Source organism: Streptomyces sp. NPDC089915 (assembly GCF_040684675.1).
In the GTDB taxonomy this organism is placed as follows: Bacteria; Actinomycetota; Actinomycetes; order Streptomycetales; family Streptomycetaceae; genus Streptomyces.
In genome coordinates this window covers 1-55,677 of sequence record NZ_JBFBGN010000037.1, presented here as the reverse complement: position 1 = coordinate 55,677, position 55,677 = coordinate 1, and the positions used below count along the sequence as shown (strand labels likewise).

General features: G+C 75.5%; 49 protein-coding genes and 2 pseudogenes. 23 read left to right on the top strand and 28 right to left on the bottom strand.

Annotated elements, in window-relative coordinates:
* The first annotated feature begins 148 nt into the window (after positions 1–148).
* The gene (locus AB0O29_RS14470) at positions 149–1,348 is read left to right on the top strand and encodes an RNA polymerase sigma factor (RefSeq protein ID WP_365151344.1); all 1,200 of its coding nucleotides are present in this window, start codon (positions 149–151) and stop codon (positions 1,346–1,348) included.
* Here AB0O29_RS14470 and AB0O29_RS14465 read toward each other — a convergent pair.
* From AB0O29_RS14465 to AB0O29_RS14435, 7 genes and pseudogenes are all read right to left on the bottom strand, one after another.
* The gene (locus AB0O29_RS14465) at positions 1,338–2,804 is read right to left on the bottom strand and encodes a condensation domain-containing protein (protein WP_365151332.1); all 1,467 of its coding nucleotides are present in this window, start codon (positions 2,802–2,804) and stop codon (positions 1,338–1,340) included. The two genes, AB0O29_RS14470 and AB0O29_RS14465, sit on opposite strands and share 11 nt — an antisense overlap.
* Before the next feature lie 72 nt (positions 2,805–2,876).
* Positions 2,877–3,239, bottom strand: coding sequence for an STAS domain-containing protein (locus AB0O29_RS14460; RefSeq protein ID WP_365151330.1), 363 nt, complete (start codon positions 3,237–3,239; stop codon positions 2,877–2,879).
* 73 nt (positions 3,240–3,312) lie between these two features.
* Positions 3,313–4,668 carry a hypothetical protein gene (locus AB0O29_RS14455; RefSeq protein ID WP_365151341.1) on the bottom strand — a complete coding sequence of 452 codons (1,356 nt, stop codon included), beginning with the start codon at positions 4,666–4,668 and terminating at the stop codon, positions 3,313–3,315.
* Positions 4,669–4,770: 102 nt separating this feature from the next.
* Positions 4,771–4,815 (bottom strand): annotated as a pseudogene (locus AB0O29_RS14450) (hypothetical protein); the annotation flags it as partial.
* Positions 4,816–4,883: 68 nt separating this feature from the next.
* Positions 4,884–6,827: pseudogene (locus AB0O29_RS14445) on the bottom strand (AAA family ATPase); the annotation flags it as partial.
* A gap of 92 nt (positions 6,828–6,919) precedes the next feature.
* The gene (locus tag AB0O29_RS14440) at positions 6,920–7,816 is read right to left on the bottom strand and encodes a LysR family transcriptional regulator (protein WP_365151327.1); all 897 of its coding nucleotides are present in this window, start codon (positions 7,814–7,816) and stop codon (positions 6,920–6,922) included.
* 87 nt (positions 7,817–7,903) lie between these two features.
* Positions 7,904–8,656 carry a GntR family transcriptional regulator gene (locus AB0O29_RS14435; RefSeq protein ID WP_365151338.1) on the bottom strand — a complete coding sequence of 251 codons (753 nt, stop codon included), beginning with the start codon at positions 8,654–8,656 and terminating at the stop codon, positions 7,904–7,906.
* A gap of 229 nt (positions 8,657–8,885) precedes the next feature.
* Here AB0O29_RS14435 and AB0O29_RS14430 point away from each other — a divergent pair, with 229 nt between their 5' ends.
* From AB0O29_RS14430 to AB0O29_RS14410, 5 genes are read left to right on the top strand one after another with little or no spacing between them, the layout of a single operon-like run.
* Positions 8,886–10,049 (top strand): extracellular solute-binding protein, encoded by a 1,164-nt coding sequence (locus AB0O29_RS14430; protein ID WP_365151325.1) that lies wholly within the window; start codon positions 8,886–8,888, stop codon positions 10,047–10,049.
* The gene (locus tag AB0O29_RS14425) at positions 10,049–10,957 is read left to right on the top strand and encodes an ABC transporter permease subunit (protein ID WP_365151322.1); all 909 of its coding nucleotides are present in this window, start codon (positions 10,049–10,051) and stop codon (positions 10,955–10,957) included. Before AB0O29_RS14430 ends, AB0O29_RS14425 begins: the two co-directional genes overlap by 1 nt.
* Positions 10,945–11,916 (top strand): ABC transporter permease subunit, encoded by a 972-nt coding sequence (locus tag AB0O29_RS14420; protein ID WP_365151319.1) that lies wholly within the window; start codon positions 10,945–10,947, stop codon positions 11,914–11,916. Before AB0O29_RS14425 ends, AB0O29_RS14420 begins: the two co-directional genes overlap by 13 nt.
* 5 nt (positions 11,917–11,921) lie before the next feature.
* On the top strand, positions 11,922–13,016 hold the full coding sequence (locus AB0O29_RS14415; protein WP_365151316.1) for an ABC transporter ATP-binding protein: 1,095 nt from the start codon (positions 11,922–11,924) through the stop codon (positions 13,014–13,016).
* Positions 13,013–13,672, top strand: a complete 660-nt coding sequence (locus AB0O29_RS14410) for an HAD family phosphatase (RefSeq protein WP_365151313.1) — start codon at positions 13,013–13,015, stop codon at positions 13,670–13,672. Before AB0O29_RS14415 ends, AB0O29_RS14410 begins: the two co-directional genes overlap by 4 nt.
* Here AB0O29_RS14410 and AB0O29_RS14405 read toward each other — a convergent pair.
* A complete protein-coding gene (locus tag AB0O29_RS14405; RefSeq protein WP_365151310.1) occupies positions 13,653–14,138 on the bottom strand; it encodes a hypothetical protein in 486 nt (161 codons plus the stop codon). The genes AB0O29_RS14410 and AB0O29_RS14405 overlap by 20 nt on opposite strands.
* Positions 14,139–14,327: 189 nt before the next feature.
* On the bottom strand, positions 14,328–16,508 hold the full coding sequence (locus AB0O29_RS14400; protein WP_365151307.1) for a hypothetical protein: 2,181 nt from the start codon (positions 16,506–16,508) through the stop codon (positions 14,328–14,330).
* Between the two features lie 66 nt (positions 16,509–16,574).
* Here AB0O29_RS14400 and AB0O29_RS14395 point away from each other — a divergent pair, with 66 nt between their 5' ends.
* Positions 16,575–17,531, top strand: coding sequence for a helix-turn-helix domain-containing protein (locus AB0O29_RS14395; RefSeq protein WP_365151305.1), 957 nt, complete (start codon positions 16,575–16,577; stop codon positions 17,529–17,531).
* A gap of 120 nt (positions 17,532–17,651) precedes the next feature.
* Complete coding sequence (gene gap, locus AB0O29_RS14390; protein WP_365151303.1) at positions 17,652–18,647, top strand: type I glyceraldehyde-3-phosphate dehydrogenase; 996 nt, start codon at positions 17,652–17,654, stop codon at positions 18,645–18,647.
* On the opposite strand, the gene AB0O29_RS14385 is transcribed toward gap, so the two are convergent.
* The 3 genes from AB0O29_RS14385 to AB0O29_RS14375 all read right to left on the bottom strand — a co-directional run bounded on the left by AB0O29_RS14385 (position 18,628) and on the right by AB0O29_RS14375 (position 21,487).
* On the bottom strand, positions 18,628–19,719 hold the full coding sequence (locus AB0O29_RS14385) for an alcohol dehydrogenase catalytic domain-containing protein (RefSeq protein ID WP_365151298.1): 1,092 nt from the start codon (positions 19,717–19,719) through the stop codon (positions 18,628–18,630). The two genes, gap and AB0O29_RS14385, sit on opposite strands and share 20 nt — an antisense overlap.
* Positions 19,720–19,793: 74 nt before the next feature.
* Complete coding sequence (locus tag AB0O29_RS14380; RefSeq protein ID WP_365151295.1) at positions 19,794–20,591, bottom strand: alpha-L-glutamate ligase; 798 nt, start codon at positions 20,589–20,591, stop codon at positions 19,794–19,796.
* Positions 20,588–21,487, bottom strand: a complete 900-nt coding sequence (locus AB0O29_RS14375) for a hypothetical protein (protein ID WP_365151292.1) — start codon at positions 21,485–21,487, stop codon at positions 20,588–20,590. The genes AB0O29_RS14380 and AB0O29_RS14375 overlap by 4 nt, the downstream gene beginning before the upstream one ends.
* Positions 21,488–21,732: 245 nt before the next feature.
* Here AB0O29_RS14375 and AB0O29_RS14370 point away from each other — a divergent pair, with 245 nt between their 5' ends.
* The 7 genes from AB0O29_RS14370 (at position 21,733) to AB0O29_RS14340 (ending at position 28,511) form a co-directional block, all read left to right on the top strand.
* The gene (locus tag AB0O29_RS14370; protein ID WP_365151289.1) at positions 21,733–23,325 is read left to right on the top strand and encodes an ATP-binding protein; all 1,593 of its coding nucleotides are present in this window, start codon (positions 21,733–21,735) and stop codon (positions 23,323–23,325) included.
* Complete coding sequence (locus tag AB0O29_RS14365; protein WP_365151286.1) at positions 23,322–23,723, top strand: roadblock/LC7 domain-containing protein; 402 nt, start codon at positions 23,322–23,324, stop codon at positions 23,721–23,723. The genes AB0O29_RS14370 and AB0O29_RS14365 overlap by 4 nt, the downstream gene beginning before the upstream one ends.
* Complete coding sequence (locus AB0O29_RS14360) at positions 23,720–24,076, top strand: DUF742 domain-containing protein (protein WP_365151283.1); 357 nt, start codon at positions 23,720–23,722, stop codon at positions 24,074–24,076. The genes AB0O29_RS14365 and AB0O29_RS14360 overlap by 4 nt, the downstream gene beginning before the upstream one ends.
* The gene (locus AB0O29_RS14355; RefSeq protein ID WP_365151280.1) at positions 24,057–24,665 is read left to right on the top strand and encodes an ATP/GTP-binding protein; all 609 of its coding nucleotides are present in this window, start codon (positions 24,057–24,059) and stop codon (positions 24,663–24,665) included. The genes AB0O29_RS14360 and AB0O29_RS14355 overlap by 20 nt, the downstream gene beginning before the upstream one ends.
* 69 nt (positions 24,666–24,734) lie before the next feature.
* A complete protein-coding gene (locus AB0O29_RS14350; protein WP_365151277.1) occupies positions 24,735–25,964 on the top strand; it encodes a cytochrome P450 in 1,230 nt (409 codons plus the stop codon).
* On the top strand, positions 25,961–27,199 hold the full coding sequence (locus AB0O29_RS14345) for a cytochrome P450 (protein WP_365151274.1): 1,239 nt from the start codon (positions 25,961–25,963) through the stop codon (positions 27,197–27,199). Before AB0O29_RS14350 ends, AB0O29_RS14345 begins: the two co-directional genes overlap by 4 nt.
* A gap of 142 nt (positions 27,200–27,341) precedes the next feature.
* Positions 27,342–28,511 carry an alpha/beta hydrolase gene (locus tag AB0O29_RS14340; protein ID WP_365151271.1) on the top strand — a complete coding sequence of 390 codons (1,170 nt, stop codon included), beginning with the start codon at positions 27,342–27,344 and terminating at the stop codon, positions 28,509–28,511.
* A gap of 39 nt (positions 28,512–28,550) precedes the next feature.
* Here AB0O29_RS14340 and AB0O29_RS14335 read toward each other — a convergent pair whose 3' ends face one another.
* The 3 genes from AB0O29_RS14335 to AB0O29_RS14325 form a co-directional block, all read right to left on the bottom strand.
* Positions 28,551–29,273: a zf-HC2 domain-containing protein gene (locus tag AB0O29_RS14335; RefSeq protein ID WP_365151268.1), complete on the bottom strand. Its 723-nt coding sequence runs from the start codon at positions 29,271–29,273 to the stop codon at positions 28,551–28,553.
* Positions 29,270–29,875, bottom strand: a complete 606-nt coding sequence (locus AB0O29_RS14330; RefSeq protein ID WP_365151266.1) for a sigma-70 family RNA polymerase sigma factor — start codon at positions 29,873–29,875, stop codon at positions 29,270–29,272. The genes AB0O29_RS14335 and AB0O29_RS14330 overlap by 4 nt, the downstream gene beginning before the upstream one ends.
* Before the next feature lie 87 nt (positions 29,876–29,962).
* Positions 29,963–30,955: a DUF1996 domain-containing protein gene (locus tag AB0O29_RS14325; RefSeq protein ID WP_365151263.1), complete on the bottom strand. Its 993-nt coding sequence runs from the start codon at positions 30,953–30,955 to the stop codon at positions 29,963–29,965.
* Positions 30,956–31,105: 150 nt separating this feature from the next.
* On the opposite strand from AB0O29_RS14325, the gene AB0O29_RS14320 reads away from it, so the two are divergent.
* The 3 genes from AB0O29_RS14320 (at position 31,106) to AB0O29_RS14310 (ending at position 37,077) form a co-directional block, all read left to right on the top strand.
* Positions 31,106–31,849 carry a DUF1838 family protein gene (locus AB0O29_RS14320; protein WP_365151260.1) on the top strand — a complete coding sequence of 248 codons (744 nt, stop codon included), beginning with the start codon at positions 31,106–31,108 and terminating at the stop codon, positions 31,847–31,849.
* Positions 31,850–32,279: 430 nt separating this feature from the next.
* Positions 32,280–34,055 (top strand): S8 family serine peptidase, encoded by a 1,776-nt coding sequence (locus AB0O29_RS14315; RefSeq protein WP_365151335.1) that lies wholly within the window; start codon positions 32,280–32,282, stop codon positions 34,053–34,055.
* A 256-nt stretch (positions 34,056–34,311) separates the two neighbouring features.
* On the top strand, positions 34,312–37,077 hold the full coding sequence (locus AB0O29_RS14310; protein WP_365151257.1) for a helix-turn-helix transcriptional regulator: 2,766 nt from the start codon (positions 34,312–34,314) through the stop codon (positions 37,075–37,077).
* 14 nt (positions 37,078–37,091) lie between these two features.
* Here the strand turns inward: AB0O29_RS14310 and AB0O29_RS14305 are convergent, their stop codons facing one another.
* From AB0O29_RS14305 to AB0O29_RS14265, 9 genes are all read right to left on the bottom strand, one after another.
* Positions 37,092–38,015, bottom strand: a complete 924-nt coding sequence (locus AB0O29_RS14305) for a glycoside hydrolase family 19 protein (protein ID WP_365151254.1) — start codon at positions 38,013–38,015, stop codon at positions 37,092–37,094.
* A 175-nt stretch (positions 38,016–38,190) separates the two neighbouring features.
* Complete coding sequence (locus AB0O29_RS14300; RefSeq protein WP_365151251.1) at positions 38,191–38,601, bottom strand: rodlin; 411 nt, start codon at positions 38,599–38,601, stop codon at positions 38,191–38,193.
* Positions 38,602–38,720: 119 nt separating this feature from the next.
* The gene (locus tag AB0O29_RS14295) at positions 38,721–39,002 is read right to left on the bottom strand and encodes a hypothetical protein (RefSeq protein ID WP_365151248.1); all 282 of its coding nucleotides are present in this window, start codon (positions 39,000–39,002) and stop codon (positions 38,721–38,723) included.
* Positions 38,999–39,745 (bottom strand): HNH endonuclease family protein, encoded by a 747-nt coding sequence (locus AB0O29_RS14290; protein ID WP_365151245.1) that lies wholly within the window; start codon positions 39,743–39,745, stop codon positions 38,999–39,001. The genes AB0O29_RS14295 and AB0O29_RS14290 overlap by 4 nt, the downstream gene beginning before the upstream one ends.
* A gap of 108 nt (positions 39,746–39,853) precedes the next feature.
* Positions 39,854–40,996, bottom strand: a complete 1,143-nt coding sequence (locus AB0O29_RS14285) for a substrate-binding domain-containing protein (RefSeq protein ID WP_365151242.1) — start codon at positions 40,994–40,996, stop codon at positions 39,854–39,856.
* Positions 40,997–41,007: 11 nt separating this feature from the next.
* Positions 41,008–42,045: an ABC transporter permease gene (locus AB0O29_RS14280; RefSeq protein WP_365151239.1), complete on the bottom strand. Its 1,038-nt coding sequence runs from the start codon at positions 42,043–42,045 to the stop codon at positions 41,008–41,010.
* Complete coding sequence (locus AB0O29_RS14275; protein WP_365151237.1) at positions 42,042–43,598, bottom strand: sugar ABC transporter ATP-binding protein; 1,557 nt, start codon at positions 43,596–43,598, stop codon at positions 42,042–42,044. The genes AB0O29_RS14280 and AB0O29_RS14275 overlap by 4 nt, the downstream gene beginning before the upstream one ends.
* A 97-nt stretch (positions 43,599–43,695) precedes the next feature.
* Entirely contained in the window at positions 43,696–46,371 is a 2,676-nt protein-coding gene (locus tag AB0O29_RS14270; protein WP_365151234.1) for a SpoIIE family protein phosphatase, read from the bottom strand.
* Positions 46,372–46,456: 85 nt separating this feature from the next.
* A complete protein-coding gene (locus tag AB0O29_RS14265; RefSeq protein WP_365151231.1) occupies positions 46,457–47,392 on the bottom strand; it encodes a cyclase family protein in 936 nt (311 codons plus the stop codon).
* Between the two features lie 178 nt (positions 47,393–47,570).
* Between AB0O29_RS14265 and AB0O29_RS14260 the strand changes: the two genes are divergently transcribed.
* The 5 genes from AB0O29_RS14260 (at position 47,571) to AB0O29_RS14240 (ending at position 52,062) form a co-directional block, all read left to right on the top strand.
* Positions 47,571–48,704 (top strand): PP2C family protein-serine/threonine phosphatase, encoded by a 1,134-nt coding sequence (locus AB0O29_RS14260; protein WP_365151228.1) that lies wholly within the window; start codon positions 47,571–47,573, stop codon positions 48,702–48,704.
* Positions 48,705–48,935: 231 nt separating this feature from the next.
* Positions 48,936–49,529: a hypothetical protein gene (locus tag AB0O29_RS14255; RefSeq protein ID WP_365151226.1), complete on the top strand. Its 594-nt coding sequence runs from the start codon at positions 48,936–48,938 to the stop codon at positions 49,527–49,529.
* A gap of 114 nt (positions 49,530–49,643) precedes the next feature.
* On the top strand, positions 49,644–50,117 hold the full coding sequence (locus AB0O29_RS14250) for a hypothetical protein (RefSeq protein ID WP_365151223.1): 474 nt from the start codon (positions 49,644–49,646) through the stop codon (positions 50,115–50,117).
* Between the two features lie 134 nt (positions 50,118–50,251).
* Positions 50,252–50,830, top strand: a complete 579-nt coding sequence (locus AB0O29_RS14245; protein WP_365151220.1) for a hypothetical protein — start codon at positions 50,252–50,254, stop codon at positions 50,828–50,830.
* A 191-nt stretch (positions 50,831–51,021) separates the two neighbouring features.
* A complete protein-coding gene (locus AB0O29_RS14240; protein WP_365151217.1) occupies positions 51,022–52,062 on the top strand; it encodes a serine/threonine-protein kinase in 1,041 nt (346 codons plus the stop codon).
* Between the two features lie 38 nt (positions 52,063–52,100).
* On the opposite strand, the gene AB0O29_RS14235 is transcribed toward AB0O29_RS14240, so the two are convergent.
* From AB0O29_RS14235 to AB0O29_RS14220, 4 genes are all read right to left on the bottom strand, one after another.
* Positions 52,101–52,337: a helix-turn-helix transcriptional regulator gene (locus AB0O29_RS14235; protein WP_365151214.1), complete on the bottom strand. Its 237-nt coding sequence runs from the start codon at positions 52,335–52,337 to the stop codon at positions 52,101–52,103.
* Between the two features lie 195 nt (positions 52,338–52,532).
* Positions 52,533–54,536, bottom strand: a complete 2,004-nt coding sequence (locus AB0O29_RS14230) for a SpoIIE family protein phosphatase (protein ID WP_365151211.1) — start codon at positions 54,534–54,536, stop codon at positions 52,533–52,535.
* 97 nt (positions 54,537–54,633) lie between these two features.
* Positions 54,634–55,281 carry a 4'-phosphopantetheinyl transferase superfamily protein gene (locus tag AB0O29_RS14225; RefSeq protein ID WP_365151208.1) on the bottom strand — a complete coding sequence of 216 codons (648 nt, stop codon included), beginning with the start codon at positions 55,279–55,281 and terminating at the stop codon, positions 54,634–54,636.
* 13 nt (positions 55,282–55,294) lie between these two features.
* Positions 55,295–55,677: hypothetical protein (locus AB0O29_RS14220; protein ID WP_365151205.1), on the bottom strand; the 383-nt coding region annotated here is incomplete at its 5' end.

The following is a 55,677-nucleotide window of genomic DNA, read 5'->3' as shown; positions in this document are numbered from 1 at the left end:
CGGCCGCGTCGTCGTCCGCACCGCCGAGCCGCTCGCGCTCGACGCGTACGCCGTCCCGCGCCGCGTTTGCCCCGCCGGGCCCCGAATGCTCTGATGGGTGGCCGTGACGGCAGTGACCACGGCCCGGGCGGTCGAGACGGTGTTCAGGATGGAGTCCGCGCGGATCATCGCCGGCGTCGCCCGCATCGTGCGGGACGTCGGCATCGCCGAGGAACTCGCCCAGGACGCCCTGGTCGCCGCCCTCGAACAGTGGCCCGCCTCGGGGATCCCCGACCGGCCCGGCGCCTGGCTCATGACCACCGCCCGGCACCGGGCCGTCGACCTCGTCCGCCGCAGGGAGACCTACGCCCGCAAACTCGCCGAGGTCGGCCGCTCCCTGGAGGACGTACCGCCCCCCGCCGAGCCCGCCGACCCGGACGACATCGACGACGACCTGCTCCGGCTGGTCTTCACCGCCTGCCACCCGGTCCTCGCCACCGAAGCCCGGATCGCGCTCACCCTGCGCCTGGTCGGCGGGCTCACCACCCAGGAGATCGCCCGCGCCTTCCTGGCCTCCGAGCCCACCGTCGCCCAGCGCGTCGTCCGTGCCAAACGGACCCTGGCCAAGGCCGGAGTGCCCTTCGAGGTCCCCTGCGGAGCCGACCGCGCACAGCGCCTCGCCTCCGTCCTGGAGGTCATCTACCTGATCTTCAACGAGGGCTACGCGGCCACCGCCGGAGACGACCTCCTGCGCCCCGCCCTCTGCGAGGACGCCCTGCGCCTGGCCCGGCAGCTGGCCGCCCTGATGCCGGAGGAACCCGAGGTGCACGGGCTCGCCGCCCTGCTGGAGTTCCAGGCCTCCCGCACCGCCGCCCGCACCGGCCCCGACGGCGAACCGGTCCTCCTCGCCGACCAGAACCGCTCCCGCTGGAACCGGCTCCTCATCCGGCGCGGGGTCGACGCCCTCGGCCGCGCCGGCAGCGGCCCCTACGCCCTCCAGGCCGCCATCGCCGGCTGCCACGCGGCCGCCGTCCGCTACGAGGACACCGACTGGACGGCCATCGCCGCCCTCTACGGACGCCTCGTCACCCTGATCCCCTCCCCGGTGATCGAGCTGAACCGGGCCGTCGCCGTCTCCATGGCCGAGGGCCCCGAGGCGGCCCTGCCGCTGGTCGACGCCCTGGCCGGGGCACCCGCCCTGCGCTCCTACCACCTGCTGCCGAGCGTACGGGGAGACCTGCTGGAGCGGCTCGGACGCGGACCGGAGGCCCGCGCCGAGTTCGAGAGGGCGGCCTCCCTCGCCCGCAACGCCCGCGAACGGGACCTGCTGCTGGCGCGCGCCGCCGCCCTCCCCGGCGTCAGCCCCTGACCCCCGCCGCCCGCGCCGCCGCCCGCGGATCCGGCTCGGGCCGGCGCGGGGCCGTCAGCCCCACCGGCCTGCGGAAGCCGCCCGTGCGGGCGACGCACTGCACCGTCCGGCGCAGCGCCTCCTGGAAGTCGTCCATCGTGCGCCGCGCGGCCGGGGTGTCCACGTACAGGGAGTTCATGTGCAGCCCGTCCGCGTCCCGCTGGAACCACGAACACGTCCCGTTGCCCGTCGCCGACCACACGTGCGTGGTCGGCCGCCACTCCTCGTGCCGCTCGGCGCCCGGACAGCGCCGCATGTCGATGTACGAGAAGAAGTTCACCGCGTACGGCCAGGAACGCAGGGCGAACTCCTCCGGCGCCAGCAGCTCCCAGGCCCGTACGAAGGGCACGTCCAGGTGCCGCATCATCTCCCGGAAGCCCTCCCCGACCCCGGCCACCACCTGGGCGAAGTCCTTGCCGGGGGAGGCGTCGAACTCGATCGGCAGGGTGTTGACGAACCAGCCCACCGAGTCGTTCCACTTCTCCCGCCCGCGCTCGCTGACCGGCATGAACCCCCGGTAGACGCCCGGCCCGCCGGCCTCGCGCAGACACACGGCGACGGACGCCAGCAGACCCATGAACGGCTTCGCGCCGGTCTCCCGGCACACCTTCTCGAACACCTCGGCCTCGGCGGCGTCCAGCAGCCACGAGGCCTCGTTGACGATCGGGTACATCCGGTCCGGCTCGACGCCCAGGTCCAGCGGGTAGCGCGGGAAGAACTCCCCGTTGCGCTCGATGAAGGACTTCCAGTAGCCCAGGCGCTCGTCGTCCGCGTCGATCGACAGGTAGCGGCGGCGCTGCTCGTCGGCGAAGTCGAGGTAGCTCGGCGCCGGCGGGAGCACGGGCTCCTCGCCCCGGAGCAGCGCCTCGTACGCGGTGAGCACCTGGTGGGCGACGACCGGCATCGACATGCCGTCACAGACGATGTGGTCGAACGCCAGGTACACCGTCGAGGACTCGGGGCGGACCACCGCGCCCATCACGAACAGCGGCCAGGACAGGGTGTCGATGCTCCGCTGGAAGCGCTCCGACAGGAACGCCCCCAGCCGCTCGGCCGAACCGTGCACCGCCACGTCGTGCGCCTCCAGGGCGAGTTCGCCGGCCGGCAGGGGAGCGCACGACACCTCCCCGGCCAGCCGCAGGAACTCGCACCGCAGCACCTCGTGCCGCTGGACGAAGCCCAGCAGGGCCCGCGCCAGCACCTCTTCGTCGAGCGCGCCCCCGACCTCGAAGGTGACGGCCACCCAGGAGGCGACCCGGTCGCCGTCCGCGCGGCTCTCCTCGGCGACGGTGAAGTGCTTGTCCTGGTTGAACGAGGCCCTCCGGTCCGCCGCGCCCGGAGCGGTCGTCGAGCGCAACCGCCACTCGACCAGGCGCCCCGGCGCCACATGGTGCATCTCCAGCGGAAACTGCCGCATTCACGCCATCCCTTCGTCCCCCGAATCAGCCCCGAGCGCCTTAACGACACCCGGACCGAGGAAGTGACGCCCTCACCCCGGCCCCGGGGCGCCGTCCGCCCGGCCCACCCGGTCCCAGAGGTCCAGCAGCAGCCGGACGGACCGCGAGCCGGAGAGCAGCTCCCAGGAGCGGCCGCCGCCGGTCCACCGGTCCAGGAGGTGCGCCAGGGAGGAGTCGCAGAAGGTGACGCGGGCCGCGTCGAGGACGAGCCGGCGGGCGCCGAGGGCGGCGCCCTCGTCGAGGAGGGCCCGCAGGGGCAGACAGCTGAAGTGGTCGAACTCCCCTGCCAGCCGGACGGAGAGGACCCCGCCGTCGAGGGCGGACCGGATGCGGGGGACCGGCGGACCGGCCGGTTGCGCAGGGGCGCCGAGGGGGCCCGGAAGGGCGGTTTCCATCGAGTCTATGGGGGGGTGTTCACGACCCTCCAACGGGCCTTCCCCCGGCCCGGAACCGGCGCCGCGGCCCACTTCACCCGCGTGGCCGTGGGACGGGCTCCGGCGGCGGCAGCTGGTGGCTTCGGCGCTGTTCCGGCGTCGGCGGGTGCAGGACCCGGCCCGCCGCCAGGCGCAGCAGCCGTCCGGCGGAGCCGGGGGCGGCCGGGGTCCACAGGCGGACCGTGCGGTCGCGCGAGGACGTGGCGATCCGGGTGCCGTCGGGGGACCAGGACAGCCCGTTGACCCAGTCGGCGTGCAGTCCTACGACGGCGACGGGCGCGGCCGCGGCCGGGTCCCACAGCCGCAGCGTCCGGTCCCGGGAGACGGAGCCGAGCCGGGTGCCGTCCGGGGACCAGGCGACGTCCTGGACCCGGTCGTCGTGCCCGGCCAGCACGGCGACCGCCGCGGCGGCCCCGTCGGCGTCCGGGGCCCACAGGCGGACGGTGCGGTCCCGGGACCCCGTCGCCAGCAGGCGCCCGTCCGGCGACCAGGCCACCTGCCACACCTGGTCCCCGTGCCCCTCCAGGGTGCGCAGCCGCTCACCCGTGCGCACGTCCCAGACGACGATCCTCCGGTCCGTTCCGCAGGTGGCCAGCCGCCTCCCGTCCGGCGACCAGTCCGCGCCCGTCACCCAGTCGTCGTGCCCGCGCAGCACCCGCGCGGGCGCCCGGCCGGCCGCGTCCCGGACGTGGACGAGACCGTCGCGCCCGGCGGTCGCCAGCCGGCTGCCGTCCGGTGACCAGCACACCGCCGACACCTCCGAGCCGTGCCCGCCGGGCAGTTCGGCCGCGGGGGTCCCGTCGCGCCGCCACAGGGCCGCCGTGCCGTCGCGCCGCCCCACCGCGAGCAGCGATCCGTCCGGGGACCAGGCGAGGTCCCCGCACTGCCCCGTCGCCAGGACGCGCGGCGGCCCGAACTCCGGTGCGGGCCACAGCCGTACGGTCCCGTCCTCCGAGGCGCTGGCGACCCGGCCGCCGTCCGGGGACCAGGCGTTCTGCCACACCGAGTCGGTGTGCCCGCGCAGGACGGAGGGCGGCGCGGCCGGCTCCCAGACGGCCAGCGTCCGGTCGCGGGAGGCGGTGGCCAGCCGCCGTCCGTCCGGGGTCCAGGCGAGTGCGCGCACCGAGTCCCGGTGCCCGGTGATCCAGAGGGCCGTCCCCTCCCCGTCGGCTCCGGGGTCGGCCTCCAGGTCCCAGATCCGGACGTTGCGGTGGCGGTCGCCGGCGGCGAGCCGGGTGCCGTCCGGGGACCAGGCCAGGCAGTCGACCTTGTCCATGCTGGTCAGGGCGCGCAGCCCCCGGCCCGTGGCCGCGTCCCGGACGACGACCGTACGGTCCTCGGAGGCGGAGGCCAGCCGGGCGCCGTCGGGGGACCAGGCGAGGGCCCGCACCGCGTCACCGTGGGCGGCGCCGGCCGTCAGGGGCGCGCCGCCGGCCGCCGGCCAGATCCGTACGGCCCCGTCCTCCCCGGCGGCGGCGATCCGGGAGCCGTCGGGCGACCAGGCCGCGCACCACGGCGTCCCGTGCGGGCCGTCCAGGGTTCCGGCCGGGGTGAAGGGGCCGTGTCCCAGAGCCGCAGCCCCCCGTCCGCCCCGGCCGACACCAGCCGGGTCCCGTCGGGGGAGAAGGCCAGCGCGGCGAGCCCCTCGCCGTGCCCGCCCCCGGCGCCCGGCTGCCGCAGGGCCGCCGCCCGCCGCCAGGAGGCGGTGTCCCAGACGGTCAGCCGCCCGTCCCCGGTGGCGCAGGCCAGCAGGGCGCCGTCGGGCGACCAGGCCACCGTACGGGGCCGGTCGCCGGGTACGTCGAGGACGACCGGCGGGGCCTCCCCCTCGCCCTCCTCCCCGGGCCCCTCCTCCAGGCCGCGCGCCGCCCAGACCCGCAGCAGCCCGTCCTGCGAACAGGCCGCGAGCCGCGCCCCGTCGGGGGACCAGGCGGCGCCGGTCACGGCCGCGCCGAAGCCCCCGCGCACCGCCCGCAGCAGGGAGCCGTCCAGGGCGGTCCGCAGCGCCTGGAGGACGGCCGGGGTCGGCGCCCACTCCGTGGCCGCCGCGAGGGCGACCGCGACGGCCGTCTCGGGTTCCCGGCTCTCCAGCACCCGGGCCGCCACCGCGTCCGCGGTGCGCGCCCGGGCCGCGCCGTCCGCCCGGGCGCTGCGCTCCACGTACTCGGCCGCCAGCGCCGACGGCTCCAGCCCGGCGGGGGCCTGCTCCCGCCAGGCGCGGGCCGCCGCCAGCCGCTCGCCGGTCAGCAGGAACGACTCGCCCCGGCCGGCGAAGTCCCATTCCCGGGCCCAGCGTTCCCACTCGCCGCGCCGCCGCAGCTGCCCGACGTGGTCCGCGACGGCCCGGCGCAGGGGCGGCCAGCGGCGCAGCAGCGCCTCGTGGGCCAGATCGAGGACGCCCGCGTCGGAGGTCAGCAGCCGGCCCGCGACGAACGCGTCGGCCGTCTCCCGCTCGGCGGGCGCCAGTTCGGCCCGGGCCACCCGCCGCCGGACCGGCTCCTCGCCCTGGACGGTCACCAGCCGCAGCAGGGTCCGCACCACCGGGTCCGGCCCCGCCCCCTCCCACCCGTCCGGTCCGAGCAGTTCGGCGCGGATCCGGTCGGCCTGTCCGACGAGCGCCCCCGCGACCCCGCCCACCTCCCGGTAGTGCGCGTACCCGATCACCGAACCCGGACCGCCCGCCAGCCGGTACAGCTCCTGGAGGGTGTAGGCGAGCAGCGGCAGCGCGTCGCCGCCGCCGCAGTCGTCGACGATCCGGGACACCAGGCCCGCCTCGAAGGAGACCCCGGCGGCCGCCGCGGGCCGCGCCACGACCTCGTGCAGCGCCTCCCGCTCCAGCGCCCCGATGGCCACCGGGTCCCGTACCAGGAAGGCGAGTTCGTCCTCCAGGAGGCCGGTCAGGAAGTCCGAGCGCAGGGTGCCCACCAGCCACAGCCCCGGCCGGCGCGCCAGCTCCTCGCGCACCGCGGCGGCGAAGGCGGTCCGCTCGCGCGGGCCCGACAGGGTCAGCAGCTCCTCCAGCTGGTCCACCACCAGCACCCGGGGCCGCCCGTCGGCCGGGACGCCGTCCAGCGCCCGCCGCAGCGCGCCGACCGGATCGGTGCCGGGGGTGATCGCCGGGTACGCGGTCCAGCGCGAGCGGCGCCCGGTCAGCGCGGGCAGCAGCCCGGCGCGGACCAGCGAGGACTTGCCGGAGCCGGAGGGACCGACCACCGTCACGAACCGGTGGGCCCGGGCCGGGACCGCCGGGTGCAGCCGGCCGACGAGCGCGGCCGTCTCCCGCTCCCGCCCGAAGAACACGGCCGCGTCCTCCTCCCCGAAGGCCTCCAGCCCCGGGTACGGGGGCTGCCCGGCCGTCCACGCCACCGGCACGGCCACGGGACGCCGTTCCAGCCAGCGCAGCCACAACTGGCCGCCGACCAGGGCGAGGAGCCCGATCCCGACCAGGGGTATCGACCACTGGCGCAGCAGCCGCAGCGGGAGAGGCACCTCGCCCTCCACGTTGGTGGCGTAGTTGGTCGCGATCCCGAGGAGGGCGCCGACCAGCATGAGCAGGACGTCGAGTACCAGTGCGAGCGGTCGTCGTTGCATGGGACCGGAACCTAGCCGCGGGGCCCCTGCCCGCGCATGCGTTCCGGGTCCTACGTCCCCGGTCCCCCGTAGCCCACCGAGGCGCGCAGGGCGTCCGCCAGGGCCCGGGCGTACGGCTGCGGGGCGCGCGGGGGAGCGGCGACGCCGAGGTGGCGGGCCGGGCGGGGCGGGGCGAGGGGGACCACGGCGGAGCCGGCGGGCGGGGCCAGGGCGATGTGCGGGACCAGCGCGACGCCGACGCCCGCCCCGACCAGGGTCTGGGCGAAGAAGTAGTCGGTGGTGGAGGCGGCGATCCGCAGCTCGAAACCGGCCCGGTCCGCGTAGCGGCGCAGGAAGGCCTCCGTCTTGAGGCAGCCCAGTACCCACCGGTCGGCCGCCAGCTCGGCCGGCTCCACCTCCACCCGCTCCGCCAGCCGGTGCCCGGCCGGCAGGACCGCGTAGAGCGGGTCCTCCAGCAGCGGCAGCCAGGACAGACCCGTCCCGGAGGGCAGCGGGCCGTCGAAGTGGTAGGCCAGGGCCAGGTCGGCCGCACCGGAGCGGACCATCGGCAGCGAGGCCTCCGGTTCGGCCTCCAGCACGGTCAGCTCCACCTCCGGGTGCGTGCGGACGAAGGAGGCCAGCGCTCCCGGCAGCAGGTGGCGGCCCCCGCTGGTGAAGGTGGCGACCGTCAGCCGGGGCCGGCCGGCGGCGAGCCGGTCGATCCGGGCGCGGACCCGGTCCAGTTCGGCGGTGACGGTCTCGGCCGTCTCCACCAGCAGCCGGCCCGCCTCGGTGAGCGTGACCCCGCGCGTGCTGCGCTCGGCCACCGGGTGGCCGAGGCCCCGCTCCAGCGCGGCGATGTGCTGGGAGACCGCCGAGGGGGTCAGCCGCAGGGCCGCGGCGGCCCGGTTGAAGCTGCCGTGGTCGGCGACGGCGCGCAGCACGCGCAGCCGGTGCACGTCGATCAACGGTGTTCCTCGGGGCGGTTCGGGGGCGGTCGGTTCCGCTGGGACCCTACAGGGGCGGGCGCGGGGGCCGGGAGGCCTGAGGGGGGCTCAGCGCTCGCCGCCGCCCGGGTGCCGCTCCAGCGGGGCGGCTACTGCCGAGTTGCTCACACTGAAGGTGACGCTGCCGGCCCGGTAGCGGTCGTCGGACCACTCGATCGGGCGGCCCGTGCGGGTGGCCGATACATGACGCTGGCGCAGCAGCGGGCTGCCGCGCCGGACCTCCAGCAGCCGGGCGTCCTCGCTGCCCGCCGGGAGCGCGTCGATCAGGTGCTCGCCGTAGTGGGCCACCACCCCCGAGTCCGCGGCCAGGCCGTCCATCACCGAGCGGCAGTCCTCCGGCATGGCCTCGACGGCCGCCGCGACCCAGTCGGCGTACGCGGTCCGCTCGACCATCACGGGCTCCCCGTCCAGCAGCCGCAGCCGCAGCGCGGCGAGGACCTCCGTGCCCGGCGCCAGCGCGAGCCGCTCCGCCTCCTCGGCCGTCGCGGGCCGCCGGGTGCGCGACAGGAACCGGCTGCGGGCCTCGTGGCCCACGCCCTCGGCCCACTGGGCGAAGCTGTTCAGCTCGCCGAAGCTGTGCCGGCGCTCGTGCCGCAGGACGATCCTGCGGGCCCCCTGGCTGGAGCCGACCAGCCCCTCGGCGGCCAGGGTGGCGACGGCCTGGCGGACGGTGCCGCGCGAGGCGGACCAGCGGGCCGCCAGATCGCTCTCCGACGGCAGCCGGGCGCCCACCGGGTACTCCCCGGACAGGATCGCCCGGCGCAGCTCCTCCGCGATCTCCAGATACCGGACCGTGCCCATGCCGTTCGCCCCCCGCTCGCCGTGTGCGGGTCGTCCCGCACCGCCACTCATGATCATCCCAGTGGGTTCTGTCACGACTTCTTTCGGTCATTCTCGTGTTTTCGTCGAGCCGTGCTCCCCGGTCCAGACGCCGTTCACCGTCCGTACAGCCGGCCCGGGCGAACTGGGGCCAACTTGTTCAGACAAGTGAAGCCTGACGAGTGATCCCCCTTCGTCTCCGGGAGAGACCGTGTTCCGTTCCTCCGCCCGTCGCGGTGCGGCCGTCCTGCTCAGCGCCGCCGCCCTGGCCACCCTCAGCGCGTGTGGCGCCGCCCCCGACCAGCCCGCCGCAGGCGGCGACGCCAAGGGCAAGGCCCAGCCGGCCACCGCCGCCTCTGCGGCCGACCTCGGCGGCATGGACGCCCTCGTCGCGGCCGCCGAGAAGGAGGGCCAGCTCAACGTCATCGCCCTGCCGCCGGACTGGGCGAACTACGGCGAGATGCTCAAGGCCTTCCAGGCCAAGTACCCGAAGATCAAGGTCTCCAGCGAGAACCCGGACGCCGCCAGCGCCGACGAGATCGCCGCCGTCAAGTCCCGCAAGGGCCAGAAGCGCGCCCCCGACGTCCTCGACCTCGGCATAGCCTTCGCCCGCAGCGGGGCCGACGAGAACCTCTTCGCCCCCTACAAGGTCACCGCCTGGGACAAGATCCCCGGCTCCCAGAAGGACGCGGACGGCCGCTGGTACAACGACTACGGCGGCTACGTCTCCATCGGCTGCGACGCCGCGAAGATCCCCGCCTGCCCGCAGACCTTCGCCGACCTGCTCAAGCCCGAGTACAAGGGCAAGGTCGCCCTCAACGGCAACCCGACCAAGTCCGGCTCTGCCTTCGGCGGCGTCTACGCGGCCGCCCTCGCCAACAAGGGCTCCTTCGCCGACATCCAGCCCGGCATCGACTTCTTCGGCCAGCTCCGCAAGAGCGGCAACTTCATCCCGGTCGAGTCCACCCCCGCCACCGTCGAGAAGGGCGAGACGCCCATCTCGATCGACTGGGACTACCTCAACGCCGGCTACGCCGAGCAGTTCAAGGGCAAGGGCGTCGACTGGAAGACGGTCGTCCCCGCCGACGGCGTCTACGCCCAGTTCTACTCCCAGGCCATCAACAAGGAGGCGCCCAACCCGGCCGCCGCCCGCCTGTGGATGGAGTTCCTCTACAGCACCGAGGGCCAGAACATCTGGCTCAAGGGCCACGCCCGCCCCGTCCTGCTCCCGAACATGACCCAGGACGGCACCGCCGACAAGGACGCCGTCGCCAAGCTCCCCCAGGTCCAGGGCACCCCGTCCTTCCCGGCCTCGACCGAGCTCGACAAGGCCAAGGCCGCCCTCGCCGAGAAGTGGGACAAGGCCCTCAGCTGATGTCCGCACCCACCACCACCCCCCACCGTGAGGGGACCGCCGGCGGCACCACCCCCCGCCGCCGGCGGCGCGGCCCGCGCACCTGGCTCGCCGCCCTCCCCCTCCTCGTCTTCACCGGGCTCTGCTTCGGCATCCCGCTGGGCGCCATCGCCTTCGGCGCGGTCACCCGCACCGACCCCGCCACCGGCGCCACCCACGTCACCGGCGAGCACCTGGCCCGCTCCCTCCAGGGCCCCTACCTCACCTCCCTGACCGGCAGCGTCCAGCTCTCCGCCCTGACGGCCCTGCTCGCCACCCTCCTCGGCGTGCTGATCGCCCAGGCGGTGGTCACCTCCCGCTCCACCGCCCTGCGCTCGGCGGCCCTCACCGCCTCCGGCGTCCTCGCCAACTTCGGCGGGGTCCCGCTGGCCTTCGCGTTCATCGCCACCGCCGGCATCTCCGGCGTGGTCACCCAGCTCGCGGACCTCACCGGCCTCGGCTGGGACCTGTACTCCTTCACCGGCCTCACCGTGGTCTACCTGTACTTCCTGATCCCGCTGATGGTCCTGGTCACCGTCCCCGCCCTGGACGGGCTGCGCCCCCAGTGGCGCGAGGCCGCCCAGAACAACGGGGCCACCGGATGGCAGTTCTGGCGCCTCGTCGGCCTGCCGGTGCTCACGCCCTCCCTGCTCGGCGGGTTCGTCCTGCTCTTCGGCACCGCCTTCGCGGCCCACGCGACGGCCGCCGCGCTCGTCGGCGGCTCCGTACCGCTGGTCACCCTGAAGATCGCGGACGCCCTCTCCGGCAACGTCCTCACCGGCCAGGAGAACGTGGCGCTCGCCCTCGGCCTCGACATGATCCTGATCGCCGGCCTGGTCATGGCGGTCTACCTGCCCCTCCAGCGACGGAGCGCCCGATGGCTGCGATGACCGAGACCACCGATCCCACCGAGGCCACCGGCACCGCGCACACCGCCGGGACCGTCCCCGGGGCCGCGCCGGACGAGGCCGCCGCCCCCGCGAAGGACGCCGCCCGGGCGCGGAGGGCGGCCCGCCCCCGCCCCCGGATCTGGCGCGGCGCCGTCCTCGCCCTCGCGGGCGCGTACTTCCTGCTCCCGCTCCTCGCCTCCTTCGTGTTCACCGTCCACGTCCCCGGACAGGGCGTCACCTTCGAGGCGTACACCGAACTGCTCGGCGCCGACGGGTTCTCCCAGAGCCTGCTGCTCTCCCTGGGCCTGGCCGCCGCCACCATCGCCCTGTCCCTGCTGCTGGCCGTACCCGCGCTGATCGCCGTACGGATCGGCTCGCCGAGGCTGCGCCCCGTGGTGGAGGTGGTGTGCATGCTGCCGCTGGTGGTACCGCCGATCGCCCTGGTCACCGGGATCACCACCGTGCTCCGCTGGGGCCCCGAGCACCTCTCGCGCACCCCGCTCTACCAGACCTTCATCGCCGTCCAGGACGAGCGGTTCCCCGTCGTCCTGGTCCTCGCCTACACCGTGCTGGCGCTGCCCTTCGTCCACCGCTCGCTCGACGCGGGCCTGCGCGCCGTGGACGTCCCCACCCTGGTCGAGGCCGCCCGCAGCTGCGGGGCGAGCTGGCCGTACGTGGTGTGGCGGGTGCTGCTGCCGAACCTGCGGACCTCCCTCGCCGGGGCGGCGTTCCTCACCCTGGCGCTGGTGCTCGGCGAGTTCACCATCGCCTCCCTGCTGGGCTTCCGCCCCTTCGCGGTGTGGATCGTCTCCATCTCCGGCGCCCAGGCCCGGATGTCGGTGGCCGTCTCCATCCTCAGCCTCCTGATCACCTGGCTGCTGCTGCTCGTCCTCTCGCGGGCCGGAACCGCGCCGTCCACCACGGCCTCCGCCCCCGCCACCTCCCGCAAGGAGTCCTGACCCGCATGTCCACCACCCTGACCGAGGCCGGGAAGCCGGCCGAGTCCGCCGCGACCGGGGGCGCCCGCGTCGAATTCCGCGGCCTGCGCCGGGCGTTCGGCACCACCACCGCCCTGGACGGACTCGACCTGACCGTGGAGCCCGGCGAACTCCTCGCCCTGCTCGGCCCCTCGGGCTGCGGCAAGACCACCGCCCTGCGCGTGCTCGCCGGCTTCGAACACCCCGACTCCGGCGAGGTCCTGGTCGACGGCCAGGACATCACCCGGGTCCCGGCCAACCGCCGCGACGCCGGGATGGTCTTCCAGTCGTACAGCCTCTTCCCGAACCTCAACGCCCGCGAGAACGTCGCCTTCGGCCTGCGCGTACGGGGCGTCCCGGCGCCCCGCCGCCGCGAACGCGCCGCCGAACTGCTGGACCTCGTGGGCCTCCCCGAGCACGGCGAGCGCTACCCCCACCAGATGTCCGGCGGCCAGCAGCAGCGCGTCGCCCTCGCCCGCGCCCTGGCCCTGCGCCCGCGCGTGCTCCTGCTCGACGAGCCCCTCTCGGCCCTGGACGCGAAGGTGCGCGCCAACCTGCGCGAGGAGATCCGCCGGCTCCAGCTCTCCCTCGGCATCACCACCGTGTTCGTCACCCACGACCAGGAGGAGGCCCTGTCGATGGCCGACCGGGTCGCCGTCCTCAACGCCGGGCGACTGGAGCAGTGCGCCGCCCCCGCCGAGCTCTACGAGCGGCCCGCGACGCCGTTCGTCGCCGAGTTCGTCGGCACCATGAACCGGCTGCCGGGCCGCCTCAGCGGCTCCGGGCAGGTGGACGTGGCCGGCACCCGGCTGCCCGTCGACGGGCCGGTCCCCGCCGGGCCCGAGGTCGAGGTGCTGGTCCGGCCCGAGAACCTCACCGTCACCGCCGACGCGGACGGCACCGCGACCGTCGCCTCGGCCTCCTTCTTCGGCGCCGTCACCCGCCTCCACCTCGACCTGCCCGGGGGCACCCGGGTCAAGGCCGACGTCCCCTCCCGGGACGCGGGCGGGCTCGCCCCCGGCGCGCGCGCCACCGTGGGCCTGGCCGAGCGGCCCGTACTCGTCGTGGCGAGGGCCGCGTGAGCGAACTGGCCGCCGTCCTCTTCGACATGGACGGCACGCTCGTGGACACCGAGGTGCTGTGGTGGGAGACCACCGAGGAGGTCGCGGACCGCCTCGGCCACCGGATCGGCCCGGCCGACGCCCCCGAGGTCGTGGGCCGCGCGGTCGCCGACACCGCGGCCCACCTCGTACGGGTCACCGGCCGCGCGCAGGCCGCCGCCGTGGCGGACGAGCTCACCGAGGGCTTCTTCCGCCGGGTCGAGGCGGGCGCCCCCGTCCGGCCCGGGGCCCAGCGGCTGCTGACCGCCCTGGAGGCTCAGGGCGTGCCCTTCGCCCTGGTCAGCGCCTCACCGCGGGTGGTCGTCGACCAGGTGGTGGGAGGCGCGCTGGCGCACGTCCCCTTCGCCTTCACCCTCTCCGCCGACGACACCGCGCGCACCAAGCCGCACCCCGACCCCTACCGCACGGCGGCCGGCCGGCTCGGCCTCGACCCCGGACGGTGCGTCGCGGTGGAGGACTCCCCGGACGGGGCGGCCTCCGCCGAGGCCGCGGGCTGCCCGGTCCTGGTCGTGCCCTCGCTGCTGGAGGTGCCGGCCTCGGAGGCCCGCACCTTCGCCGCCTCCCTGGAGGAGGTCACCCCGGAACTGCTGCGCGGCCTCAGGCGCACAGCCGGATGATGTCGAGGATGCCGTCGGCGTAGGCGGCCGTCGGGCTGCCCGGCCGGCCGGCCAGCTCCCCGGTCAGCTGCGGCAGCCCGGCCCGGATGTGGGCGGTGCACCGCCCGTACAGCCCCGCCTCGTCCGCGGACCCGTCGTCCTCGGAGGTCAGCAGCGCGAGCAGGGTCCGCAGCAGCGCCTCGCGGGTCGACAGCCGGGGCGGCCCGGCCGCCCAGACGGCCATCAGCACCGCGCACACCGCGGGGGCGGGCGGCCAGAGCCTGGGCCGGGTGAAGACGTGCCCCTCCAGGGCGTGGAAGGCCGCCGGATGGCCTTCGGCGGCATGCCACAGGGTGTCCTCCAGATGCTCCGCCGAACGGCCGCAGCCGCAGGTGGTGGACGCCCAGTCGTGCCGTGCGATCGTCTCCCCGACGGCGGCGGGCACCAGCGGGCTGCTGCGCGCGGTGTCCTTGTCCTTCCCTCTCATGAGGCCCAAGTATGGGAGCGGGGGAGGGGCCCGGTCGACCACCCCGTCCGAGGGGCGGACACGACGGAGCCGGGACGCCCATGGGCGCCCCGGCTCCGTCACGTCGGGGGCGAGGAAAGCGGGGGGACTAATTCAAGGGGTTTTGAGAAGGAAGTCCGCCCATGGCCTCGCCGGGACCAAAACTAACACCTACGCCGGGATCAGCGCACCGAGGTTTTCCGGGGTGAACACCACCGACTCCGGGTGCAGCCCCTCCGGCCGCTCCAGCCCGATGTAGGTGACCGGCCCCGCCGGCGGCTCCGTACCGTCCCACTCGGTGGTGGCGGCGGCCCGCCCGGCCAGCAGGCCGACCAGGTGGCCGACCGTCAGGTACTCGCGCTCGACGACGGCGCGCACGAGCGTGCCGACCGTCGCCCGGTTCTCCTCCACCCGGTTGGCGGCGGGGGTGCCGCGCAGGTACAGGTGCAGCCACTTCGCCCGCCAGCCGCCGTCCTCCCCGCGCAGGAACACCAGCGGCAGGGCGACCCGGCCGGGCCCGCGCAGCTCCGACTTCATGCGCACCGTACGCGCCTCGAAGGGCCGGCCGAGCTGCTCTCCGTCGCGGAGCATGAAGCCGAAGAAGGACTCGGCCACCTCCTCGAAGCCCTCCCCGGAGAACAGGTTGACCTGCGGGACGATGAAGTCGCCCGCGACGGCGCCCAGCCGCAGGTTGATGAACTCGGAGGCACCGTCGGGCGCGGGGGCGTCCGTGATGTCGCCGGAGTGCTCGCCGCCGACCGCCTGGAGGGACGTGTACGACAGCCAGGACAGGGTGTCGTAGGCGGAGTCCAGCATCACCGCCGACAGGTCGTAGTCGGTGCTCCGCTCCGTCTGCGTCCAGTGCACGAAGAACCGCAGCAGCTCCCCGTCGACCTCGGACAGCGAGCCGCGCGGCAGCACGCCGAGCCCGGCGGCCGTCGCCTTCCCGCTCAGCGGGAGCGCCACGTCGAGGACCGCGGGGTCGACCAGCAGGTGCCCCGGATCGGGGAGGCGGCGCTGCACCTCGGCGTCCAGGGCCGCGATCAGCCGCCCGGCCTCGGCCTCCGGCAGGGGCGCACGGGTGTCCGCGCCGGCCCAGGCGCCGCCGCGGCGGTTGACGAAGACCCGGCGCGCCGGAGCGCCGCCGGTCCGGTGATGGAGGTGCTCGCGCACCGACAGCAGGACCCGGCCGGAGACCCGGGGGAGGGCCTCCTCGGCGGCGGACGCGACGGCCTCCCGTTCCCCGGGGCCCGCACCCTGGCGCAGCAGCCGGTCCAGGGAGCGCAGCAGCCGGCCGGGCGCGGCCGCCGCCAGCAGCCGTGCCGCCCCGACGGTGTCGCCTTCGCCGAGGAGTTCCTCGACCCGGCCCTCCAGGGTCCGGGCCTCCTCCTCGCCCCGGGCGACGGCGAACACCCGGGCGGCGTGCGGCCAGCGCGGGTACTCGTGCGGGTGGAGCCGCTCACCGAGCCGCTTGAACTCCTCGCGGTGCGCGAGGACGTCGGCGAGCTTGGCGGGGGAGGCGGCGACGACCGCGTCCAGGGCGGCCAGCAGGGCCCGCCGCACCGGCCGGGACGGCGACTTCAGCCGGGTCGGCTCCGTCAGGGACACGTCCCCGTCCGACAGGGCGCAGGCCAGGCGGAGCACGTCGGTGACGGTGTCCACGAGCAGCTGCGCACCGAGGCCGAGGCGCGCCCGGTTGACCACGGCGCGGTTCTCCCGGACCGGGATCTCCGCCGGCTGCGGGCCCCCGGCGCAGTGCTCCGCGAGCCGCGCGAGGTCGCGCAGCCCCTCCTCCCCGAGCGGCGTGGTGCGGCCCGCCAGGGCCAGGTAGAGGGCGGTGACCTCCCCGTCGAGGGCGCCGCCCGGGTGCAGGACCGTCAACCGGTCCCCGGCGGCCGCGATCAGCTCCTCGTGCGCGGCGAGCATCTCCTCGTACGCGTGGCGGTAGTTGCCGTACGAGGGGAGGGTCAGCAGGTCGAGGACGCCCGTGCTCAGCTGCGCCAGGGTGCCCGGGCGCGCCCCGTCGTCGGCCAGGGCCTCGCGGACGCACTGCGCCCAGAACTCGAACGTGTCCGGCACGTTGGCCGGGAAGTCCTTGAAGTACACGTTGTGCGCGACGTGGTCGCCGGTCATCTCGCGGACGGTGTCCAGCGTGCGCGAAGCCGTCTCCACGACGGTCTCCTCCGCGAGCCCCGAGAGGTGCTCCAGCAGCGGGGCCGAGAGCTTGAAGCCGACGGACAGCAGCGCGGCGTCGAACCGCCGCGCCGCCGGGCCGCCCTCTCCGGCCGGACCGGAAGGGGCCGGGACGCGGAGGGTGTGCCGGACGACGAGGGATTCGAGAGGGCGTTCCATCCGGGCATGCTCGCAGACCCGTCCTGCCGTACGCACACGGGTTTCGTCCCGCGTACGCTCTGCGACGTGCCCCGATCCCGTCTCCACCGCGTCGCCGTCCTCGTCCTCGAAGGGGCCAAGCCGCTCGACGTCGGGATCCCCGCCCAGGTCTTCAGCACCCGCGCGAGCATGCCGTACGAGGTCCGGGTGTGCGGGGCGGCCCCGGGCCTGGTGACCGGCGGCGACGGGCTGTCGTACCACGTCACCCACGGGCTGGAGGCGCTGGAGTGGGCCGACGTGGTCTTCGTCCCCGGCTACCGCTTCCCCGACCGCGAGGACCCGCCGCGCGAGGTGATCGAGGCGCTGACCGCCGCCCACGCGCGGGGGGCGCGGCTCGCGGCCATCTCGACGGGCGCGTTCGCGCTCGCCGCCACGGGCCTGCTCGACGGCAAGCGCGCCACCACCCACTGGCACTACACCCGGGCGCTGACGGCGAAGCACCCCCTCATCAGGCTCGACGAGAACGTGCTGTTCGTCGACGAGGGCAGCGTCCTGACCTCGGCCGGCGCCGCCTCCGGCATCGACCTGTGCCTGCACATCCTGCGCCGCGACCTCGGCGTGGCCGCCGCGAACCACGCGGCCCGGCGGCTGGTCGCCGCCCCGTACCGCAGCGGCGGGCAGGCGCAGTACCTGCCGCGCAGCGTGCCGGAGCCGCTCGGGGAGCGGTTCTCCGCCACCCGCGAGTGGGCCCTGCAGCGGCTGGGCGAGCCCCTGACCCTCGAAGCGCTGGCGCAGCACGCGGCGGTGTCGGCCCGTACGTTCTCGCGGCGCTTCGCCCAGGACACCGGGTACACGCCGATGCAGTGGGTCATGCGGGCCCGGGTGGACGTGGCCCGCGAGCTGCTGGAGCGCTCCGAGCGGAGCGTCGAGCGGATCGCCGCCGACGTGGGCCTGGGCACCGGCGCCAACCTGCGCCTGCACTTCCAGCGGATCCTCGGCACCACCCCGACCGAGTACCGGCGGACCTTCACCCGGGGCGAGTAGGCGGCGCGGGCCCCGGACCGGGCGGTTGGCGGGATACTTGCGAACCATGGCGATCTCGCCACTGTCACGGGCGGACGCCGGAGGCGAACCTGATGGCGAACAGAGAAGGGGACACCGCTCATGACTCGCATCGCCATCAACGGATTCGGCCGCATCGGACGCAACGTGCTGCGCGCGCTGCTCGAACGCGACAGCGACCTGGAGGTCGTGGCCGTCAACGACCTGACGGAGCCGGCCACCCTCGCGCGGCTGCTCGCCTACGACTCCACCGCCGGCCGCCTCGGCCGCCCGGTGACCGTCGACGGCACCACCCTCGTCGTCGACGGCCGGCGCATCGCGGTCCTCGCCGAGCGCGAGCCGGAGCAGCTGCCCTGGGCCGAACTGGGCGTCGACATCGTCCTGGAGGCGACCGGCCGCTTCACCTCCGCCGAGGCCGCCCGCGCCCACATCAAGGCCGGCGCGCGGAAGGTGCTCGTCAGCGCCCCCTCGGACGGCGCGGACGTGACCCTCGCCTACGGCGTGAACACCGACGCGTACGACGCCGAGCTCCACACGATCGTCTCGAACGCCTCCTGCACGACGAACGCGCTCGCGCCGCTCGCCGCCGTCCTCGACGAACTGGCCGGCATCGAGCACGGGTTCATGACCACCGTGCACGCCTACACCCAGGAGCAGGCCCTCCAGGACGGCCCGCACCGCGACCCCCGCCGGGCCCGCGCCGCCGCCGTGAACATCGTGCCGACCACGACCGGCGCGGCCAAGGCGATCGGCCTGGTGCTGCCGAACCTCGACGGGAAGCTGTCGGGCGACTCGATCCGCGTGCCCGTGCCGGTGGGCTCGATCGTCGAGCTGAACACGACGGTCTCCCGCGAGGTCACGCGCGACGAGGTGCTGGCCGCCTACCGCGCCGCCGCCGAGGGCCCGCTGGCCGGGGTGCTCGAGTACTCCGAGGACCCGCTGGTGTCCTCCGACATCACGGGCAACCCCGCCTCGTCGATCTTCGACTCGGAGCTCACCCGGGTCGAGGGACGCCACGTCAAGGTCGTCGCCTGGTACGACAACGAGTGGGGCTTCTCGAACCGCGTGATCGACACCCTCACGCTCCTGGCGGGCTGAAACTCCTGCCCCGGGCCTCCGTCCCGGCCCGGGGCAGGATCACCGTGACCCCGCGCCCCGGCGCCGTGCCCAGCGCGGCCAGGGCCGCCGGGGCCGCCTCCAGCGGGATCGTGGAGGTGACCAGCAGGTCCGGGCGCAGGGCGCCGGAGCGGACGAGCTCCAGCATCGGGGGATAGGCGTGCGCGGCCATGCCGTGGCTGCCGAGGACCTCCAGCTCCCAGCCGATGACGCGGTCCAGCGGCAGTGCCGCCGGGCCGGCCGCCGCCGGGAGCAGCCCCACCTGGACGTGCCGCCCGCGCCGGCGCAGCCCGGACACCGAGGCCGCGGCCGTCGCGGGGGAGCCCAGGGCGTCCAGCGAGAGGTGCGCGCCCCCGCCCGTCAGCTCCCGTACCACCGCGGCCGTCCCGCCGGGACCGGCGACGGCGGGGTCCACGCAGTGCGCCGCCCCGAACTCCCGGGCCAGTTCCCGCGCGCCGGGCGCGGTGTCGACGGCGACCACCCGGGCCCCGGCCGCCGCGGCGATCATCACGGCGGACAGGCCGACCCCGCCGCAGCCGTGGACGGCGACCCATTCGCCCGCCTTCACCCTGCCCTGCGCGACCACCGCCCGGAAGGCGGTGGCGAAACGGCAGCCCAGGGCGGCGGCGGTCGCGTAGGACAGGTCCTCCGGGACCGCCACCAGGTTCACGTCGGCGTGGTCCAGGGCCACGTACTCGGCGAAGGACCCCCAGTGGGTGAACCCGGGCTGCGTCTGGCGGGCGCACACCTGGTGGTCGCCGGCCGCGCACTCGGCGCAGCTCCCGCAGGCGCAGACGAAGGGCACGGTCACCCGGTCGCCGGCCCGCCAGTTCAGCACGCCCGCGCCCACCGCCTCGACGACTCCGGCCAGTTCGTGCCCGGGGACGTGCGGCAGGGTGATGTCCGGGTCGTGGCCCATCCAGCCGTGCCAGTCGCTGCGGCACAGCCCCGTCGCCTCGACGCGCACCACGACCCCGCCGGGCGCCGGTGCCGGGTCCGGCACCTCACGCACCCCGGCCGGCTCCCCGTACCGCTCGAACACCACCGCGCGCATGGACCCCGCCCTCCCGCCGTCGACCGCCCGAAGGGTACAGGCCCGCCCCGGCGGCTACGGGCCCGCCCCGGCGCCTACGGGCGCGCCCCGGCGGCCCGGCGCAGGGTCAGGGCGGCGAGGGCCTCGGGGGCGCCGGCCTGGCCGCGGATGCCGGGGAAGGCGTTGACGTCGACGATCAGGGGGTCGCCGTCCCCGGTGGCGAGGACGTCCACCCCGTACACGTCCAGGCCGAAGGCCCCGCCGACGCGCAGGGCCAGTTCGGCCCAGCCCTCGGGCAGCCGCCCGGGGCCCGGGTCCTCCTCCGCGCCGGCGGCCGCGAGTTCGGAGCGGCGCACCCCCGCGAAGACCTCGTCCCCGACCACCCACAGCTTGTGGTCCCAGCCGCTGTTGGGCGCGAACGCCTGGGTGACCACCGGCTCCCGGCCCCAGCGCGGCGCCAGCTCCCGCAGCCGGGCGGGGCCGTCGAGGCGTACGACCAGGTCGTCCTTGCGGCTGCGCCGGCTCTTCACCACCAGCGGCCACTCCAGTTCCGGCGCGGACTCCAGCCCCGCCAGGGAGCCGAAGGTCCGGGTGGCGGCGAAGGGCAGGCCGGCCCCCAGGGCCAGTGCGGCCATGCCGGTGCGGTCCTGGCAGCGTTCGGTGGCGGCGGCGGAGTTCACCACGGGCGCGCCCGCGCCTTCCAGCGCGCGGGCCAGCTCCAGCGCCTCGGGGGTGCGCGCCTTGAGCAGGTACACGTCGGCGGGCGCTGCGACGGCCGCCGGGGCCTGCGCGGCGGGGTGCAGCACCTCCACCTCGTGCCGTGCGCCGAGCAGCGCGGCGGTGGCCGCCAGCAGCGGATGTCCGGGGTCGGGGGTGATCAGGCCGATCCTCACGCGCCGTCCCCCGCCCGCGCAGCCGCCTGCACCGGGATGCCCACCGGCCGGGCGTACGGCAGGACCGGGGCGCGGGTGCGGCCGCCGCCCGCACGGGCCAGGTCCAGGACGGCGCCGGCCACCCGGGCCGCCGCGTCGGGTACCTGGCGGAAGCTCGGGAAGTCGTTGACGTCGACCACCACCGGCCCGTCGGGGCCCAGCAGCACGTCCACCCCGTACAGGTCCAGCCCGTACACCTCGCCCACCCGGGCGGCGATCTCCGCGACCTCGGCCGGCAGCGGCACCCGGCGCTCGCGGACCGCCGGGTCGGGGTGCAGGGGGGAGCAGCGCTCGGTGGCGTGGAGTTCGCCGTTGACGCAGTACACCTTGACGTCGGTGCCGGGGTTCGGGACGTACGGCTGGGCGATGAGCATGCCCTCGCCCGCGAGGGCGGGCAGCAGGGCCGCCAGCCGGTCCGGGGAGGGCAGCAGGTGCACCCCCCGGCCGGAGCTGCCGTCGGCCGGCTTGACCACGAGCGGGTAGAGCTCGTCCGGTATCTCCGCCAGGAGTTCCGGGCCGGCCACCGCGTACGTGGGCGGCAGGGGGAGCCCCCGGGCGCTGCCGAGGGCGGCGGCGAGCGCCTTGTCCCGTACCCCGCGGATCGACCGGGCGTCGTTGACGGTGGTCACCCCGGCGGCCGCGGCGGCCTCCAGCAGGGTGAGCCCGGGGCCGCCCGAGACGGTCTTGAGCACCCAGGCGTCATGCGTGCCCGCCCGGACCAGGTCCGTCATGCGGAGCAGCGAGCCGCCGGGCCGCACGACGTCCACCCGGTGGCCCCACGCGGTCAGCTGACGGATCACCTCGTTCGGCATGCCGTCGTGGCGGTAGTGCTCCTCCACCAGGAAGCAGAGCCTCATGGATCTTCCTCGTATTCCCCGGACGTCCGCCGCCGATCCCGTCCGGCGAGTTGTGACGTCACAGGATGCCACGGCGTGGACCCGAAACCGCTCCAGAAGCAACCTTAGTGGGCGCTACACAGCGTGATCTTTGCCAGGGGCTTTCCTAAACGATCACCAATCCTCTTATAGTGATGCCTCGTTGCCACAGGAACCCTCTCTTCCAGATACGCCCCTTATACGCCCCTTTTATGAGGCTCTGATCGATGACGGCGTCGCCCTCCCCCCTCCGCACCTCCGCCCTCGCACTGCTGGTCACGGCGGTGGCCGCGGGCACCATCTGCGCGGCGGCGGTGGCCGCGGCCCCGACCGGCGTCCGCGCCCCCCTGGGCTGGTTCGCCGCCTTCGGGACCCTGCTGCTGTCCATCGCCGCCTTCACCGTCACCTGGTGCGCGCGCACCACCCGGCAGCTGCGCGGCGGCCTCGCCCTGCTCACCGGTGAAGTCGCCACCCGCGACGCGTACATCGCCCGGCTGACCGCCGACGCCGCCCGTGAGACGGCCGACCTCTCCGCCGAACTCACCCGGCTCACCGCGGACCACGCCGCCCGCACCACCCGGCTCATCGCCGAACACGCCGCCGAGACCGACCGGCTGACGGCCGCCCGCACCGCCGAGGCCGCCCGGCTCACCGCCGCGCACACCGCCGAACTCGACCACCTGGCCGCCGCCCAGCAGGCCACCCGCGAGCGGCTCGGCGAGGAACTGCGGCGCGCCCAGTCGGGCCGGGCCGCCGCCATGGCCGCCGCCGCCAACGCGGCCGGCCGGATGCAGGCCCTGGCCACCGGCATGCTGGCCGACCTGCGCGACATGGAGCACAAGCACGCCGACGAGGAGGTCCTCGGCGACCTCCTGCACCTCGACCACCGCACCGCCCAGGCCGGCCGCCTCGCCGACTCCATCGCCGTCCTCACCGGCGCCCGCTCGGGCCGCCGCTGGGCCAAGCCCATCGTCATGGAGTCCATCCTGCGCGGCGCCATGGGCCGCATCGGCGGCTACCAGCGCGTCCGGCTGCACTCCATCAGCGAGGCCGCCGTCGCCGGACACGCCGCCGAGGGCGTCATGCACGCCCTCGCCGAGCTCCTCGACAACGCCGCCAACTTCTCCCCGCCGACCGCCGAGGTCCACGTCTACGTGGAGGAGGTGCCGGCCGGCATCATCATCACCGTCGAGGACAGCGGACTCGTCATGAGCGAGCTCCAGCTGCGCCGTGCCGAACAGGCCGTCGGCGCCGAGACCCTGGACCTCGCCGGCCTCTCCGGCACCCGCCTCGGCCTGGCCGTCGTCGGCCGCCTCGCGCGCAAGCACGGGCTGACCGTCTCCTTCCGCCCCTCCGCGCGCGGCGGCACCGGCGCGCTGATGATGATCCCCGAGGAACTGGTCAGCCACGCCCCGGCCGAACCCGTCCCCGCCCCGCCGCTCCTCGCGGCCCCCACCGCCGGCCCGGTCCGCGCCCCCGCCCCGGGCCGCGCCCTCCCGCCGGCCGCCCCCGCGCCCGCCCCCCGGGCGCAGGCCGACGCCGCCCCCGAGGGCGCGAGCGGCTCCCCCGACCCCGAAACCACCGGCACGACCCCGGTGCTCGGCGAGAGCGGACTGCCCCAGCGACGGCGCGGCCGCACCCTGGCCGCCGCCCACCCGGAGGGCCCCGACGCCGCGTCCGCGGCGTCCCGCACCCAGGCCGCCCCCACCGGCGCGTCCCGGTCCGCCGCCCGCTTCGGCAGCTTCCGCCAGGCGGTGCGCGACGCGCCCGCGCGGCAGCAGCCCACGAACCCCCAGCACCCGGAAGGCGACACGAGATGACCGGCCCCACCACCGACGAGAAGCTCAGCTGGCTCCTGGAGGGCCTCCTGGAGCGCACCCCCGGCGCCCGGCACGCCCTCGTGCTCTCCCGCGACGGCCTCAAGCTGTGCCGCACGCCCGAGCTCTCCGTCGACCAGGCCGACCAGCTCGCCGCCATCGCCGCCGGCATCCAGAGCCTCTCCCACGGAGCCTCCATCGAGTTCGGCGACGGCAGCGGCGGGGTCCGCTCCGCCATGGCCGAGTTCTACGGCGGGATCCTCTTCATCGTCGAGGCCGGCGAGGGCGCCCACCTCGCCCTCGTCGCCGCCGAGGACGCCGACGCCGGACTCGTCGGCCACAACATGTCCGAACTGGTCGAGCAGCTGAGCGAGCATCTGATCGCCAGGCCCCGGGGATGAGCCGCGCCCGGCCCGGCCGGGACGACTCCCCGGACCGGCTCTACACCCTCACCGGCGGCCGCAGCCGCTCCGGGAGCGACGCCTTCGACCTGGTGACCCTCGTCGTCGCCGAGTGCGACCCCGTCCCCGGGATGCAGTCGGAGCACGCGGCCATCCTGCGGATGTGCCGCTACCCGACGGCCGTCGTCGAGGTGGCGGCCGATCTCGGCCTGCCGGTGTCGATCGTACGGATCCTGCTCGCCGACCTCCTGGCCGCCGGACGCATCAGCGCCCGGCACCCGCGCGCCACGACGTACTGCCTTCCCGACCCCGAACTCCTGGAGCAGGTGCTCGTTGGACTCCGCAACCTCTGACCCGGGCGCGCCCCGGCAGGCACTCAGCAGCACCGCCGACAACGGCCTGAAGATCGTGATCGTGGGCGGCTTCGGCGTCGGCAAGACCACCATGGTCCGCTCGGTCAGCGAGATCCGCCCGCTGAACACCGAGGAGACCATGACCCAGGCCGGAGAGGCCGTCGACCACACCGACGGCATCGCCGCCAAGACCTCCACCACCGTCGCCTTCGACTTCGGCCGGATCACCCTCGACGCCCGCAACGTGCTCTACCTGTTCGGCGCCCCCGGCCAGGAGCGGTTCTGGTTCCTGTGGGACCGCCTGTTCTCCGGCACCCTCGGCGCGGTCGTCCTCGTCGACACCCGGCGGCTCGCCGACTCCTGGTACGCCATCGACCGCCTGGAGCACCACGGCACGCCCTTCGTCGTCGCCTGCAACGACTTCGGCGGCCCCGCCCACACCCCCGAGCAGATCCGCGCCGCCCTCGACCTGCCGTCCGAGGTGCCGCTGCTGTTCTGCGACGCCCGCTCCCGCGAGTCCAGCAAGCAGGTGCTCATCGCCCTCGTCCGGCACCTCCAGCACCTCCACAGCCTCCAGCCCCTCCCGTAACACCCGAGCCCCCGAGACCAGAGCCCTCCACCGGACGGCCTTCCCCCGCACCCTCCCGGAGCCCACGCAGTGACCACCCCCGAGTCCCGGCCCGTCTACCTCGGCGGACCCCGCTTCCAGAGCGACCCCGCCGAGCTGTACCGGGAGATGCGCCGCGACCACGGCGCCGTCGCCCCCGTCGTCCTCGACGGGGACGTCCCGGCCTGGCTGGTCCTCGGCTACCGCGAACTGCACCAGGTCACCAGCGACCCGCAGCTCTTCTCCCGCGACTCCGACCTGTGGAACCAGTGGGACCGCATCCCCGCGGACTGGCCGCTGCTCCCGATGATCGGCCGCAAGCAGCCCTCCATCCTCTACACCACCGGCGAACGCCACCGCGAGCGCGCCGCCGTGATCAGCGGGGCCCTGGAGTCCGTCGACCCCTTCGAACTCAAGGGCCACGCCGAACGCTTCGCCGACGAGCTGATCGACGGGATCTGCGGCAAGGGCGCCTGCGACATCGTCGGCGAGTACGCGATGCTCCTGCCGCTGCGCGTCCTCGCCCGCATCTACGGGTTCTCCGACGAGCAGGGCCCCGGCCTCGTCACCGCCATGAACGACATGATCAACGGCCGCGAGGGCGCCCTGGACGGCCAGCGCCACCTCGGCGAGTCCATGTACGCGCTGCTCGCCGCCAAGGCCGAGACCCCAGGACACGACGTCGCCTCCCGGATGCTGGCCAACACCGCCGGGTTCACCCTCGCCGAGGTGGCCCAGGACCTGATGGTGATGATGGCCGCCGGCCACCAGCCCACCGCCGACTGGATCGGCAACTCGCTGCGCCTGATGCTGACCGACGACCGCTTCGCCGCCTCCCTCGCCGGAGGCCGCCACAGCGTCGGCGAGGCCATGAACGAAGTGCTCTGGGAGGACACCCCGACCCAGAACGTCGCCGGCCGCTGGACCACCCGCGACACCAAGCTGGGCGGCCGCACCATCGCCCGCGGCGACCTGGTCCTGCTGGGCCTCGCCGCCGCCAACGGCGACCCGCACGTACGCGCCGACGCGGGCGCCCTCACCGGCGGGAACAACGCCTTCTTCTCCTTCGGCCACGGCGAACACCGCTGCCCCTTCCCGGCCCAGGAGGTCGCCGAGGTCATCGCCCGGACCGGCATCGAGGTCCTCCTCGACCGCCTCCCCGACGTGGACCTCGACGGCCCGGCCGCCGACCTGACCCGGCGTCCGTCGCCCTGGCTGCGCGGCCTGACCGCGCTCCCCGTGACCTACACCCCGACCCCCGCGCTTGGAGCCCACCGATGAGCTGCCCGATCGACCACACCGGCGCCGCCCCGATCACCCTCGACCCCTTCGTCACCGACCTCGACGCCGAGAGCGCCGCGCTGCGCGCCGCCGGCCCGCTGGTCCGCGTGGTCCTCCCCGGCGGCGTCGGCGTGTACGCCGTCACCCGCCACGCTGAGGCGCGCGCCCTGCTCACCGACCCCCGGGTCGTCAAGGACATCGGCGTGTGGGGAGCCTGGCAGCGCGGGGAGATCCCCCTGGACTGGCCGCTGATCGGCCTCGCCAACCCCGGCCGCTCCATGCTGACCGTCGACGGCGACGAGCACCGCCGCCTGCGCACCCTCGTCGCCCAGGCCCTCACCGCCCGCCGCGTCGAGAAGCTGCGCGCCGGCATCGAGGCCCTCACCGCCGAGGCCCTCGACAAGCTCGCCGGGCTGCCCGCCGGCGAGACCGTCGACCTCAAGGCGGCCTTCGCCTACCCGCTGCCGATGAACGTCATCAGCGAGCTGATGGGCGTCGAGGCCGCCGAACACCCCCGGCTGAAGGCCCTCTTCGAGAAGTTCTTCTCCACCCAGACCCCGCCGGAGGAGGTCCCGCAGATGATGGCGGACCTCGGCGCGCTCTTCTCCCGCATCGTCGAGGCCAAGCGCGCCACCCCCGGCGACGACCTCACCAGCGCCCTCATCGCCGCCTCCGAGGACGGCGACCGCCTCAGCACCGAGGAGATCACCAACACCCTCCAGCTGATGGTCGCCGCCGGCCACGAGACCACCATCAGCCTGATCGTGAACGCCGTCGTCGCCCTGGAGACCCACCCCGGGCAGCGCGCCCTCGTCCTCTCCGGCGAGGTCCCCTGGGAGAACGTCATCGAGGAGACCCTGCGCTGGGCCACCCCCACCTCCCACGTCCTGATCCGCTTCGCCACCGAGGACATCGAGGTCGGGGACCGGATCCTGCCCGCGGGCGAGGGCCTGATCGTCTCCTTCGGCGCGCTCGGCCGCGACGAGGCCCAGCACGGGGAGACGGCCGGCGCCTTCGACGTCACCCGCACCCCGAACCGGCACATCTCCTTCGGCCACGGCCCCCACGTCTGCCCCGGAGCCGCCCTGTCCCGCCTGGAGGCCCTGGTCGCCCTCCCGGCCCTCTACGCCCGCTTCCCGGAGCTGTCCCTCGCCGTCCCGCGGGAGGAGCTGCGCAACAAGCCGGTCCTCACCCAGAACGACCTCTTCGACCTCCCGGTGCGCCTGCACGCCTGACCTCCACAGGGGCAGGGGGCGGGGAACACGGGGGCGCGGAGCCGTACGACTTCCGGCCGAGGCGCTCTACGACCCCCGGGGGACCCCCGGGTCAGCCCCGGGTCCGACGAACCCCGCCCACGCCCCGCATAGCGTCGTCGTCATGAACACCACACGTCGTACCGCGGCCGTCGCGGCCTTACTCGCGCTCCTGCTCCCGGCCCCGCTCGTGGCGGCCTCGGCGGCCTCGGCCGCCCCGGCGGCCGCCGCGGACGTACGCACCACCGCGCCCGAACTCCCAGCCCCCACCGGCCGCTTCGCCGTCGGCCAGGAGGACCTCCACCTGGTCGACCGCGGCCGCACCGACCCCTGGGCCCACACCGGCCCCCGCGAACTCATGGTCACCCTGCGCTATCCCGCGCAGCGCGGCACCGGCCGCGCCCCCGCGCCCTACCTCAGCACCGAGGAGGCGCGGCTGATCCTCGCCGACAAGGGGCTCGACCGGCTGATCGACCCCGCCGCCTTCGCCGCGACCCGCGCCCACGCCCGCGTCGGCGCCCGCCCCGCCGAGGGCCGCTACCCGCTGATCGTCCTCTCGCCCGGCTTCACCGTCCCGCGCGCCACCCTCACCTCGCTCGCCGAGGACCTGGCCTCCCGGGGCTACGTGGTCGCCGCCGTCGACCACGCCTACGAGAGCGCCGCCACCGCCTTCCCCGGCGGCCGGATCCTCACCTGCCTGGCCTGTGAACAGACCCGGGGGCCCGGCGGCATCGAGGCCGTCACCGAGGTCCGCGCCAAGGACGTCTCCTTCCTGCTCGACCGCCTCACCGGCAGCCGTCCCGCCTGGCGCCACGCCGGGCTGATCGACACCGGCCGGATCGCCATGGGCGGCCACTCCATCGGCGGTGCCTCCGCCCTGACCGCCATGGCCGCCGACGGGCGGATCCGGGCGGGCATCGACATGGACGGCACCCTGCCCGAGCCCTACCCGCCCGCCGGCATCGGCGGCCGCCCCTTCATGCTCCTCGGCTCGGCCGCCAGCGTGCCCGGGGACCAGCCGGGCAACTGGCAGGGTCCCTGGCAGCACTTCGACGGCTGGAAGCGCTGGATCACCCTCGACGGCACCGACCACTTCGGCCCCACCGACTACCCGGCCCTCCGCGACCAGCTCGGCGTCCCCCACCCGGACGCGCCGCTGCCCGGAGCCCGCGCCCTGGAGCTGACCCGGACCTACGTCTCCGCCTTCTTCGACCGGCACCTCAAGGGACAGACCCGGCCGGTCCTGGACGGCCCCCGCGCCGACGCCCCCGAGGTCCGCTTCCACAACCCCTGACGGCCCGTACGGGGCCCCGTGCGCGCGGGGCCCCGCACCTCACACCGGCACGGACACGAAGGTCCGCCCCGACTCGTTCTCCACCAGGACCGCCCTGACGTCCGCCGGGTCCACGGCCGCCGAGCCGTCCAGGGCCGCGCCCTTGCCCTCGCCGTGCTCCGCCGTGCCCACGACCCAGCCGCCCGCCGTGGACCGCGTACCGTCCCGGGAGACCACCACCAGACGGCACCGCTCCCCGGCGGGCACCCCGGTCACCGCCGCCCGCACCCGCACCCACTTCGCCGCCGGGGTCACCTGCACGGTCATCCGCGCCCCGGTCCCCGGATCCGTCGCCGAGGCCACCCTCGTCCCGGCGGGCGGCGCCGAGGGCGGGGCCGACGAGCTCGGCGGCGGCGGGGGCAGCGCCTCGGCGGAGCCCGCGTCCCCGCCCAGCCGGGCCCCGGCCCAGAACACGGCCGCCAGCGAGGCGGCCGCCGCCAGGCCCGCCACCGCGCCCCGCCAGCGGGCCCGCGCGGCCTGCTCGCCGCGCACCTGCCGCAGGGTCCGCTGGAGCAGCAGGTCACCGCCCTGCGGGGGCCCGTCGAGGAACGCCTCCTCGGGCACCTCGCCCAGGGCGCTCTCCATCTCCCGCAACGCGGCCACCTCCTCCCGGCATCCCACGCAGTCGCCGACGTGCTCCTCGACGCGCCGTACGTCCTCCTGGTCCAGGACACCGAGCACGTACGGTCCGAGCAGCTCCTCCTCGTGCCGCGGCGCGTTCACGCCACCACCTCCCGCAGTCCGCCGGGCTGCTGGGGCGGCCGGCCTGATCGTCTGTCCACGCCGAACCCGTCGGCGCCGCCGTCCGTGAACACCGCGCGCAGGGCCTTGAGCGCGTAGTGCGAGCGCGATTTGACCGTGCCCGCCGGAATGCCCAGGCGGTCCGCGGCCTCCGCGACGCTGTGCTGGCGGTAGTACAACTCCGTCAGCACGTCCCGGTGTTCCGGGGACAGCCGGTCCAGGGCTCCGAGGACCGTCATCGCGTCCACCACGGAGTCCGCGTGGTCGCCCTCCACCGGGGGAGCGGCCTCCGAGCCGGCGACCTCGGGCGGCCGGGCCGCCCTCGCCCGGTACCGGTCCGTGATGATGTTGCGGGCCACGGTGAGCAGCCAGCCGCGCACCGAGCCCTTCCCGTTGACCAGTACCTCGGCGTGCCGCCAGGCCCGGATCAGGGTCTCCTGGACGACGTCCTCGGCGGCGGCCCGGTCACCGGTCAGCCGGGTGGCGTACGCGAGCAGGGCGTTGCCGTGCTCCTCGTAGACCGCCCTGATCAGTGCCTCGTCGGTCGAGCCCCGCCGCGTGCGGGGCCACAGTGGTCCGGCCATTCACGCTCTCCGTCCGCCTCACGTCTTCCATCGGGTGCGGTCGGAACACGCCCCCGGCGCCACGGCGGTTCACGTGACGTGCGTCACTCAGGTCCGGCAGGTGCGGCCCTCGTTGAGGCAGGCGACGATCTCCGCCATCCGCTCGTCGGTCATCACGTTCACGAACATCGCGTGGTCGGTGAGCGGGCTGTGCCGCTGCTCGGGGAAGGAGTCCAGCGCCAGCGGCACCCCCGGCGCCACCGCGTACGCCAGCGACACGCGCAGCTCGGGCACCGGGAAGGTGCCCTGCGGGCAGACCCCGCCGGGGGAGGGGGACAGCAGGTGGGAACGGTGGTCCGGGGAGGCGGTGTCCAGGCCGTTCCAGCAGCTGGGGAAGACCAGCGTACGGGTGACCAGCTCGCCTTCCGGACAGCGCGGGTAGGCCGTGGTCGACCGGTCCGGCAGGCCCGAACACCCCCAGCGGGCCCGGACCCCGGCGCCCCCGCCCGCCGTGTACGCGAGGGCGTCGCCGGTGATCGCCCGCAGGAAGCGGGGCATCGCCACCACCGCGCTCACCGGGCTGCCCCGGAACTCCACCCGCACCGAGGCCTCGCGCAGGATCTCGCCCGCGTTGCCGTGCCCGGCCGCCCCCTCGTGCGGGCCGCTCCCGGGCCGGTCCGTGCGGCGCAGGACCGGCCAGTAGTACGAGGAACGGTCGCCGCCCGTACAGCTGGTGGCGGCCGCCGCCAGCGAGGCGTCCGTCGACAGGGCGTCCGTGGACAGGTTCCCCACGTACGCGTGCGTGTGGTGGGCGCCCGCCCGCACCCCCGGCGAGACCACCAGGTTGTCCTCGTTCCAGTGGCCCTCCCCGTTGCGCCCGCACTCCACCGTCACCGTGCCGGTGGAGGCCCCCGGCCCGGGCGCCGGCCCGGCCGGGGCGGGCGGCACGCGCCGCAGGTCCACGTACGGTCCCGCCGCGGCGGCGGGCCCGGATCCGGCGGCCCGTGCGGCGCCCAGGACGGCGGCGGCCAGCCCGAGGCACAGGAGCAGGCAGGCGAGCAGCATCGGAAGGCGGCTTTCCGTCTCCAAGGGGTTCCCCATGGCGGTCACGGTCGCCGCTGGTTCGTACAACCGTCAACCGGGCGACCCCACGAGGGGCGGCCCCGCGCCCCGGTGGAAGTCCCAAGCCGTCCGGGAGTTGGCGCGCGGGACGCTTGCCCGGCCCGGCGGGGACCGGACAGAGTTCTCCGTATGACTCCGGACGACCTCCTGCGCGAATTCGCCCGCACCCGTGCCTCCCTCGACGGAGAAGAGGTCGCCTTCCGGTGGACCGGCGACGTCCACTCCTGGGCCCCCGGCGAGCCCTACCGGCGGCTCTTCGGCTTCGAAGGGGTCAACGTCTCCCGGCTCCTCGCCGACGAGGAGGGCGGCTACCGGCTCCTGTCGCGCGAGGCGGCCTTCTACCTCGACCCCGCCACTCGGGAGATCCTGGAGACCTGGCAGGGGAAGCCCGTCGTCCACGTCTGGAACGATCCGGCCAACCTGCGCCTGCGGCCCTTCCCCGTGCCCCGGACCGAACTCGGCGACCAGGTCTGCTTCAGCCTGGAGATCCCGCTCGCCTACCCCTCCCCGCTGCCCGTCGCCGACTACCCGCTGCACTCCGCCGACGACACCTACCGGGCCCTGGAGCTCTTCCAGTTCTTCACCCCCGCCGCGGCCCTCGCCGGCCGGGCCCCGAGCGTCCCCGCGACCATGTCCTGGACGCGCATGTCCCCCTGGCTCCCCTGGATGGAGCAGGGACAACGCCCCGGCGGCCTCACCTTCCACTGCCGGGGCCTCAAGCTCGGCTCCTACGCCGAGGTCCCCGAGCGCACCCGCGCCTACATCGGCGGCCGCCACCCGGAGTTCGCCCGCGCCCCGGAGAAGTGGACCGAGCCGAACGAGACCAGCTGGACGTACTTCCGCGCCCTCCACCCGCGCGGCAACCCGGAGTGACCCGGGCCGGGGAAGCCGGTACCGGCACGAGTGTTGCGTGCACGTTGCACAGGTGTTGCACAGGGGTTCCACAGGGTTCACCAGGGTCCGGACAAGGGTTTTCCCTGTATCGGGTTAACCTCCGCGCTGCCTACTGTCTGCCCACCGGCGGTCTCCCGCCCCCCGAACTGCCCCCGCGCCAACCCCACATGGTGTGAAGCCGGACGCGGTGGCGGGAGCGCCGGTACACGCAGTCGCCCAGCCTCGCCGTTGCGGCCGGGCGACGAGGAGCGCGGCGGCGACCGGGGCGGTATGACCAGCCCTCCCGGTCCCGCGGCGCCGGTTCCACCTCCCACACCGCACACACCGGCCGCTCCGGCCTGCCCGGAAACGGCCCGTAAAGGGGAACACCGTGCACGCACCCCGACGACGGCTCATATCCGTCGTGGCCATGTCCGTCACCCTCCTCGCAGGCTCCGCCACCGCCGCGGTGGCCGTGACCCCCGCGAGCGACCCGGCCGCCCACACCCTCCCGAACGCGGCGGCCCCCGCCGCCCCGGCGGCCGCCCCGGTCGAGAACCTGATCGTGGGCTACAAGTCCTCCGCCCCGGAGGCCGGCTCCAACACCGCCGCCGCCGCCGACGCCACCGCCAAGGGCGCGAAGGCCGGCAAGAAGGCCAAGTTCGACCGCCGCCTGGGCACCGGCGCCGCGCTCGTCAACCTGGGCGGTGCGACCGCCCCGGCCGACGCAGCCAAGGTGATGGAGCAGTTCCGCGCCGACCCGGACGTCGCCTACGTCGAGCCGGACTCCCGCGCCTACGCGATGGCCACCCCGGACGACACCGAGTACGCCAAGCAGTGGGACCTCTTCGAGCCCACCGCCGGCATGAACGTGCCCGCCGCCTGGGACAAGACCACCGGCTCCGGCGTCACCGTCGCCGTGATCGACACCGGCTACGTGGCCCACTCCGACGTGGCCCCCAACATCGTCGCCGGCTACGACTTCATCTCCGACTCCACCGCCGCCCGCGACGGCAACGGCCGCGACAACAACCCGGCCGACCAGGGCGACTGGAGCGCCGCCGGCGAGTGCGGCACCGGCTCCAAGGCCAGCGACTCCTCCTGGCACGGCACCCACGTGGCCGGCACCATCGCCGCCGCCACCAACAACGGCAAGGGCGTCGCGGGCATCGCGTACAACGCGAAGATCCAGCCCGTCCGCGTCCTCGGCAAGTGCGGCGGCGCCACCTCGGACATCGTCGACGCCATCACCTGGGCCTCCGGCGGCAGCGTCGCGGGCGTCCCGGCGAACGCCACCCCCGCCAAGGTCATCAACATGAGCCTCGGCGGCTCCGGCACCTGCAGCGCCAGCTACCAGAACGCCATCAACGCGGCCGTCGCCCGCGGCACCACCGTCGTCGTGGCCGCCGGCAACAGCAACGCCGACGCCAGCGGCTTCACCCCGGCCAGCTGCAACAACGTCATCACCGTCGCCGCCACCAACCGCACCGGCGACCGCTCCTTCTACTCCAACTTCGGCGCCAAGGTGGACGTCTCCGCCCCCGGCGGCGAGACCCGCCGCGCCACCGACACGCCCGGCACCGTCACCACGCCCGAGAACGGCATCCTCTCCACGCTGAACAACGGCACCACCACCCCCGGCGCGGAGATCTACAAGCCGTACCAGGGCACCAGCATGGCCGCCCCGCACATCGCGGGCCTCGCCGCGCTCCTCGTGGCCGCCAAGCCCTCGCTGACCCCGGCCCAGGTCGAGGCCGCCATCAAGGCCAACGCCCGCCCGCTGGCCGGCACCTGCACCGGCGGCTGCGGCGCCGGCCTCGCCGACGCGGCCGCGACCGTCAACGCCGTGACCTCCACCCCGGCCACGCCGTTCTTCGAGAACACCGCGGACTTCGCCATCGCCGACAACAGCACGGTGGAGAGCCCCATCACCGTCACCGGCGTCACCGGCAACGCCCCGGCCGCCCTCAAGGTCGGCGTGAACATCGCCCACACCTACATCGGCGACCTCAAGGTCGACCTGGTCGCCCCCGACGGCACCGTCTACACCCTGCACAACCGGGCCGGCGGCGGCACGGACAACATCAACCAGACCTACACCGTCGACGCCTCCTCGGAGGTCGCGAACGGCACCTGGAAGCTGCGCGTGAACGACAACGCGGGCGGCGACACCGGCAAGATCGACTCCTGGAGCCTCGGCTTCTGATCCCCGCCGGACCACCTCGGTCCACTCCCCGGTCCGGGCCCCCGCCGGAGTCCCCCACCTCCGGCCTGACGGGGCGATAGTACGGACCAACCCGGCCCGCGGACCTGCCGATACCTCCCGTACCGGCAGGTCCGCGGGACATTCCTGTCACCCGACTGAATTCTGCGTCACAATCCGGGTCCGCCGGGGGGCTGACCTCGTATTGTCGCGTCTCACAGGAAGCGCGGAGCGGGGAGCGAAAGGCGGGTGGCTGTGCGTGGCGGCGACGGCGAACGCTGACACCAACGTCGGACACGGCGTACTCATCGAGGCCGTCGGCCGTGCGCTGGCCACGCACGCCCGCGCCATCCTCACCGGCCCCGCCGGAGCGGGCAAGAGCGAGGTCGCCCGCGCCGTCGCGGCCGCCGCCGAGGCCCGCCGCGAGACCGTCCTGCGGCTCGCCCCCGAAGCCGCCGACCGGCACATACCCGAGGCCTCCGCAGCCGCCCTCCTCGCCACCGTCCCCCGCTGCGCCCTCGACCGCCTCGCCGGACCCCAGCGCGCCGCCGTCGCCCTGCTGCGCCGCGAGACCGACGCCCCCCGCGCCGGACGCGACCACGTCGCCCTGCGCCTGGCCCTCGTCGAGGTCCTGCGCACCCTGGCCGCCCCCGGCCCCCTCCTGCTCCTCCTCGACAACGCCCAGTGGCTCGACCCCGAGAGCACCGACCTGCTCCGCTTCGCCCTGCGCCTGACCCCGCCCCGCGTACGGGTCCTCGTCGCCGAACGCGCCCAGGACGGCGCCCCCGCCGCCGAAGCGCTCTGCGGCCCCGGCACCCCCGCCGTCCGCGTCCCCGCCCTCGGCGCCGACGAGGTCGCCGAACTCCTGCTCCGCCACGGCCTCCCCGCCCGCCTCGCCGGCCGCATCCACCAGGCCAGCGGCGGCAACCCCCGCCTCGCCCTCGCCCTCGGCCACTCCCTCGCCGAGGCCGCCGGCGTCCAGGGTGGCCGCGCCCACCACGCCGACCCCCTCCCCGTCTCCGGCCAGGCCCGCGAGGTGGCCCGCCGCCTCCTCGCCGAAGCCCCGGCCCGGACCCGCCCCACCCTCCTCCTCGCGGCCCTCGCCACCCGGCCCACCACCGCCCTGCTGCGCCGGGCCGGCCGGCCCGACGCCGAGGCCGAACTCGCCGAGGCCGAACGGGCCGCGCTGGTCACCGTCGGCGAGGACGGCGCCGTCGCCTTCACCGCCGGAGCCCTGCCCACCGCCCTGGCCGCCGACGCCGGCTGGCCCGAGCGCTCCGCCGGCCACGCCGCGCTCGCCGCCGCCGTCGACGACCCCGTCCAAGCCGTACGCCACCGCGCGCTGGCCGTCGACGCCCCCGACGCCGCGCTCGCCGACGCGATCACCCGGGCCGCCGACGCCTGCCGCCGCCGCGGCCAGCGCGCCCTGGCCGCCGAACTCGGACTGCTCGCCGCCGAACGCACCCCCGCCGCCCTGCCCGGCGAGGAACTCGCCCGGCTCGTCGGCGCCGCCGAGGACGCCGGCTGGGCCGGCCGCGCCGACCTCGCCCGCCGCGCCACCCGCGCCGTCCTCGCCCGCGACGCCTCGCCGGCCCAGCGGGTACGGGCCCGGCTCGCCGTGATCGACGCCGCCGGACAGGCCCTGGCCGCGCTCGACGAGACCTTCGCCTTCGCCTGCGCCGAGGCCGACGCCGCCGACGACCCCTCCCTGCTGGCCGCCGTACAGCTGCGGATCGCCTGGAAGCACAACCTCAGCGACGGCGACCCCGTACGCTCCCGCGACGCCGCCGCCGAAGCCGGAGCCCTCGCCAAGGCCGGGGGAGACCAGGTGGCCGAGGCCATGGCCCTGACCGTGCGGGCCCGCATGGGCCGCATCCTCGCCGACCCCGACGCCGAGGACATCCTGGCCCGGGCCCTCGCCCTGCCCGCCCCCGAGGTCCCCCTCGGCATGCGCAACGCGCCCCAGTACCTCGCCGTCCGCCACGCCCTCTTCGACGACCGCCTCGCCGACGCCCGCGGCCGGCTCCTCGCCCTGCTGCCCGCCGTCCAGCGCACCGGCTCCGCCGAGGACGTCTTCGAGGTGCTGCGCAGCCTCACCGAGGTCGAACTGCGGCGCGGCCGCTGCGTCCCGGGCGCCGCGCACGCCCGCCGCGCCCTGGAGCTGACCATCGAGGCGGGCCTCTCCCCGGGCCCCGCCTGGTACGTCGCCGCGACCGCCGAGGCCGCCGCCGGCAGCTTCGCCCGGGCCGCCGCCTACGCCCGCCGCGGCATCAGGGCCTCCGAGGAGGAGCACGACCAGGTCTTCCTGTCCCGGGGGCTGTACGCCCTCGGAACCGTCGAACTGGCCACCGGGGAGGCCGCGAAGGCGGTGGCCACGCTGACCCGGGTGGCCGGGCTGGAGGCGGCCCAGCAGGTGGTCGACCCGTCCATCCTGCGCTGGCACGGGGAGCTCGCCGAGGCCCTCGTCGCCGCCGACGACCCCGCGGCGGCCGTCGCCCTCCTCGACTCCGTCACCCCCGTCGCCCGCTCCCTGGGGCGCACCCCGGTGCTCGCCGCGCTGGACCGGGCCCGGGGGCTCGCGCTGTCGGCGGGCGGCGAAGCGGAACCGGCCGTCGCCCTGCTCCAGGACACCGTCCGGCGCTTCGGCGCCCTCGGGCTGCCCCTGGAGCGGGGCCGGACGCTGCTGGCGCTGGCCCGGGTGGAGCGCCGGCGCCGCCGCCGGGCCCCGGCCCGGGCCGCCCTGCGGGAGGCCGCCGAGGTGTTCGAACGGGCCGGGGCGAAGCCCTGGCTGGGGCTCGCCCGCGAGGACGCCCCGGGCGCCGGAGCCCCGCACCCGGGGGTGGCGGCCCTGACCGACGCCGAGGCCCGCCTCGCCCTGCTGGTCGGCGGGGGCGCCAGCAACCAGGAGGCGGCGGCGAAGCTGTTCCTCAGCGTCAAGACCGTCGAGGCCCGGCTCACCCGGATCTACCAGAAGCTGGACGTCCGTTCGCGGGCCCAGCTGGCCACCGCGCTACGGGCCCACTGAGCCGGCCGGGCCGGTCAGCAGCTCAGCCGGTCGCCCGGGGTGACCCCGAGGATCTGGGTGAAGGCCTGGTAGGCGTTCACCCGGCTCTGCACCTGCGCCGGGTTGCCGCCGTTGCACTCCAGGGCCCCGTTGATGGAGCGGATCGTCTCGCCGAAGCCCGCCCCGTTGACCATGGCCGCGTGCGCCGTCATCGTGCCGGGGCCGTTCTGGGTGTTCCAGTACCAGAGCGCCGTCTTCATGGCGACGGCCGGGTCCTGCTCCACCAGGTAGGGGTTGGCGAGCAGGTTGATGCCCAGGGCGTCGCCGGCCGCCTTGTAGTTGAAGTTCCAGGACAGCTGGATGGGGCCCCGGCCGTAGTACGCGGCCTGGCCGGCCGGACAGCCGTAGGGCTGGGAGGCGTCGCAGTAGTGCGGGTAGTTGGCGGTGTTCTGCTCGACGATGTAGACCAGCCCGCCCGTCTCGTGCGAGACGTTCGCGAGGAAGGCCGCCGCCTCGCGCCGCTTGACGGTGTCGTCACCGGTGTGGGCGAAGCCGGGGTACGCGGAGAGCGCCGCCACCAGGCCGTTGTAGGTGTAGAAGGGGTTCCGGTTCGGGAACATCCGGTTGAACTGGGCCTCGCTGACCACGAATCCGGACGGGTCGCCGGTGCCGGGGTCGGGGTCCTGGCCGCCCCCGCCGCCGCAGGCGCCCTGGTCCGACCAGACGCCCCACTGGCCGGTGGTGCCCGGGGTCTCGCCCTGGGTCCACCACTTGGCCTGCCAGTTGTGGCCGCCGTACGAGGCGCTCATGCCGTTGGTGTAGACGGCCGAGGAGCTCCAGGACCCGGCGCAGGCGGGGGCCGCGGCGGCGGGGGAGGCGGGCAGGGCGACGGCGAGCCCGAGGGTCGCGGCGGCGGCCGTGGCGAGGGAGAGGGCCCGGCGGCGAAGCGCACGTATCACGTAACTGCTCCTTCAGTGGGGGGAGTCGTCGCGGAGGTGGGGGGGCGACGGGGTACCGCCACTGAACCGAACTGGTCTGGACCTGTCAAGGTCTAGACCAAACTTGGCGTTCCGTGCGGGGAAACGCCGGAGCGGCGTGGCGACCGTGCCGCCACGCCGCTCCGGGACCGCTGGATCAGCTGCCGGCCGACAGGTTCCCGGACAGGACCGGGATGTTGGAGGCGATGTGCGAGAGGGTCTCGTCACCCTTGGCCTGGGTGGAGTTCTCGGTGCACTGCTGGTTCTGCGGGTTGGACGCGATCGGGATGTCCTGGACGCCGACGTTGACGAGGGCCAGGACGGACTGGACGTTGGCCTTGGCCGGCAGGCCGACGCAGAGCTTGTTCAGCGAGCCCTGGATCGCGCCGAGCTGCGGGCTCATCGACCCCGCGGTCTCCTGGTTGCCGTAGATCTGCTGCGCGCCGTTGCCGTTGACGGTGTTGACGCCGTTGTCGTTGCCGATCGCCATCGCCGGGGAGGCCGCGAGGGCGCCCGTGCCCAGGATGGAGGCGGTGACCGCGGCGGTGGCCATGAACTTCTTGAGCATCGTGGAGATCCTTCTGTCGCATGAGCTGTCCCCGGCGGGACGACTGGATCAACTGCGCCCGGCGCCAGGGGTTATCGCCCGTCACCCGAGCGGCCCAACGATCCGCCCGCAGCGCCTGCTCAGGCGGGTGCGGCGGGAGCCTCGGCGCCGCCCCCGGCGCGGATCGCCCGCAGGGCCGCGGCGTGCAGCCCGCGCGGGTCCCCGTGCGCGACCGGACTGCCGGTCAGGGTGTACCACTCGTCCGCGTCGGTGTACTGCACCTCGAAGCGGACCTTCCCGTCCGGCCCGCCGGTGGTGCGCAGCGTCAGGTCGCCGGTGATGACCCCGACCTCGTCGGTCATGGCCCCGCCGGGGCCGGCGAGGACCTGGTCCTGCCACTGGTACTGGCGGGGGGCGGTCATGCGGCGCAGGTGTCGATCATGGTGGTGAGCATGGCCCTCTCGGCTTCGGTGACGGTCAGCCCGTAGTGGGACTTGACGGTGGTCCAGGCGCGCCCGTACTGGCACCAGCTCGACTTGTCCGACGGCTGCCACAGGTCGGGGCTCTGGTCGCCCTTGGACCGGTTGGAGGCGGCCGACACGGCCAGGAGCTGCGGCCGGGTCAGGTCGTTGGCGAAGGCCTTGCGCCGCGCGGCGTCCCACGCGGCGGCGCCGGAGCGCCAGGCCTCGGCGAGCGGGACCATGTGGTCGATGTCCAGCTTCGAGGCCTCGTTGACCACGGCGCCGTCGTACAGGCTCTTCCAGCTGCCCGACACGGCCCGGCACTCGGCGTCCCGGGTGACGCCCCGGCCGTCGCGCTGCAGGACCGTCTCGCGGGTGTCGCACTTGTCGCCCTGCTCGGCCCAGTGCGTGAACTTGTCGCGGCTGTAGCCGGCCATCGTGCCGGGCTTCCCGGTCGTCAGCGCCGCCAGCTGCGTCCGGGCCACGGCCGCGCTGACCATGCCCGGCAGCACGTCCCCGGCGGCCGGCTTCGCGTCACCGCCCGGGGACGCGGGCGAGGCGGCCGGCGCCGGCCGCGAGCTGCTCGCGGCCGGCTTCGCCGCCGTCTTCCCGTCACCCGCGCTCTTCGGCCCGCCGCACCCGGCGACCGCGAGCAGCAGCACCGCGGCCACCGCCCCGGCGCGCACGCCCGTCTGACGACCCATGACAATCCCACCCCGCCCTGACGAGACTCCGACTCCGCACACCGACCCGGGAAGACTACCCATAACCGGACATCCAACCCCGCACCGCCCCTCCGTCGCCGGGCGGCGTCATCCCCCGTGCCAGATCCTGCGGTACGCCTCCCGGTAGCCCTCGGGGTCCCAGGAGGCGGCCCCGCCGGCGTTGCGCGCCGTCACCACGTGGACCGGGGCGACGTAGCCGCTGGCCGGCCGGCCGGCGAAGGCGCGGTTGAACTCGTCGACGGCCTGCCAGCCCTGCTGGGACAGCGGTTCGGGGACGGTGGCCGCCTGGTATCCCCGGCTGTTGATCCGCTGGAAGGCGGACGGGTCCCCGTCGCCCGCGCCGATGTTGAAGGGCGGGCCCCCGCCGGGGCGCCCGGCGGCGCGCAGGGCGGGGGCCGCGTCGGCGAAGTAGAGGTCGTTGACGGCGACGGAGTCGGTCCACCGCTCCCCGAAGCGGGAGAGCAGCGAGGAGACCTCCTGCGGGGTGCGCTGGCCGGCGTCCGGGATGGGGATGTTCTCCGAGGCGAGCAGGGCCACCCCCGCGCAGCCGGCCAGCCGCCGCCGGATCAGCTCCGCCTTGGTCCGGGCGAACGGGATGGAGTCGTCGGTGAAGACGACCGCCCCGGCGGAGCCGCCGGAGCGGGCGATGACCCAGTCCGCGCTGATCCCCGCGACCTCCTCCACGTTCGTGGTGATGTTGGTGAACAGGGCGGGGTCCGCGCCCGGTCCGGGCGATCCGACCGCGTGCCAGCCGATCAGCGTGATCCCGGCGGCCCGTGCGTCCTCCGTCTGGCGCGCCGTCAGCCGCGGGTCGAAGCCGCCGATGACGATGCCCGAGGGGGCCAGGGTGACCGCCTGGCTGACCGCGGCCTGGAGCCCGGCCGGGGTGCCCTCCCCGTCGATCACCCGGACCTGCCAGCCGATCGCCGCCGCCGCCTCGCGGACCCCTTCGGCCACCCCGGCGACCCCGGGGTTGGTCATGGTCTGGGCGACGTAGACCAGGGTCTTGCCCGGGACCGCCGCGGGGCCGGTGACGGGGCCGTTCCAGCGGGCGTCGGTGCGTTCGGCCCGGGCCACGGCCGCCTGCGCCCGGGCGAGTTCGGCCGGGCAGCGGGCCCCGGGGCTCGGGGCGGGGCCCTGCGCGGGGCCGCCCCCGCAGCCCGCGACGAGGGCGCAGACGGCCGCCCACAGGGCCGCTGCCGCGGCGAGGCGCTTGCGGTTCGGGTCCACGGTGCTCCTGATCAGGGACGTGCGGGTGGCCGGGAGGGGGCGTCCGCGGTGGGGGAGGGCGGCCCGTCCGCCGGGGCCCGGGCGCGCAGCCGCCGCCGCGCCGCGTAGCCGGCCAGGCCGACGGCCAGCAGCAGCGTGCCGCCGTTGAACAGCGGGGTGGCCCAGAAGTCGGCGCCGAGCTGGCCGATCCCGGCGAGCCCGACGGCCAGCACGGTCACGGCCACCAGGGTGCCCGCGGCGTTGGCGCGGCCGGGGCGGACGGTGGTGGAGCCCAGCAGCGCGCCGACGAAGGCGGGCAGCAGGTAGTCCAGGCCGACGCTCGGGTTCCCCACCTGCTGCTGTGCGGCGAGCAGCACCCCGGAGACCCCCGTGACCAGGCCCGAGGCGGCGAAGGCGTACACCGAGTAGCGGCGGCTGGGGATGCCGAGGACGGCGGCGGCGCGGGGGCTGGAGCCGGTGACGTACAGGTAGCGGCCGAAGGGCAGCCGTTCCAGCACCACCCACAGGACCGCGGCGGCCGCCAGCACGTAGAAGGCGGGCAGCGGCAGGCCGAGGAACTCGGCGTCGTACAGGGAGGTGAACGCGGACGGGAGCCCCTCCGGGCCGGGGACGATCCGGCCGCCGCCGGTGAGCAGTCCGGTGGCGGCGTACATGATGCTGCCGGTGCCGAGGGTGGCGATGAAGGAGTCGATGCGGGCGAACTCGACGACGATCCCGTTGAGGACGCCGGCCAGCGCCCCGCCCGCGATCACGGCGAGGCAGGCGAGCGGCCAGGGCGTGCCCGCCTCCACGACGAGGTACATCACCAGGACGTGGGCCAGGCCCAGCCCGTAGCCGAGGGACAGGTCGAACCTCCCGGTGGCGATGGGGACCGTGGCCCCGAGCGCGAGCAGGGCGGGGATCGACTGGTTGGACAGGATCGAGGACACGTTGGCCCGGGTGGGGAAGGTGTCCGGCAGGGCGAGGGAGAACGCCAGGAAGAGCAGCACGGCCAGGGCCGGCAGCCCGTAGCCGCCGACGAGGTGCCCGCGCGGGGACCAGCGGGTCACGGAGCCCCCGTGCTGCCGGTGACCGGGGGCATGGCCGAGGCGGTGCGGGTGAGTTCGGCCGGGGTCAGCCGGGGCCCGGACAGCTCGGCCGCCACCGCCCCGCGCACGAAGACCAGCGCCCGCCCGCAGAGGTCGGCCACCTCCTCGAAGTCGGTGGACACCAGCAGCACCGCCGTCCCCTCGGCGGCCGCCCCGTCGAGCATCCGGTGGACCGCCGCCTTGGCGCCGACGTCCACGCTCGCGGTCGGCTCCTCCAGGACCAGCAGCCGGGGCCGCGCGCGCAGCGCCCGGGCCAGGACCACCTTCTGCTGGTTGCCGCCCGACAGGGAGGCCAGCGGCACCTCGGGGTCGTCGGGGCGCACCGCGAACCGCTCCAGCAGGGCGGCCGCCGCGCGCCGCTCGCGCCGGGGCCGGAGCGGGCGCCAGGCCGGCACCCCGGCCGCGCGCGGATTGGCCAGCAGGTTCTCCCGGACCGTCAGCTCCGGGACGGAGCCCTCCTCCTGGCGGTCGGCGGCCACGAAGCCCACGCCGCGGGCCACGGCGCCGGCGGCGCCGCGCGGGCGGTATGGCCGTCCGTCGAGCAGTACCCGCCCGCCCGTCAGCGGCAGCACCCCGGCGAGGGCGCGGCCCAGGTGCGCGTGGCCGGCGCCGGTCAGCCCGACCATGCCCACGATCTCCCCGGCCGCCACCTCCAGCCCGACGGGCCCGCCGCCCGCCGTGGTCACGGCCTCCAGGCGCAGGACGGGCGGGCGCCCGGGGGGCGGTCCGGCGGGGGCCGGGCCCGTGCGTCCGGCCGGGGCGCCGCCGGTGATGTCCCGGACCAGCCGGCCGGGGTCGTACCCGGCGAGGGGCCCCCGGGAGGCCAGGCGGCCGTCGCGCAGGACGGCGAAGGAGTCGGCGACCCGGTACACCTCGTCGAGCCGGTGGCTGACGTACAGGACGCCCCGGCCCCGGTCGCGCAGGGCGTGCAGGACGTCGAAGAGCCGGGCGCAGTCGGCGGCGGGGAGCGTGGCGGTGGGCTCGTCCAGGACGAGGAGCCGGGTGCCGCGCGCGAGGGCCCGGGCGATGGCCGTCAGGGAGCGTTCGGCGGGGGCGAGGTCCGCGACGCGGGTGTCCGGGTCCAGGTGTCCGGCCACGAGCGCCAGGGCCTCCGTGCACCGCTCGCGGGTCCGCCGCCAGGAGATCAGGCCGTGGCGGCGCGGGTAGCCGGTGCCCAGGGCGATGTTCTCGGCGACGGTCATCCAGTCGACCAGGCCGGGGTCCTGGTGGATGAACGACATCGCGGCGCGGGCCCCCTCGGAGCCGAGCGGGTGCCCGGCCACCGTCACCTCGCCCGCGTCGGCCCGGTGGACCCCGGCGAGGACCTTGATGAGCGTGGACTTCCCGGCGCCGTTGGGGCCCAGCAGGGCGAGGATCGCGCCGCCGCGCAGGTCGAGGTCCACCCCGTCGAGGGCGACGGTGCCGCCGAACCGCTTGGACAGGCCCCGGATCCGCACGAGCGGCTCCGCGCCGGGGCGCGGTGGGGCGGCGTACTCGTCATGGGCGTCATGCACGGACGTCTCCGGGGCCGGCCTCGGATCCCCCGCACGGGAGGGCGGGACACGGGGATGCTACTGGCCGGGGGCTCCCATTCCGGGCTATGACGGGACGTCAGGCCGCGTCCAGGGCGCATTCGGCCCAGATGACCTTGCCCCGGGGGGTGTAGCGGGTGCCCCAGGACTGGGACAGCTGGGCGACGAGGAACAGGCCGCGGCCGCCCTCGTCCGTGCTGGCCGCCCGCCGCAGGTGCGGGGCGGTGCTGCCGCCGTCGGAGACCTCGCAGATCAGGGTGCGGTCGCGGATGAGGCGGACCTGGATGGGCTCGCCCCCGTAGCGGATGGCGTTGGTGACCAGTTCGCTGAGCAGCAGTTCGGCGGCGAACGCGAGCTCCTCCAGCCCCCAGTCGGCCAGCCGCCGGGTGGCGGCGGCGCGGATGTCGCAGACCTTCGAGGGGTCGGCCGGCAGGTCCCACGCGGCGATCCGGTCGGCGGGCAGGGTGTGGGCGCGGGCGACCAGGAGGGCGATGTCGTCCTCGGGGTGCTCGGGGGCCATGGCGTCCATGACGGCCCGGCAGGTGTCCTCGGGGCCGCGCTCCGGACGGGCCAGGACGGCCCGGAGCCGGTCGAGGGAGACGTCGATGTCGCGGTGGCGGTCCTCGACGAGCCCGTCGGTGTAGAGGACCAGCGTGCTGTCCTCGGGCAGCTCGATCTCGGCGGTCTCGAAGGGCAGTCCGCCCAGGCCCAGCGGGGGGCCCGCGGGCAGGTCGGGGAAGGTCACGCGGCCGTCGGGGTGGACCAGCGCGGGCGGGAGGTGGCCGGCCCGGGCCATCGTGCACAGCCGGGTGGTGGGGTCGTAGACCGCGTACAGGCAGGTGGCGCCGGCGATGCCGGTGCTGGCGGGGTCCTCGTCGCCGCCCTCCTCGCGGTCGAGGCGGACCAGGAGGTTGTCGAGGTGGGTGAGGAGCTCGTCGGGGGCGAGTTCCAGCTCGGCGAAGTTGCGCGCGGCGGTCCGCAGCCGCCCCATCGTGGCGGCGGCGTGCAGTCCGTGGCCGACGACGTCGCCGACGAGGAGGGCGACGCGGGTGCCGGAGAGGGGGATGACGTCGAACCAGTCGCCGCCGACCCCGGACTCGGCGGGCAGGTAGCGGTGGGCGACCTCGACCGCGCCCTGCTCGGGCAGGCCGCGCGGCAGCAGGCTGCGCTGGAGGGCCAGGGCGAGGTTGTGCTCGCGGGTGTAGCGGCGGGCGTTGTCGATGCACAGGGCGGCGCGGGCGGCCAGCTCCTGGGCCAGCCGGCTGTCGTCGTCCCCGAAGGGGGCGGGGTCCTGGGAGCGGTAGAAGCTCGCGATGCCCAGCAGCACCCCGCGCGCCAGCAGCGGGACGACGACGAGGGAGTGCAGGCCGTGCTCCAGGAGCCGGCGGGCCCGTTCGGGGTTCTGGGCGATGAAGCCCGCCGCCGCGCCGAGCTCGGGCTCCAGGACGGCCTGCCCGCCGCTGAGGCAGCGCATCTGGGGGGTGCCGGCCAGCAGCTCCACGTGCTGTCCGGCGGGGTAGAAGGGGCAGTCGTCGCGGATGCCGTGCACCACCGCGCGGTGCAGCTCGGCCCCGGGGTCGGCGGACTCCTCGCCGCGCAGCACGGCCTCCGGCAGGTCGACGGTGACGTAGTCGGCCAGGCGCGGGACCGCCGCCTCGGCGAGCTCCCGGGCGGTGCGCTCCACGTCCAGGGTGGTGCCGATGAGGGTGCTGGCCTCGGCCAGCAGCTCCAGGCGCCGCCGGGCCTCCACGGCGTACTTGCCCACCTCCGGCTCGCCGACCAGGACCAGGCCGCGGACGGCGCCCGTGGGCCGGGCCGCGGGGGACAGCGGGCCGGCCGGCGGGCCGTCGCCGCCGACGACGGCCTCCACGACCATGCCCCGCACCCCGGCGCCGCTGGTGACGGGGCGGCTGAGCAGGGTGGCTCCGCCGCCGTGCGGGAGGGTCACGCCGAAGGCGCCCCGGCGGGCCGAGGAGATCAGCTCCGTCGCCCGCTCCTTGAGGACGGCCCGGTCCAGCGGGTCCAGGCCCGCCGCGGCCGGCCCGGTGAGTCCGTTCGGGCCGGGCAGGCCGTCCCCGGCGGCCGGCAGGGCGCCGAGTTCGGCCTCGAGGTAGGTGTGGAGCAGTCCGCGTTCGCGTTCCGAGCTCTGCGCCATCAGCCGCCGCTCGATCGTCCCGACCGCCCGGCCGAGCAGGGCGGCCAGGTCCGGGTGCTCCAGGGCGTACGGGTAGCCGAAGCAGAGCACGCCGACGATCTGCCCGCTGAGCTGGTCGCGGATGGGGGCGGCGCAGCAGGCGTTCGACTGGGCGCGCTCGGCGAAGTGCTCGGCGCGGTAGACCTGTACGGGACGCCGCTCGGCCAGCGCGAGGCCGATGCCGTTGGTCCCGCCGTACCGCTCGGCGAAGACGAACCCGGGCACGGTCTGGATGGGGGGCAGGCTCCGGGCCAGGGAGGGCTCGCCGAAGCGGCGTCGCAGCACCATGCCGTCCGCGTCGGCGACGGCGATGTTCATCCGGCTGCCGGAGAAGCGGTCGCGCAGCTCGTCGAGGACCGGTCCGGCGGCCCGCAGGAGCCGGCTGTCCGGGTCGAAGTCCTCCCGGAAGGGGAGTTCGGACCGGTCGGGGGAGAGCCCCAGGAGCCGGCAGCGCAGCCACGAGTCCAGGATGGGTCCGCGCACCCCGGTCTCCACGGGCTCGCCCCCCAGGAACCGCTCACGGGAGCGTGCGGGGCCGGTCTGGTCTCCCGTGACCCCCATCTGCATCACTTCCCCACGCCCGGTGAAACGCCCGGTGAAAGTTGAATCAGTGCCGTTTTGAGTATATTCCGGGTGTTTTCCCGCTTCACAGGACGGCGACGGGATTGACCGGCGACCCCGTCCCGCCCGGGACGTTCAGGGGGGCCACGACGAGCAGGAACGCGTGGCGTTTGGCTGCCGCGCACGCCGCGGACAGCCCCTCCAGGTCCAGGTTGTCCAGCAGGGGCACCCCCATGGCGGTGACGGCGAGGGTGTGGACGGGGGAGTGCAGGCCCTCGACCGGCGAGGGGCGCAGGTCCCCGTCCCCGTCCGAGCCGAGCAGGGCGGCGCCCCGCTCGGCGAGCAGCGGCAGCGCGTCGACGTGGAAGCCCGCGCTCGCCGCGTCGAGGTCCCAGGGGCCCAGCTCCCGGCGGCGCCGGAAGCGGCCCGTGCGCAGCAGCACCGCGCAGCCCTCGTCGATCCGGACGCCGAGGGCCCGCTCGGCGTCCAGCACGTCGCCGGCCCGGACCGGGTGCCCGGGCTCCAGCCAGTCCGTCCCGAGGACGGCCGGGAGGTCCAGGAGGATCCCCTTGGTGACGAGCGGGCCCAGGGCGGCCACCGAGCCGAACCGGGCGCCGCCCGCGCCGACGTGGTCGTGGGCGGGCCGGCCCCCGTAGAGCTCCCCCCGGTAGGCGATGTGGCACAGGGCGTCGAGGTGGCTGACGGACTTGCCGTGGTAGTCGGCGCCCAGGAAGTCCTTGTGGGCGGAGGGTTCCGGGGGCTCGACGTCGCCCAGGTCGGTCATGTGGTGCAGGGCCGGCCGGGGGTTGTCGGGGCCGGGCCGGGTGTCCCAGGGGCGGCCGAGGGGCACGGCCGTACCGTCGCGGACCAGGGCCGCCGCCCGGAGCACGTGCTCCGGGGTGACCCGGTTCCAGGCGCCCCGGTCGGCCGGCTCCCAGCGGCCCCAGGTGCGGACGGCGGCGAAGAGGGCGTCGAACTCCCGGCGGGAGACCCGGGGGACCGGGGCGGGCCCGGTGCTCATGCGGTGCTCATGCGGTGCTCATCGTGTGGTGCTCATCGGGGCGTGCTCCGGGGTCGCGGGGGCCGGCCGGGGGCCTTTCCCGCATCCCTACCCGGTCCGGCCGCCCGCCGGGCGGCGGCCGGGGCCGACGCGCCGGACGAAGTGGCGGCCGTACGCCCGGGCGAGGCAGGCTGTACTCATGAGAGCGCCCTTGCGCTCGCCCCCGGGACCGGGAGCCGGCGGCCACCACCAGGTCCTCTTCGCCCTCGCGGAGGCCCTCCCCTTCGCGATCGCCCTCGTGGTGCTCGTCATCGAGCTCACCCCCGCCCACGTCGTGTACACCGGCCCGATGCTCGTCGCCACCCCCGCCCTGGCGGCCGTCACCATGGGCCCGCGGGGCACGCTCGCGGCCGCCGGGCTGGCCCTCGCCGTCAGCGTCGTCACCGCCACCCACAACCGCGCCTGGGGCGGACAGCAGGTCTACACGAACCTCCTCGCCCTCTGCCTGGTCGCCGCCGCGAGCGCCATGACCAGCCGCGCCGTCCGCATCCGCCGGGACCAGGAGCTCGGCCAGGTCCGCCGGATCGCCGAGGCCGCCCAGGAGGTCCTGCTGCGGCCCGTACCGGCCCGGCTGGGCCCCGTACGGGCCGCCAGCATGTACCTGGCGGCCGAGACGGGCGCGCAGATCGGCGGCGACCTCTACGACGCGGTCCAGACCCGCTACGGGGTCCGGCTGATCGTCGGGGACGTCCGGGGCAAGGGGCTGCCCGCCGTGCGCGCCGCCGCCGTCGTCCTGGGCGCCTTCCGGGAGTCCGTGCACTACGAGGACGACCTGGTGGAGGTCGTCGACCACTGCGGAGCGGCCCTGCGCCGGGACGCGGCCACCGCGAGCGCCGGACTGGCCGGCGGCGAGGACGCCCTCATCGAGGGGTTCGTGACCGCGCTGGTCGCCCAGATCCCCGACGCCCTCCACGTCCAGATCGTCAACCGGGGCCACCCGGCCCCGCTGGTGCTGCGCGACGGCGAGGCCCGCCCCCTGGCGCCCACGGTCCCGCTGCCCCCGCTCGGCCTGGAGGAGTTCATCAGCGGTCCCCCCGGCCGGACGGACAGCTACCCCTTCGCCCCGGGGGACCGGCTGCTCCTGCACACCGACGGGATCCTCGAGGCCCGCGACGGCGACGACGCCTTCTTCGACCTCGCCGGGGCCATGGAGGCCCTGCACGACCGCACCCGGCAGTCCTTCCTGGAAGGCCTGCGCGCGGCGCTGCTGCGCCATGCGGGCGGCCGGCTGGCCGACGACGTGGCGGTGGTCCTCGTCGACCGGTTCGACTGAGATCCGGCTTTTAACCCGCCGTCCGCGGAGCTGTCAAGTCCCGACTTCCCGGAACGTGACCCCCCTGTGCCCGCTGGGGCTTACTTGAGGCACGGAAAGGAAACGAGGAAACAGGAAAGAGAGGGAAACCCTCCCCGGAGGAATTCCCGATCGAATCCCCTCACTCCCTCACCGCACCGTCCCGAAACCCGGGGCACCTCAATAAACGGAATGCACAGTCAGGAGAAAGTCATGAACCGCAAGTTTGACACCACCGCCACCGTCCGCCCCCAGCGCCGGACCCTGCGCCTCGCGACCCTGGCGGCCGCGGCGGCCATCGTCACCGGAGGTGTCGTCCTCCCGGCCTCGGCGGCCATGGCGGCCCCCGCTCCGGCCCACGTGGTCACCGCCCTCCCCAACGGCGGCGGCAAGGGCGGGGACGGCGGCGACGGTGGCGGCGGCATCGTCGGCGGCGGCGGTGGCTCCGGCGGCTCCGGCGGCGGCAGCGTCCTCGGCACCGGTGGTGACGGCGGCAAGGGCGGCAACGGCGGCAACGGCATCCTCTCCGGTGGTGGCGGCGGCGGTGGCGGTGGTGGCGGCGACGGCGTCATCGGCGGCAACGGCGGTGGCGGCGGCAAGGGCGGCTCGGGCCTCTTCGGCGGGAACGGCGGCGGCGGCGGTGGCGGCGGTGACGGCCTGATCAAGGGCGGCAACGGCGGCAAGGGCGGCGGCGGCGGGTTCGGCATCCTCCAGGGCGGCGACGGCGGCAAGGGCGGCACCGGAGGCCTCGGCATCTTCGGCGGCCTCGGCGGCGGCGGCGGCGCCGGTGGCGGCAGCCTCTTCTGACCGGCCCCCGCGTGACGGGGTGGAGGCCCTCGGGCCTCCACCCCACCCCCGGCACCACCCGATCGACCCCCTCGACCCCTCTGCAAAGAACGTTCTCTGAACGGAGCAACCCCCATGTTCACGATCCCCTTCCAGCGTCCGCTCATCCTGGCCGCGGCCTCCCTGGCCCTCGTCACCGGTACCGCCTGCGCCGCGCAGGCAGCGGTGTCCCACACCCCCACCAGCGCCCAGGTCACGGCCCTCCGGTCGGCGGACTGCGGACTCGGCGGACTCGGCGGCGCGGGTGGCGAGGGCGGCAAGGGCGGCGAGGGCGGCAAGGGTGGTCAGCCCGGTCAGCCGGGCGAGCCCGGAAAGCCCGGCGGGACGGCCTGCCTCGGCTTCGCCGACCTGCCGGACAAGCCCAAGTCGGAGCTGACGGTGGTGGACAAGGTGCGCATCGTGCTCACGGTGATGGCCGCCGACGACTCCAAGGACATGACGAACAAGATCGCCGACAAGTACAAGATCACCACCGAGCAGATCGACACCTGGAAGAAGCAGTACGTCAACGGAGACTGGTTCGCGCTGATGAGCGGCACCGGCAGCTGATCCCGCGAACCGGCGAGCCGAAACCGAAAGGCTCCCGGGCGCCCCGGCCCGAAACGGCCGGGGCGCCCCGCGCATCCGAATGGAAGAACTTCTCAGCCGTAGCGGAAACGATTTCCCAGCAAGGAAGAAATGCCATGCGTATACGTTCTTGGAAGCTTCGTCTCGGTCTCGTCGTCTCCACCACCCTCCTCGGCGCCGGCGCCCTCGCCCCGATCGCCTCCGCGGCCCCGGCCGCCGCCCCGGCCCTGCAGCCGGCCCAGGTCCTCGCCCACCACGGCTCCGGCTCCGGCGGCGGCCCGATCGGCAAGATCTTCGGCGGCTCCGGTTCCGGCAGCGGCGGGGTGAAGATCGGCAACGGCAGCGTCCGCGTCGGCGACAACGTCTGCGCCGGCCGGTGCAACGGAACGGTCAACGGCACGAACGGCAGCAACGGCGGCGTCTGCGCCGGCCTCTGCAACGGCAGCGCCAACGGCGGCAACGGCACCGACGGTACGACCGGCGGCGGCAACGGCACCAACGGCGGCAAGGGCGGCGTCTGCGCCGGCGTCTGCGGCGGCAGCGCCAACGGCGGCAACGGGGGCAACGGCGGCAACGCCCCGGCCGGCGGCGACGGCGGCGACGGGGGCCGCGGCGGCGACGGCGGCATCTGCGTCGGCATCGGCTGCGAGAGCGGCGGCTTCGGCGGCCGCGGCGGCAACGGCGGGTCCGACTGACCCGGCCGCCAGACCCCCGTACACCCCGCGACGTCCTCCGGAGCCCCGCCCCGGAGGACGTTCCCGGGTGCACGGGCCGCCGCCCGCCGGCGAGGGGCGGCCGTATGGACCACTGGATAGAATTTCGATGAGCCAATAGCGGCCCGCCGCGCCCCAGCGCGTCCGCGGCGGCCGGGTGAGGGCGGCGCCTGATGGGCACGGCATCCAATCTGCACCTGTACGCGGGCCGGGCCTCCGGGCTCATCGGCCGGCAGATCGCGGGCTACCTGGTCGAGCGCATGATCGGCCGCGGCGGAATGGCCGTCGTCTACCAGGCCAGGGACCTGCGCCTGGACCGCACGGTGGCGCTCAAGCTGATCGCCCCCGAACGCGCCCGCGACGAGACCTTCCGGCGCCGCTTCACCCACGAGTCCCGGGTCGCCGCGTCCATCGACCACCCCCACATCGTGCCCGTCTTCGAAGCCGGGGAGACCGAAGGGGTCCTCTACATCGCCATGCGCTACGTCGCGGGCCAGGACCTGCGGGTGCTGCTCGACCGGGAGGGCCCGCTGCCCGTCACCGCCGCCCTGCGCATCGCCGGCCAGGTGGCCTCCGCGCTCGACGCGGCCCACGGCCACGACCTCGTCCACCGGGACGTCAAGCCCGGCAACGTCCTGGTCGCCGCCGGCACCGACAGCGACCACCCCGAGCACATCTACCTCACGGACTTCGGGCTCACCAAGAAGGCCCTGTCGCCCGCCGGCTTCACCACCGCCGGGGAGTTCGTCGGCACGGTCGACTACATGGCCCCCGAGCAGATCTCCGGCCGCCCGGTCGACGGCCGGTGCGACCTCTACAGCCTGGCCTGCGTGGTCTACGAGTCCCTCGCCGGCGGGCCGCCCTTCGGGCGCGACGCCGATCCGGCCGCACTGCTGTGGTCGCACCAGTACGAACAGCCGCCGCCCCTGAGCGAGAAGCGGCCCGACATCACCCCCGCCGCCGACGAGGTACTGGCCAAGGGCCTGGCGAAGGTCCCCGAGGACCGCTACGACACCTGCCTGGAGTTCATCGCCGCCCTGCGCGCCGCCACCGGGACGGCCGGCCGGCGGGTGGAGCCGAGGCCCGCGGGCGACCACCCTCCCACCGAGGTCTCGGTGATCCCCGAACCCCCGCAGGAGCCCCCGGCCTGGGCCCTGCCCGTCTTCCGCGCACAGCGGTACGGCCCGGACGGCGCGGTGCCGTCCGGGCCGTAGGGCCGGGGGAGTGGGGGAGCGGGAGCCGGTGCGTCCCGTCAGAGCCCCATCGAGATGGCGAGGCGGGTCAGCTCCGCCGTGGTGTTGACACCGAACTTGGCGCGGATGCGGCGCAGGTAGGCGTCGACCGTGTGCTTCGAGAGACCCATGTTGCGGGCGGCCTGGAGGTAGGTGCACCCGGCGGCGATGTGGCTCAGCGCCTCCTGCTCACGCGGGGCCAGAGAGGTGGCGGTCGAGGGGGCTTCGACGTGCTCCATGACGAGGGTGAGGCTCATGGGATTTCCTCCGCCGTGTCGGCTCGGTCATCGCTGCTGCTCACACCCTTGGAAGCAGAGGGACATATATCGGAATGTCGCTGTATGTCCCTGATAAAGAGCTTGCGGGCGGCACTTCATGGAGTTGTCCGTCGACTGTCACAGGCGCGTCACAGGGGACCGGAACACGCAACCCGGGGCCCCGCGGCGCCGTCCTCAGAAGCCCACGAGGGACTGCTCGGCCCAGATGGTCTTGCCCGTGGGCGCGTGCCGGGTCCCCCACCGCTGGGCCAGCTGGGCCACCAGCAGCAGGCCCCGCCCTCCCTCGTCGAAGGTCCGCGCGCGCCGCATGTGCGGGGCGGTACTGCTCGCGTCGGAGACCTCGCAGATCAGCGTGTTGTTCTCGTGGATCAGCCGCAGCTGGATGGGCGGCTCGCCGTACCGGATGGCGTTGGTGACCAGCTCGCTCACCACCAGCTCGGCGACGAACGAGGCCTCGTCCAGGTCCCAGCTGGTCAGCTGGTCGGTGGTGTACCGGCGGGCGTCGGCGACGACCGAGGGATCGGACGGCAGGTCCCAGACCACCACCTTGTCGGCGTGCAGCGCCCGGGTCCGGGCGACCAGCAGCGCCACGTCGTCCTCGGGACGGTGGGTCAGCAGGGCCGTCAGCACCCGGTCGCAGACCGTGTCCAGGTTCGACGCGGGCCGGGTGAGGGCCACGAACAGGCTGTCCAGCGCCTCGTCCAGGTCGTGCTCCCGGGCCTGCAGCAGACCGTCGGTGTACAGGGCCAGCAGGCTGCCCTCGGGCAGCTCCACCTCGACCGTCTCGAACGGCAGGCCCCCCAGACCCAGCGGCGGCCCGGCCGGCACGTCGAGCAGGTACACCGAGCCCTCCGGGGAGACCACGGCGGGCGGCGGGTGCCCGGCCCGCGCCACCGTGCAGCGGCGGGTGACCGGGTCGTAGACCACGTACAGGCAGGTCGTCCCGATCCCCCCGGCGGACTCCTCCGGCGCGTCCGGATCGGCCTCGTCGGCGGACAGGTGGATGATCAGGTCGTCGAGGTGGGTGAGCAGCTCGTCGGGCGGCAGGTCCACGTCGGCCAGGGTGCGCACGGCGGTGCGCAGCCGGCCCATCGTCGCGGACGCCCGGATGCCGTGGCCGACCACGTCGCCCACGACCAGCGCCACCCGCGCCCCCGACAGCGGGATCACGTCGAACCAGTCACCGCCCACCCCGGCCTCGCCGCCGGCCGGCAGGTAGCGGGAGGCGATCTCCAGGGCCCCCTGCTGCGGCAGCGTGTGCGGGAGCAGGCTGCGCTGGAGCGTCATGGTGGTCGTGTGCTCCCGGTGCTCCCGGGCGGGGCCGTGCCCCTCGCCGGCGCCCCCGGCCGCTCCCGGCGCGCCCGCAGCTCCCGCTGCTCCCGCCGCTCCGGCCGCTCCGGCCGTGAACTCCTCGGCCAGCCGCAGGTGCTCGGGGTGCGGGAGGCCCTCGGCCCCGCCGCGGTCGTGCGCGGCCAGGCACACGGCCCGCACCCGGCCGTCCCGGTCGCGCAACGCGGCCAGCGAGGTCTCCCAGCCCTGCTCGGGGCCCTCGCCCACCCGGGGCACGAAGGCGGTCAGGTGCTGCGGCTCGCCGGTCTCCACGACCAGGCGCATCCGGCGTTCCGTCTCCTCGCTCACCGGATCCGGGGCGATCTCCGGCAGCCGCAGCCCCCGCATCTGCTCCTCCGTGAGGGACAGCGTCCGCTGCATGCCGGTGTTCGCCCGCAGCAGCCGCAGGTCCGCGTCGAAGACCGCGAGGAAGCAGGGGGACTGGGCGAACGCCCACTCGTTCAGCGGGGCGTCCCACGGCGCTTCCGCCGGGCCCGCCACGGCGGACACCACGCTCCACTTGACGGTCCCGCCCGTCGACGTCCACCGGTGTGCCAGCAGCGGCACCTCGACGCGCCGGCCGTCCCGGTGCCGCAGCGCCACCGTGCCGCTCCACCGGTCGCTCCCCGGCTCCACCCCGGGCGCCGGCCCGCCGTCCTCGGCGAGCAGCGGGGCGGCGGGCCGCCCCACCACCTCGGAGGGCGCGTAGCCCAGCAGCCGGGCGGCGCCCGGACCCCACTCGGTCACGACGCCGTCGTCGCCGATCGTGGCCGTGGCGGTGTACGCCGCCCCGCCCGGGGCGCTCGTCTCCTGCGGCCGCTCACCGGGAAAGGTGGGAAGTTGCGCCATCGCCGCTCATCTCGCCCTCGCTCGTCGTGCCAGGGTGCTCCACTGACAAGGATGATCCGGCGGGGCGGGGAGCACCAACGCAGTGCCGTCGCCCGGGTCACGGGCGGGCGAGGACGAGGGCCACGACCGCGTCCCCGGCCCGCCAGGCCATCGCCCGGCGCGGCCCCCCGAGCGCCGGCGGCCGCAGCCCCAGGAGCGGGATCCGGCGCGGGGCCGGGCCGAACACCGCGTCGCGGTCGGCCTTGACCGCAGCCTCCTTGAGAGCCCAGGCCCCGGCCAGGGCCTCGGGGCCGTCCGGGCCGATGAGGGACAGCTCCCCGGGCGAGAAGGCGTGCTCCGCGACCCGCCGTACGGCGGCGGCCGACGCCGTCTCGCACAGGTCCACGCCCACCGGTCCCGGCGCGAGGGCGGCCGCCGCGTGGCCGGGGGTGTGGCTGATGGAGAGGTGTACGGAGGGCAGCGGGCGGCCCCCGACGACCAGGTGCGGGCTGCCGTCCTCGCGGGGGAGGACCTCCACCTCGCGCGCCGGCGCCCCGACGAGCTCACCGGCCAGCCGCTTGGCGAGCAGCCGCCCGGCCATCCACTCGGAGCGCCGCCGGGCCGGCAGGGCGCGCGCCACCCGCTGTTCGGCGGCGGAGAGGGACAGCGGCAGGTGGGTGAGGTCGGGGCGGCGGGCCACGATGAGCCCGGCGCCGCCCCAGTGGTGGACGCGGCCCGGTGCGATCGGCCGGAAGAGGGGGTCCATGGCGCGCTCCCGGTCAGGCCGCGGCCGCGGCCGGGCCGGCGGGGCCTTCGGCGAGGTCGTCGGCGACGCCGTCGGCCATGGCTTCGGCGGCGCCCGGGCCGGGCGCGTCCAGCCGGCGCAGTTCGGCCGCGAGCGTGGTCACCGTCCGGCGGATCTGGTCGGGCGTGTGGTCGCGGGTGACGAAGAACCGCAGCCGGGCCAGCTCCTCCGGGACGGCCGGATGGAGGATCGGGTTGGCGCTGACGCCCCGCCGGAACAGGGCCTCCGCCAGCCGCAGGGTCCGTACCGAGTCCCCGACGATGCACGGGACGACGGGCGTGCCGTGGCTGTCGCCGGTGTCCACGCCGGCCGCGCGCGCGAGGCGGGCGAACAGGGAGGCGTTGGCCCCGAGCCGGC

Excerpts from the sequence above, each read along its gene's own strand:
- AB0O29_RS14470 (WP_365151344.1), top strand. The coding sequence starts at position 149 with ATGGAGTCCGCGCGGATCATCGCCGGCGTCGCCCGCATCGTGCGGGAC.
- AB0O29_RS14465 (WP_365151332.1), bottom strand. The coding sequence starts at position 2,804 with ATGCGGCAGTTTCCGCTGGAGATGCACCATGTGGCGCCGGGGCGCCTG.
- AB0O29_RS14460 (WP_365151330.1), bottom strand. The coding sequence starts at position 3,239 with ATGGAAACCGCCCTTCCGGGCCCCCTCGGCGCCCCTGCGCAACCGGCC.
- AB0O29_RS14435 (WP_365151338.1), bottom strand. The coding sequence starts at position 8,656 with ATGGGCACGGTCCGGTATCTGGAGATCGCGGAGGAGCTGCGCCGGGCG.
- AB0O29_RS14425 (WP_365151322.1), top strand. The coding sequence starts at position 10,049 with ATGTCCGCACCCACCACCACCCCCCACCGTGAGGGGACCGCCGGCGGC.
- AB0O29_RS14420 (WP_365151319.1), top strand. The coding sequence starts at position 10,945 with ATGGCTGCGATGACCGAGACCACCGATCCCACCGAGGCCACCGGCACC.
- AB0O29_RS14415 (WP_365151316.1), top strand. The coding sequence starts at position 11,922 with ATGTCCACCACCCTGACCGAGGCCGGGAAGCCGGCCGAGTCCGCCGCG.
- AB0O29_RS14405 (WP_365151310.1), bottom strand. The coding sequence starts at position 14,138 with ATGAGAGGGAAGGACAAGGACACCGCGCGCAGCAGCCCGCTGGTGCCC.
- AB0O29_RS14400 (WP_365151307.1), bottom strand. The coding sequence starts at position 16,508 with ATGGAACGCCCTCTCGAATCCCTCGTCGTCCGGCACACCCTCCGCGTC.
- gap (WP_365151303.1), top strand. The coding sequence starts at position 17,652 with ATGACTCGCATCGCCATCAACGGATTCGGCCGCATCGGACGCAACGTG.
- AB0O29_RS14385 (WP_365151298.1), bottom strand. The coding sequence starts at position 19,719 with ATGCGCGCGGTGGTGTTCGAGCGGTACGGGGAGCCGGCCGGGGTGCGT.
- AB0O29_RS14375 (WP_365151292.1), bottom strand. The coding sequence starts at position 21,487 with ATGAGGCTCTGCTTCCTGGTGGAGGAGCACTACCGCCACGACGGCATG.
- AB0O29_RS14370 (WP_365151289.1), top strand. The coding sequence starts at position 21,733 with ATGACGGCGTCGCCCTCCCCCCTCCGCACCTCCGCCCTCGCACTGCTG.
- AB0O29_RS14365 (WP_365151286.1), top strand. The coding sequence starts at position 23,322 with ATGACCGGCCCCACCACCGACGAGAAGCTCAGCTGGCTCCTGGAGGGC.
- AB0O29_RS14360 (WP_365151283.1), top strand. The coding sequence starts at position 23,720 with ATGAGCCGCGCCCGGCCCGGCCGGGACGACTCCCCGGACCGGCTCTAC.
- AB0O29_RS14345 (WP_365151274.1), top strand. The coding sequence starts at position 25,961 with ATGAGCTGCCCGATCGACCACACCGGCGCCGCCCCGATCACCCTCGAC.
- AB0O29_RS14340 (WP_365151271.1), top strand. The coding sequence starts at position 27,342 with ATGAACACCACACGTCGTACCGCGGCCGTCGCGGCCTTACTCGCGCTC.
- AB0O29_RS14330 (WP_365151266.1), bottom strand. The coding sequence starts at position 29,875 with ATGGCCGGACCACTGTGGCCCCGCACGCGGCGGGGCTCGACCGACGAG.
- AB0O29_RS14325 (WP_365151263.1), bottom strand. The coding sequence starts at position 30,955 with ATGGGGAACCCCTTGGAGACGGAAAGCCGCCTTCCGATGCTGCTCGCC.
- AB0O29_RS14320 (WP_365151260.1), top strand. The coding sequence starts at position 31,106 with ATGACTCCGGACGACCTCCTGCGCGAATTCGCCCGCACCCGTGCCTCC.
- AB0O29_RS14315 (WP_365151335.1), top strand. The coding sequence starts at position 32,280 with ATGTCCGTCACCCTCCTCGCAGGCTCCGCCACCGCCGCGGTGGCCGTG.
- AB0O29_RS14300 (WP_365151251.1), bottom strand. The coding sequence starts at position 38,601 with ATGCTCAAGAAGTTCATGGCCACCGCCGCGGTCACCGCCTCCATCCTG.
- AB0O29_RS14295 (WP_365151248.1), bottom strand. The coding sequence starts at position 39,002 with ATGACCGCCCCCCGCCAGTACCAGTGGCAGGACCAGGTCCTCGCCGGC.
- AB0O29_RS14290 (WP_365151245.1), bottom strand. The coding sequence starts at position 39,745 with ATGGGTCGTCAGACGGGCGTGCGCGCCGGGGCGGTGGCCGCGGTGCTG.
- AB0O29_RS14270 (WP_365151234.1), bottom strand. The coding sequence starts at position 46,371 with ATGGGGGTCACGGGAGACCAGACCGGCCCCGCACGCTCCCGTGAGCGG.
- AB0O29_RS14265 (WP_365151231.1), bottom strand. The coding sequence starts at position 47,392 with ATGAGCACCGGGCCCGCCCCGGTCCCCCGGGTCTCCCGCCGGGAGTTC.
- AB0O29_RS14260 (WP_365151228.1), top strand. The coding sequence starts at position 47,571 with ATGAGAGCGCCCTTGCGCTCGCCCCCGGGACCGGGAGCCGGCGGCCAC.
- AB0O29_RS14255 (WP_365151226.1), top strand. The coding sequence starts at position 48,936 with ATGAACCGCAAGTTTGACACCACCGCCACCGTCCGCCCCCAGCGCCGG.
- AB0O29_RS14250 (WP_365151223.1), top strand. The coding sequence starts at position 49,644 with ATGTTCACGATCCCCTTCCAGCGTCCGCTCATCCTGGCCGCGGCCTCC.
- AB0O29_RS14245 (WP_365151220.1), top strand. The coding sequence starts at position 50,252 with ATGCGTATACGTTCTTGGAAGCTTCGTCTCGGTCTCGTCGTCTCCACC.
- AB0O29_RS14240 (WP_365151217.1), top strand. The coding sequence starts at position 51,022 with ATGGGCACGGCATCCAATCTGCACCTGTACGCGGGCCGGGCCTCCGGG.
- AB0O29_RS14235 (WP_365151214.1), bottom strand. The coding sequence starts at position 52,337 with ATGAGCCTCACCCTCGTCATGGAGCACGTCGAAGCCCCCTCGACCGCC.
- AB0O29_RS14230 (WP_365151211.1), bottom strand. The coding sequence starts at position 54,536 with ATGGCGCAACTTCCCACCTTTCCCGGTGAGCGGCCGCAGGAGACGAGC.
- AB0O29_RS14225 (WP_365151208.1), bottom strand. The coding sequence starts at position 55,281 with ATGGACCCCCTCTTCCGGCCGATCGCACCGGGCCGCGTCCACCACTGG.